This is a genomic window from Brevundimonas sp. (assembly GCF_041648615.1).
In the GTDB taxonomy this organism is placed as follows: domain Bacteria; phylum Pseudomonadota; class Alphaproteobacteria; order Caulobacterales; family Caulobacteraceae; genus Brevundimonas.
Genome location: NZ_JBAZOS010000016.1, coordinates 1 through 55,385, shown reverse-complemented (window position 1 = coordinate 55,385; position 55,385 = coordinate 1). Strand labels below are relative to the sequence as shown.

At 69.1% G+C, this 55,385-nt stretch carries 54 protein-coding genes and 1 pseudogene (1 of these 55 running past the window's edge); 22 read left to right on the top strand and 33 right to left on the bottom strand.

The features are described 5' to 3' along the window. Both WC555_RS08240 and rarD read left to right on the top strand, forming a co-directional pair. Window positions 1-498 carry the 3' portion of an aspartate-semialdehyde dehydrogenase gene (locus tag WC555_RS08240; RefSeq protein WP_373252806.1) on the top strand. 549 nt of this gene lie to the left of the window's left edge, so the window shows 498 of its 1,047 coding nt (coding positions 550-1,047); its start codon lies off the left edge, out of view; it ends in the stop codon at window positions 496-498. Between the two features lie 173 nt (window positions 499-671). After that, entirely contained in the window at window positions 672-1,592 is a 921-nt protein-coding gene (gene rarD / locus WC555_RS08235) for an EamA family transporter RarD (protein ID WP_373252805.1), read from the top strand. On the opposite strand, the gene WC555_RS08230 is transcribed toward rarD, so the two are convergent. The 4 genes from WC555_RS08230 to WC555_RS08215 form a co-directional block, all read right to left on the bottom strand. After that, window positions 1,589-2,734 (bottom strand): serine hydrolase domain-containing protein, encoded by a 1,146-nt coding sequence (locus WC555_RS08230; protein ID WP_373252804.1) that lies wholly within the window; start codon window positions 2,732-2,734, stop codon window positions 1,589-1,591. The genes rarD and WC555_RS08230 overlap by 4 nt on opposite strands. 35 nt (window positions 2,735-2,769) lie before the next feature. Next, on the bottom strand, window positions 2,770-4,401 hold the full coding sequence (locus WC555_RS08225) for a M28 family metallopeptidase (protein WP_373252803.1): 1,632 nt from the start codon (window positions 4,399-4,401) through the stop codon (window positions 2,770-2,772). Window positions 4,402-4,534: 133 nt separating this feature from the next. Then, window positions 4,535-5,104, bottom strand: coding sequence for a hypothetical protein (locus WC555_RS08220; RefSeq protein WP_373252802.1), 570 nt, complete (start codon window positions 5,102-5,104; stop codon window positions 4,535-4,537). 40 nt (window positions 5,105-5,144) lie between these two features. Next, on the bottom strand, window positions 5,145-6,350 hold the full coding sequence (locus WC555_RS08215) for an NAD(P)/FAD-dependent oxidoreductase (RefSeq protein ID WP_373252801.1): 1,206 nt from the start codon (window positions 6,348-6,350) through the stop codon (window positions 5,145-5,147). 49 nt (window positions 6,351-6,399) lie between these two features. Between WC555_RS08215 and greA the strand changes: the two genes are divergently transcribed. After that, window positions 6,400-6,876, top strand: coding sequence for a transcription elongation factor GreA (gene greA / locus WC555_RS08210; RefSeq protein ID WP_373252800.1), 477 nt, complete (start codon window positions 6,400-6,402; stop codon window positions 6,874-6,876). Between the two features lie 126 nt (window positions 6,877-7,002). Beyond that, window positions 7,003-7,155: a hypothetical protein gene (locus tag WC555_RS08205; protein ID WP_200943719.1), complete on the top strand. Its 153-nt coding sequence runs from the start codon at window positions 7,003-7,005 to the stop codon at window positions 7,153-7,155. On the opposite strand, the gene WC555_RS08200 is transcribed toward WC555_RS08205, so the two are convergent. The 9 genes from WC555_RS08200 to WC555_RS08160 all read right to left on the bottom strand — a co-directional run bounded on the left by WC555_RS08200 (window position 7,152) and on the right by WC555_RS08160 (window position 18,547). Continuing rightward, window positions 7,152-8,327 (bottom strand): DUF1501 domain-containing protein, encoded by a 1,176-nt coding sequence (locus tag WC555_RS08200; protein WP_373252799.1) that lies wholly within the window; start codon window positions 8,325-8,327, stop codon window positions 7,152-7,154. The two genes, WC555_RS08205 and WC555_RS08200, sit on opposite strands and share 4 nt — an antisense overlap. Then, window positions 8,324-9,838: a DUF1800 family protein gene (locus tag WC555_RS08195; RefSeq protein WP_373252798.1), complete on the bottom strand. Its 1,515-nt coding sequence runs from the start codon at window positions 9,836-9,838 to the stop codon at window positions 8,324-8,326. Before WC555_RS08195 ends, WC555_RS08200 begins: the two co-directional genes overlap by 4 nt. Window positions 9,839-9,899: 61 nt before the next feature. Then, window positions 9,900-11,666: an ATP-binding protein gene (locus WC555_RS08190; RefSeq protein ID WP_373252797.1), complete on the bottom strand. Its 1,767-nt coding sequence runs from the start codon at window positions 11,664-11,666 to the stop codon at window positions 9,900-9,902. Continuing rightward, window positions 11,663-12,205 carry a YfiR family protein gene (locus WC555_RS08185; RefSeq protein ID WP_373252796.1) on the bottom strand — a complete coding sequence of 181 codons (543 nt, stop codon included), beginning with the start codon at window positions 12,203-12,205 and terminating at the stop codon, window positions 11,663-11,665. Before WC555_RS08185 ends, WC555_RS08190 begins: the two co-directional genes overlap by 4 nt. Before the next feature lies 1 nt (window position 12,206). After that, complete coding sequence (locus WC555_RS08180) at window positions 12,207-14,138, bottom strand: TonB-dependent receptor plug domain-containing protein (RefSeq protein WP_373252795.1); 1,932 nt, start codon at window positions 14,136-14,138, stop codon at window positions 12,207-12,209. 85 nt (window positions 14,139-14,223) lie between these two features. Beyond that, window positions 14,224-15,579, bottom strand: coding sequence for a terminase large subunit domain-containing protein (locus WC555_RS08175; protein WP_373252794.1), 1,356 nt, complete (start codon window positions 15,577-15,579; stop codon window positions 14,224-14,226). Window positions 15,580-15,748: 169 nt separating this feature from the next. Continuing rightward, entirely contained in the window at window positions 15,749-16,372 is a 624-nt protein-coding gene (locus WC555_RS08170) for a hypothetical protein (RefSeq protein WP_373252793.1), read from the bottom strand. A 158-nt stretch (window positions 16,373-16,530) separates the two neighbouring features. Continuing rightward, window positions 16,531-16,857 carry a hypothetical protein gene (locus tag WC555_RS08165; protein WP_373252792.1) on the bottom strand — a complete coding sequence of 109 codons (327 nt, stop codon included), beginning with the start codon at window positions 16,855-16,857 and terminating at the stop codon, window positions 16,531-16,533. A gap of 313 nt (window positions 16,858-17,170) precedes the next feature. Next, window positions 17,171-18,547 (bottom strand): FRG domain-containing protein, encoded by a 1,377-nt coding sequence (locus WC555_RS08160; protein ID WP_373252791.1) that lies wholly within the window; start codon window positions 18,545-18,547, stop codon window positions 17,171-17,173. Window positions 18,548-18,732: 185 nt separating this feature from the next. Here WC555_RS08160 and WC555_RS08155 point away from each other — a divergent pair, with 185 nt between their 5' ends. Beyond that, window positions 18,733-20,127, top strand: coding sequence for a toll/interleukin-1 receptor domain-containing protein (locus tag WC555_RS08155; protein ID WP_373252790.1), 1,395 nt, complete (start codon window positions 18,733-18,735; stop codon window positions 20,125-20,127). Further along, window positions 20,124-21,677, top strand: coding sequence for a hypothetical protein (locus WC555_RS08150; RefSeq protein WP_373252789.1), 1,554 nt, complete (start codon window positions 20,124-20,126; stop codon window positions 21,675-21,677). The genes WC555_RS08155 and WC555_RS08150 overlap by 4 nt, the downstream gene beginning before the upstream one ends. Window positions 21,678-21,822: 145 nt before the next feature. On the opposite strand, the gene groL is transcribed toward WC555_RS08150, so the two are convergent. The 3 genes from groL to pgi all read right to left on the bottom strand — a co-directional run bounded on the left by groL (window position 21,823) and on the right by pgi (window position 25,670). After that, entirely contained in the window at window positions 21,823-23,475 is a 1,653-nt protein-coding gene (groL, locus tag WC555_RS08145) for a chaperonin GroEL (RefSeq protein ID WP_373252788.1), read from the bottom strand. A 54-nt stretch (window positions 23,476-23,529) separates the two neighbouring features. Then, on the bottom strand, window positions 23,530-23,817 hold the full coding sequence (gene groES / locus WC555_RS08140; RefSeq protein ID WP_373252787.1) for a co-chaperone GroES: 288 nt from the start codon (window positions 23,815-23,817) through the stop codon (window positions 23,530-23,532). 227 nt (window positions 23,818-24,044) lie between these two features. Further along, complete coding sequence (pgi, locus tag WC555_RS08135; protein ID WP_373252786.1) at window positions 24,045-25,670, bottom strand: glucose-6-phosphate isomerase; 1,626 nt, start codon at window positions 25,668-25,670, stop codon at window positions 24,045-24,047. Window positions 25,671-25,772: 102 nt separating this feature from the next. Here pgi and WC555_RS08130 point away from each other — a divergent pair, with 102 nt between their 5' ends. Then, a complete protein-coding gene (locus WC555_RS08130) occupies window positions 25,773-26,249 on the top strand; it encodes a hypothetical protein (protein ID WP_373252785.1) in 477 nt (158 codons plus the stop codon). Window positions 26,250-26,280: 31 nt separating this feature from the next. Here WC555_RS08130 and typA read toward each other — a convergent pair whose 3' ends face one another. Beyond that, window positions 26,281-28,110 carry a translational GTPase TypA gene (gene typA, locus WC555_RS08125; RefSeq protein ID WP_373252784.1) on the bottom strand — a complete coding sequence of 610 codons (1,830 nt, stop codon included), beginning with the start codon at window positions 28,108-28,110 and terminating at the stop codon, window positions 26,281-26,283. A 329-nt stretch (window positions 28,111-28,439) separates the two neighbouring features. Between typA and WC555_RS08120 the strand changes: the two genes are divergently transcribed. Both WC555_RS08120 and WC555_RS08115 read left to right on the top strand, forming a co-directional pair. Then, window positions 28,440-29,267, top strand: coding sequence for a phosphatase PAP2 family protein (locus WC555_RS08120; protein WP_373252783.1), 828 nt, complete (start codon window positions 28,440-28,442; stop codon window positions 29,265-29,267). Then, entirely contained in the window at window positions 29,264-30,760 is a 1,497-nt protein-coding gene (locus WC555_RS08115; protein WP_373252782.1) for an ArnT family glycosyltransferase, read from the top strand. The genes WC555_RS08120 and WC555_RS08115 overlap by 4 nt, the downstream gene beginning before the upstream one ends. A gap of 17 nt (window positions 30,761-30,777) precedes the next feature. Here WC555_RS08115 and WC555_RS08110 read toward each other — a convergent pair whose 3' ends face one another. The 3 genes from WC555_RS08110 to WC555_RS08100 all read right to left on the bottom strand — a co-directional run bounded on the left by WC555_RS08110 (window position 30,778) and on the right by WC555_RS08100 (window position 34,003). Continuing rightward, entirely contained in the window at window positions 30,778-32,835 is a 2,058-nt protein-coding gene (locus WC555_RS08110) for an OPT family oligopeptide transporter (RefSeq protein ID WP_373252781.1), read from the bottom strand. 62 nt (window positions 32,836-32,897) lie between these two features. Continuing rightward, a complete protein-coding gene (locus WC555_RS08105; RefSeq protein ID WP_373252780.1) occupies window positions 32,898-33,704 on the bottom strand; it encodes an SDR family oxidoreductase in 807 nt (268 codons plus the stop codon). Beyond that, the gene (locus WC555_RS08100; protein ID WP_373252779.1) at window positions 33,704-34,003 is read right to left on the bottom strand and encodes a 4a-hydroxytetrahydrobiopterin dehydratase; all 300 of its coding nucleotides are present in this window, start codon (window positions 34,001-34,003) and stop codon (window positions 33,704-33,706) included. The genes WC555_RS08105 and WC555_RS08100 overlap by 1 nt, the downstream gene beginning before the upstream one ends. Window positions 34,004-34,117: 114 nt before the next feature. On the opposite strand from WC555_RS08100, the gene WC555_RS08095 reads away from it, so the two are divergent. The 5 genes from WC555_RS08095 (at window position 34,118) to WC555_RS08075 (ending at window position 38,537) form a co-directional block, all read left to right on the top strand. After that, window positions 34,118-34,828 (top strand): Crp/Fnr family transcriptional regulator, encoded by a 711-nt coding sequence (locus tag WC555_RS08095; protein ID WP_373252778.1) that lies wholly within the window; start codon window positions 34,118-34,120, stop codon window positions 34,826-34,828. Between the two features lie 79 nt (window positions 34,829-34,907). Further along, the gene (locus WC555_RS08090) at window positions 34,908-35,684 is read left to right on the top strand and encodes a class I SAM-dependent methyltransferase (protein ID WP_373252777.1); all 777 of its coding nucleotides are present in this window, start codon (window positions 34,908-34,910) and stop codon (window positions 35,682-35,684) included. Beyond that, the gene (ubiB, locus tag WC555_RS08085) at window positions 35,672-37,270 is read left to right on the top strand and encodes a 2-polyprenylphenol 6-hydroxylase (protein WP_373252776.1); all 1,599 of its coding nucleotides are present in this window, start codon (window positions 35,672-35,674) and stop codon (window positions 37,268-37,270) included. The genes WC555_RS08090 and ubiB overlap by 13 nt, the downstream gene beginning before the upstream one ends. Before the next feature lie 22 nt (window positions 37,271-37,292). Continuing rightward, complete coding sequence (locus WC555_RS08080) at window positions 37,293-37,748, top strand: hypothetical protein (protein WP_373252775.1); 456 nt, start codon at window positions 37,293-37,295, stop codon at window positions 37,746-37,748. Window positions 37,749-37,781: 33 nt separating this feature from the next. Beyond that, window positions 37,782-38,537 carry a hypothetical protein gene (locus WC555_RS08075; protein WP_373252774.1) on the top strand — a complete coding sequence of 252 codons (756 nt, stop codon included), beginning with the start codon at window positions 37,782-37,784 and terminating at the stop codon, window positions 38,535-38,537. Here the strand turns inward: WC555_RS08075 and arfB are convergent. The 7 genes from arfB to WC555_RS08040 form a co-directional block, all read right to left on the bottom strand. Beyond that, complete coding sequence (arfB, locus tag WC555_RS08070; RefSeq protein WP_373252773.1) at window positions 38,534-38,938, bottom strand: alternative ribosome rescue aminoacyl-tRNA hydrolase ArfB; 405 nt, start codon at window positions 38,936-38,938, stop codon at window positions 38,534-38,536. The genes WC555_RS08075 and arfB overlap by 4 nt on opposite strands. After that, window positions 38,935-39,405, bottom strand: a complete 471-nt coding sequence (locus tag WC555_RS08065; protein ID WP_373252772.1) for a YaiI/YqxD family protein — start codon at window positions 39,403-39,405, stop codon at window positions 38,935-38,937. Before WC555_RS08065 ends, arfB begins: the two co-directional genes overlap by 4 nt. Before the next feature lie 130 nt (window positions 39,406-39,535). Next, entirely contained in the window at window positions 39,536-40,891 is a 1,356-nt protein-coding gene (locus WC555_RS08060; RefSeq protein ID WP_373252771.1) for an amidohydrolase family protein, read from the bottom strand. Then, complete coding sequence (locus WC555_RS08055; protein WP_373252770.1) at window positions 40,891-42,387, bottom strand: amidohydrolase; 1,497 nt, start codon at window positions 42,385-42,387, stop codon at window positions 40,891-40,893. Before WC555_RS08055 ends, WC555_RS08060 begins: the two co-directional genes overlap by 1 nt. Window positions 42,388-42,483: 96 nt before the next feature. After that, entirely contained in the window at window positions 42,484-42,762 is a 279-nt protein-coding gene (locus WC555_RS08050; RefSeq protein ID WP_373252769.1) for a DUF167 family protein, read from the bottom strand. Between the two features lie 560 nt (window positions 42,763-43,322). After that, the gene (locus WC555_RS08045; protein ID WP_373252768.1) at window positions 43,323-44,252 is read right to left on the bottom strand and encodes an electron transfer flavoprotein subunit alpha/FixB family protein; all 930 of its coding nucleotides are present in this window, start codon (window positions 44,250-44,252) and stop codon (window positions 43,323-43,325) included. Then, window positions 44,252-45,016, bottom strand: a complete 765-nt coding sequence (locus WC555_RS08040) for an electron transfer flavoprotein subunit beta/FixA family protein (RefSeq protein ID WP_373252767.1) — start codon at window positions 45,014-45,016, stop codon at window positions 44,252-44,254. The genes WC555_RS08045 and WC555_RS08040 overlap by 1 nt, the downstream gene beginning before the upstream one ends. Window positions 45,017-45,138: 122 nt before the next feature. Here WC555_RS08040 and WC555_RS08035 point away from each other — a divergent pair, with 122 nt between their 5' ends. Then, complete coding sequence (locus tag WC555_RS08035; protein ID WP_373252766.1) at window positions 45,139-45,471, top strand: hypothetical protein; 333 nt, start codon at window positions 45,139-45,141, stop codon at window positions 45,469-45,471. Between the two features lie 170 nt (window positions 45,472-45,641). On the opposite strand, the gene WC555_RS08030 is transcribed toward WC555_RS08035, so the two are convergent. After that, entirely contained in the window at window positions 45,642-46,214 is a 573-nt protein-coding gene (locus WC555_RS08030; protein WP_373252765.1) for a cob(I)yrinic acid a,c-diamide adenosyltransferase, read from the bottom strand. A 20-nt stretch (window positions 46,215-46,234) separates the two neighbouring features. After that, window positions 46,235-46,441: a twin transmembrane helix small protein gene (locus WC555_RS08025; RefSeq protein WP_373252764.1), complete on the bottom strand. Its 207-nt coding sequence runs from the start codon at window positions 46,439-46,441 to the stop codon at window positions 46,235-46,237. A gap of 121 nt (window positions 46,442-46,562) precedes the next feature. Between WC555_RS08025 and WC555_RS08020 the strand changes: the two genes are divergently transcribed. Further along, window positions 46,563-47,684 carry a hypothetical protein gene (locus WC555_RS08020; RefSeq protein WP_373252763.1) on the top strand — a complete coding sequence of 374 codons (1,122 nt, stop codon included), beginning with the start codon at window positions 46,563-46,565 and terminating at the stop codon, window positions 47,682-47,684. Between the two features lie 68 nt (window positions 47,685-47,752). On the opposite strand, the gene ahcY is transcribed toward WC555_RS08020, so the two are convergent. Then, window positions 47,753-49,144 (bottom strand): adenosylhomocysteinase, encoded by a 1,392-nt coding sequence (gene ahcY, locus WC555_RS08015; protein ID WP_373252762.1) that lies wholly within the window; start codon window positions 49,142-49,144, stop codon window positions 47,753-47,755. A gap of 174 nt (window positions 49,145-49,318) precedes the next feature. Here ahcY and WC555_RS08010 point away from each other — a divergent pair, with 174 nt between their 5' ends. The 3 genes from WC555_RS08010 to WC555_RS08000 are packed head-to-tail and all read left to right on the top strand — an operon-like array spanning window position 49,319 to window position 52,093. Beyond that, the gene (locus WC555_RS08010; protein ID WP_373252761.1) at window positions 49,319-50,635 is read left to right on the top strand and encodes an amidohydrolase family protein; all 1,317 of its coding nucleotides are present in this window, start codon (window positions 49,319-49,321) and stop codon (window positions 50,633-50,635) included. 44 nt (window positions 50,636-50,679) lie between these two features. After that, window positions 50,680-51,684, top strand: coding sequence for a biotin synthase BioB (gene bioB / locus WC555_RS08005; protein ID WP_373252760.1), 1,005 nt, complete (start codon window positions 50,680-50,682; stop codon window positions 51,682-51,684). A 34-nt stretch (window positions 51,685-51,718) separates the two neighbouring features. Further along, the gene (locus tag WC555_RS08000) at window positions 51,719-52,093 is read left to right on the top strand and encodes a Tat pathway signal protein (protein ID WP_373252759.1); all 375 of its coding nucleotides are present in this window, start codon (window positions 51,719-51,721) and stop codon (window positions 52,091-52,093) included. Between the two features lie 9 nt (window positions 52,094-52,102). On the opposite strand, the gene WC555_RS07995 is transcribed toward WC555_RS08000, so the two are convergent. Beyond that, window positions 52,103-53,077 carry an ABC transporter ATP-binding protein gene (locus tag WC555_RS07995; protein WP_373252758.1) on the bottom strand — a complete coding sequence of 325 codons (975 nt, stop codon included), beginning with the start codon at window positions 53,075-53,077 and terminating at the stop codon, window positions 52,103-52,105. A 163-nt stretch (window positions 53,078-53,240) separates the two neighbouring features. Between WC555_RS07995 and WC555_RS07990 the strand changes: the two genes are divergently transcribed. Next, window positions 53,241-53,495, top strand: a complete 255-nt coding sequence (locus tag WC555_RS07990) for a hypothetical protein (protein ID WP_373252757.1) — start codon at window positions 53,241-53,243, stop codon at window positions 53,493-53,495. 61 nt (window positions 53,496-53,556) lie between these two features. Continuing rightward, complete coding sequence (locus tag WC555_RS07985; RefSeq protein ID WP_373252756.1) at window positions 53,557-53,796, top strand: zinc-finger domain-containing protein; 240 nt, start codon at window positions 53,557-53,559, stop codon at window positions 53,794-53,796. Here WC555_RS07985 and WC555_RS07980 read toward each other — a convergent pair whose 3' ends face one another. Continuing rightward, complete coding sequence (locus WC555_RS07980) at window positions 53,797-54,450, bottom strand: glutathione S-transferase family protein (protein WP_373252755.1); 654 nt, start codon at window positions 54,448-54,450, stop codon at window positions 53,797-53,799. Between the two features lie 82 nt (window positions 54,451-54,532). Between WC555_RS07980 and WC555_RS07975 the strand changes: the two genes are divergently transcribed. After that, window positions 54,533-54,910 (top strand): hypothetical protein, encoded by a 378-nt coding sequence (locus WC555_RS07975; protein WP_373252754.1) that lies wholly within the window; start codon window positions 54,533-54,535, stop codon window positions 54,908-54,910. Between the two features lie 148 nt (window positions 54,911-55,058). On the opposite strand, the pseudogene WC555_RS07970 reads toward WC555_RS07975, so the two are convergent. Next, a pseudogene (locus tag WC555_RS07970) lies at window positions 55,059-55,385 on the bottom strand (hypothetical protein); the annotation flags it as partial.

The following is a 55,385-nucleotide window of genomic DNA, read 5'->3' as shown; positions in this document are numbered from 1 at the left end:
CGGCCCAAGCTGTTCCCCAAACAGATCGCCTTCAACGTCATCCCCTACATCGGCGCCTTCCTCGACGACGGTTCCACCGACGAGGAAGCCAAGATGTGGAAGGAGACGCACAAGATCCTCGATCCCGACATCAAGCTGACCGTCACCTGCGTGCGCGTGCCCGTCTTCGTCGGCCACTCCGAGTCGGTGAACCTCGAGTTCGACCGTCCCATCTCGCCTGACGAGGCCCGCGCCATCCTGCGCGACGCCCCCGGCGTCATGGTCATCGATAAGCAGGAGCACGACGGCTACATCACCCCCGTCGACGCCGCCGGCGAACACGCCGTCTATGTCAGCCGCATCCGCAAGGACCCGACCGTCGAGAACGGCCTGTCCCTCTGGATCGTCTCCGACAACCTGCGCAAGGGCGCCGCCCTCAACGCCGTCCAGATCGCCCAGTTGCTGGACGAGACCGGCATGATCAAGCCGGCCTCGGGGTATCGCACGATCACGGTTTAACCTTCCCTCTCCCGGCGGGAGAGGGCTTGAGCGCACGGCGGCGAAGCCGTCGTTCTTGCGCGAAAGGGTGAGGGGCTCCCGTCCCGGGGCGGCTTCGCCGCTCCACCACCCGACCCTCATCCGGCGCTACGCGCCACCTTCTCCCAACGGGAGAAGGAAACGAAATCGTCGCCATGACAGCTCCCGCCACGCCCCGCGCCGCCCTGATCTCCGCCTTCGGCTGCTATGTCATGTGGGGCTTCATGCCCCTGCTGTTCATGGCCCAGGCGGCGGTCGGCTTCGACTCGTTCGAGATCCTCGCCCACCGCGCCCTGTGGGCCGTGGCGGTCGCGGGCCTGCTGGTGTTCGTCGCCGGCCAGGGCGACCAGGTCCGCGCCGTCCTGACCTCGCCGAAGACCCTCGGCTGGCTGACCCTGTCCACCGCCCTGATCGGGGTCAACTGGGGCCTCTACGTCTGGGCCACCACCCATGAGGCGACGCTCGAAGCCAGCCTCGGCTACTATATCAATCCCCTGCTCAACATGGTCGTGGGGCTGTGGCTGTTCCGCGAGAAGATCGACAGATGGGGCTGGGTCGCCATCGGCCTGGCCGCCGTCGGCGTGCTGTTCCAGACCCTCGCCCTCGGCCGCCCGCCGTGGATCTCCCTGGTCCTCGCCTTCAGCTTCGCCAGCTATGGCGTGATCCGCAAACGCGTCCCCGTCGACGCCCAGGCCGGCCTGCTGGTCGAGTGTCTGCTGCTGGTCCCGTTCGGCCTCGCCTGGGTGCTGTGGCTGCAGCACACGGGCGCCGGCGTGGCCTTCGACAACCCGGTCAACACGGCCTGGGCGTTGGCGAACGGCCCCGCCACCGTCCTGCCCCTGGCCCTGTTCGCCTGGTCGGCGCGGCGCCTGCCCCTGTCGACCATCGGCTTCATCCAGTTCCTCGCCCCGACCATCCAGTTCGGCGTCGGCGTCTGGGCGGGCGAGGCCCTGACGCCCCTGCGCGTGATCAGCTTCGCCTTCATCTGGGGCGGGGCGGCGGTGTTCGCCGCCGCCGCCTTCTTCCGCGTTCGCGCGGCGCGGGAAGCCCTGAAGCGGTCGGCCGAGCCGGTCTAGAGCCCCGCGTACAACGCGTCGATCAACCGTTGCGCCCGCGGGTCGCCCACCAGATACGGCGACTGGCGCGTCATCACATAGGCCCCCGACACGCCCGCGTCCGGATCGGCGAAGGCGCAGCTCCCGCCCCAGCCGCAATGGCCCACCGCCGTCGGATTGGGACCGAAGATGTGCAGGCCCTCGTTGCGCATCAGCCCCGCCGCCCAGCTGACGTCGAACGGCACGACCTTGTCGCGCCCATGGATCCGCTCGCGCAGCATCTCGGCCAGCACGCCGGGCGAGAGAATGGTCCGGCCGTCCAGCTTTCCGCCGTTGGCCAGCACGCCCATGATCCGCGCCAGGGCCAGCGCCGTGCCGTGCAGATTGGCCGAGGGCATCTCCATCGTCCGCCATTCGGTCGAGCCGCGCCCGCCCGGCGCCGAGCCCCGGTCGAGGAAGGCGGACGTCTTGACCGCGTCTATGGTCCCCAGATCGGGCGCCGAGGCGGGCTTTCTCAGGGCCGCCACCCGGCCATGCTCGGCCTCGGGCAGGCCGATCCACAGGTCGAGGTCGAACGGGCCGGCGAAGTCCTCGCGCAGGGCGGTTCCCATGCTGCGCCCGTCCGCCAGCCGGAACAGCTCGCCCGCCAGAAAGCCGATGGTGATGGGGTGGTAGCCCGACGCCGTCCCCGGCGGCCACATCGGCGCCTGCGCCGCCAGCCGCTCCAGCACCGCCTGACGGTCGAACCAGATCGCCGGATCGACGCTCTCGGCGAAGCCCGGCAGGCCGGCCTGATGGCTCATCAACTGGGCCACGGTGATCCCCGCCTTGCCGGCCTGGCCGAAGGCGGGCCAGACGGCCGCGACCGCCTCGTCATAGGCCAGCTTGCCCCGCTCGACCGCCGTGGCGATCAGCAGGGCCATCACCGCCTTGCCGGTCGAGAACACCGGCGTCAGCGTCGTCTCGCCATAGGGGACCGTCTTCGCCGCATCGGCCCAGCCGCCCCAAAGATCGACCACCGTCTCGCCGCCGACGCAGACGCTGAACCGCGCCGCCTGCTCGTTCAGCCCCTCGGGCGCATCGGTGAAATTGGCCGCGAAGGCGTCCTTCACGGCGGCGAAGCGCGGCGGGCAGACGCCGTGGATATCGGGGAGGGGGATCATGAGTATGTCCTACCGGCCCGCCCGGCGCGCGTCACCTACTGCCGCCGCGCGACCGAGGCCGCCCGCGCCGCCTCGAACTCGGCGCCCGCGTTCCATTCCGGCCAGTCGCCGCTGTCGGCCAGATCGCGGCCCACGGCGTACAGCAGGTCCACGTCCACCGCCGCCGCGTCCATCACCCAGTCGCTGGTCCATTCGTCCGACGGCTTGTGATAGCGGTTCGCCACATAGTCCCGGCTGGCCTCGTTGTGCCCGGTGAAACCCGCCGCGCCGAACAGGGCCGGCACGCCCTTCTTCGCCAGCGGGAAATGGTCCGAGCGATAGAAGCCGCCGGCCTGGGGCGCCGGGTCGGGGATCAGGACGCGGCCCTGTTCGGTCGCCCGCCGCTCCAGCCAGGCGTCCGTCTGGCTCTTGCCCGCGCCCATGACCACGATCTGCGGCGAGACCTCGGTCCCGGGCAGGAAGGAATCCATGTTGATATTGGCCACGGTCGTCTCCAGCGGCCAGACCGGATTGGCGGCGTAGTATTCGGCCCCCAGCAGCCCCGCCTCCTCGGCGGTCCAGGCCGCGAACACCACCGACCGCTTCGGCGCCGTGCCCGCCTGGAACAGCCGCGCCAGCTCGATCAGCCCGGCCACGCCCGTCGCATTGTCGACGGCGCCGTTATAGATGTCGTCGTCCCCCACCGGCGTGGCCCGGCCGAAGGCGTCCCAGTGGGCGCCGTACAGCACCGTCTCTTCCGGATGCTCCGAGCCGGGGATGCGGGCCAGGATGTTGCGGCTCTCGATCCGGTCGGCGGTCTGGCCGAAGTCGATCGACATCGTCACCCCGTCCAGCGTCACCGGCGTGAACTCCGGCGTCCGCGCCGCCTCGCGCAGGGCCGCGTAGTCGAGGCCGGCGTCGGCGAACAGCTGTTCCGCGACCGGCCCCTGGATCCAGCCCTGGGCCGGGACCCGCTCGGCGTCCGGATCGGCGCGGACGATGTCGAATTTCGGCGCCGTCGACGACCCCTCCAGCACGCTCCAGCCATAGCCGGCGCCGGCCGTGTCGTGGATCACCAGCACCGCCGCCGCCCCCTGCCGCGCCGCCTCCTGGAATTTATAGGTCCAGCGGCCGTAGAAGGTCATCGCGTTGCCGTCGAACCGGCCCGCCACCGGATGCCCCTCGGGCGCGGCGAAGTCCGGGTCGTTGACGATGACCAGCAGGATCTTGCCCTTCAGGTCCATGCCCTTGAAGTCGTTCCAGCTCCGCTCGGGGGCGTCGACGCCATAGCCGGCGAACACCACCGGCGCGTCGGTCACCGTGATCCGGCTCACCGGCCGGTCGCTGGACACCAGCACCTGCGGCCCCCGCTCCAGCGCCCGCGTCTGCCCGCCGCTCGACACCGTGATCGTCGCCGGCCCGTCCTGCCGCGTCCGTCCCAGCTGCGCCGCCTGCACCCACGACCCGTCCGGCCCGCCGGGCTCCAGCCCCAGCGCCTCGAACTGGGCCACCACATAGTCGACGGTCTTCTGCTCGCCCGGCGTCGCCACCCCGCGCCCCTCGAATTCGTCCGAGGCCAGCACCCGCACATGCGCGTTCAGCCGCGCCCCTTCGGCCTGCTGGGCGAGGGCGGGAGTGGCCGACAACAGGGCGGCGACGGCGGCGAGAACAATGCGGTGCTGGGTCATGCGACCGTTCTAGCCCCTTCGATCCGGGACCGTCACCCCTCGCGCTTGACCCGAAGGCCAGACGTGCCGTCGCTTCCGGTAGAAGACGGGGGACGTCGTGGCGGTCCGTCATGGGTGGGTCGCGGCGGATGCCCTACTCCGCCGACGATCCTGTGCAGTCTTCGGGCCGCGGAACAAGGTATTCGGGGTCCTCGGCGCCGGCGATCGTCACCCGCGTTCGCACGTCCAGAGGCTCCGGCGCATTCGCGTATTCGACATCCTGTTCAAACACGAGCGTCGCCTGTGATCCGGGCGGAGCGCTGAACACCAGGGTCGCTTCGAAAGCCACTTCGCCTCCCGTCATCCAGTCCGTCAACGGACGGGCGGGAGCCATCGCCAGAACGCAGCCTTCCTCGCCTATCAGGTAGATCGGAAAGACGCCCTCCTGGAACATCCCGCCTTCGACGATGCCGGTGATGTGCAGCGGACTGCTTACGACCGCCCGGGGCGCGAGACTGGTGAAGACCTTGATCATCGCGGCGTCATGCAGGACCAGATCGCCGCCCGCCGCGAGGGCCAGCGCCTCCCGTGGCGTCTGCGCGGGCTCGTCCTGAGGCCCGGCGCGGCCGGGGGCGCCGACGCTCCACGCTGCGAGGGCGATCATGGCGGCGGTTGAGATTTTCTGGCGGAAGAACATTGGTTTCCTATGGCACAGGCGGCGCAAAATCTGCGCTGAATTCCAACGCTCCGCTGCCTGCCCCGCGTCACCGCGCCGCCAGCCACCTCACCACCCCGTCCGCCGCGACTGCGCCCGACGCCATCGACGCCTGCAGCAGATAGCCCCCCGTCGGCGCCTCCCAGTCCAGCATCTCGCCCGCGACGAACACCCCGGGCATGGCCTTGAGCATCAATCCCTCATCGACCTGATCCAGCTTCACCCCGCCCGCCGAAGAGATCGCCCGCGCCAGCCCCTGCACCCCCGTCAGCGTCAGCCGCACCGCCTTGATCCGCTTCGCCAGCTTGTCCGACCCCGCCGGCAGCTCGCCCGGGATCTCCCGCAGCAGTCCGACCGCCGGCGCCGACAGGCCGCCCGCCTTCCGCAGCCAGTTGGTCACGCTGTCCTTGCCGCGCGGTTTCGCCAGCCGCCCCGCCAGCGCCTCGACCGACAGATCGGGCCGCAGATCCACGGTCAGCACCGCCGACCCGTCCCGTTCGATCGCGTCCCTCAGCCCCGCCGACAGCGCATAGACCGCCCCGCCCTCGATCCCGTAGCGCGTCAGCATGGCCTCGCCGCGCACCGTCTGGCCCTCATGCGTCATGGCGACCGGTTTCAGCGGCTGCCCGGCGAACCGTTCGGCGAACACCTCCGACCACGCCACGTCGAAGCCGACGTTCGACGGCCGGAACGGCGCGACCTCGACCCCCTCCAGCATCGCCGCCCACGCCCCGTCCGAGCCCAGCCGCGGCCAGCTGGCCCCGCCCATGGCCAGCACCACCGCGTCCGGCCGTTCGACCCGCTCGCCCTCCGGCGTCGCGAACACCCAGGCCCCGTCCCGGCGCCCGACCCAGCGCGACCGCGTCCGCACCTCCACCCCCAGCCCGTTCAACCGCCCCAGCCACGCCCGCAACAGGGGCGAGGCTTTCATCGCCCGCGGAAACACCCGCCCCGACGAACCCGTGAACGTCGCCTGCCCCAGCCCCTCGGCCCAGCCGATCAGATGCGTGGGCGAAAGCCGCTCCAGCCAGGCCGCGACCGCCCCGCCCGCCGCGCCATAGCGGCCGACGAACCCCTCCAGCCCCTCGGAATGGGTCAGGTTCAGCCCGCCCCGCCCGGCCATCAGGAATTTTCGCGCCACGGACGGCATGGCCTCATGCACCACCACGCCCAGCCCCGCCTGGGCCAGCCGCTCGGCCGCCATCAGCCCGGCCGGTCCGGCCCCGATCACATGCACAGTCTTCACGTCGTTCATCGCTCCCTGATGGACCGGAACGCCCCGGGCCGCCATACGCTCATCCCCCATGAGCGTCGCCTTCACCCGCGAGGAGGATCTGGAGGCCACGGCCGCCGATCTTCCCGACCGTCCCATCTCCCCGCACCCGAACCTCGTCACGCCCCCGGGCCTGGCCGCGATCGAGGCCGCCCTCGCCTCGGCCCGCGCCGCCTACGCCGCCGCCCAGGCCAGGGGCGACATCGAGGCCGACCGCACCGCCATGGCCCGCGCCACCCGCGACCTGCGCTACTGGTCCGCACGCCGCGCCACGGCCCAGCTGGTCGAGACCGAAGCCGACGGCCGCGTCCGCTTCGGCGGCTCGGTCACGATCGAACGCGAGGACGGCCGGGCCCAGACCTGGCGCATCACCGGCGAGGACGAGGCCGATCCCGCCGCCGGTTCGGTCAGCCACGTCTCGCCCCTCGCCGTCGCCCTGATCGGCAAGACCGTCGGCGACGAGGCGGTCGTCGCCGGCCAGACGGTCGAGATCGTCGCCGTCGATTGAACGCTGACGGTTGCCCCGCCGCCCCGCTTGCCCCACCTTGGGGAACACAAGGCGCTGCAGCAGCGCCCAACCTGCGTTCAAGCAGCGCGAAGCGCGGTAGCGCCACAAAAAGAGAAAGAGCCGCCCATGGCCCGTAAACCCAACTACAGTTTCGAGCGTCAGGAACGCGATCGCGCCGACGCCAAGAAGGCCGCCGAAAAGGCCGCCGCCAAGGCCGAGAAGAAAGCCGCCGCCGCCGCCCGCAAGGAAGCCGGCCTGCCGCCGCTCGAGGAAGACTAGACCAGGCCGTCCAGCGCCGGCGCCTCGGCCGCGCTGCCGGGGAAGACGCGCGCGTCCAGCGCCGCCCGGTCGACGCCGAGGTGGTCGCGCAGCACGCCCTTGAACACCGAGCGCACATCCAGCGTCGGCGCTAGGTCGCGGCCTTCGAACAGCCGGTTGTCGGCCAGCGTCGGCCAGTCGCCGATCAGCCCGCCCGGTTTCAGGGCCCCGCCCGCCAGCAGCAGGGCCGAGGCCGTGCCGTGGTCCGTGCCCTGCGTCCCATTGGCGCGGGCCGTCCGGCCGAACTCGGTTGCGATCACAACGACGGTGTCGGCCCATTGTTCGCCCAGCCCCTCGCGCAGGCCGCCGACGACCTGATCCAGCCCGGTCAGCCGGATCTGCAACTGGGCGTTCTGGCGTGCGTGGGTGTCCCAGCCGTCGACCGACAGGGCGACGACATCGGCCCCCTGTTCGCCGGTCATCAGCCGCGCCACCGCCTGCCCCAGGCCGTTGACGTCGTTGCGCCGCAGCGGCGTTCCGCCCCCGACCGTCATGGCCATGGCGTCCGTCTCCAGCCCCCGCGCCAGACTGTTCCCCAGCAGGGGGTCCTCTACATACAGGTCCTGCAGCAGGGCCGCGATCCGGTCCTGGCCCGTGACCTGACCGCCCGGCGACCAGCTTGAGGTCGCGGCCGCCCCGCGCAGGATCAGCGGCGTCTGCGCCCCGATCGACAGCCCGCTGGGGCCGCCCGCCGCGACCAGGGCGCGGTTCAGCCAGCCGTCGTCCTGCTGGCGCAGGCCCTCGCCGCCGTTCTCCAGCACGTCCTGGGCGTCGAAATGCGAGCGGACCCGGACGGGTATGGCCACGGCCGGCGCATACCGCATCTGCCCGGCCTCATGCAGCGCATGCAGCCCGGCCAGGGCCGGATGCAGGCCGAAGCCGCCGCCCAGGTCCAGCGCCCCGCCCGCCTGACCCGGCGCCGCCACCGCCAGCGATCCGCGCAGCGGGACATAGTCAGCGTCTCCGTGCGGGACGACCACCGACAGCCCGTCCATGGCCCCGCGAGCGATGATGACCACCAGCTTCCTGCGTCCCGCCTCACGCGCCGAGGCGCGTCCGGCGAAGGCGAGGCTGACGCCGCCCAGGGCCGCGCCCATCAGCAGTCGACGATGGATTGAGAAGGATCGGGTCATCGGCGCTGGAACTCCGGCGACATGAGAAACAGGGTCAGGGCCTCGGGCCGGCTTTCGGCCCGGGCGACGAACTGGCGGGTGCGCTCGCCCAGCCGCGCGCCCAGCGCCCCGGCCGCGACCGCATTGGGGTCGGCGGCGGGCGCGGCGAGGTCGGCCACGGCCCTGGCCCAGTCCAGCCGCTTGACCAGGGCGTCGGGTCCGGCCCAGTCGGCCGCCGTGTCCGGCCAGCCCTCGGGCGAGGGGGCCGAAAAGGCCGGCTGGCCCATGGAGATCAGCGCCTGCTGCAGCGGCTGCACCCGCGCCGGGCTGGAGCCCAGCGCCCGGTGGGTCGAGATGATGAAGTCATACGGCGTCTTCATCTTGACCGGCCGCGGGCTCCACGCCTCGGGCGCCGCGATCAGGGTCCGGGCCACGGCCGCCAGATCGCCGTCCGATCGCGTCCACGCCGCCTCCAGCGTGTCGATCAGGGCGGGCGGCGGATCGTCGACGGTGAAATGGACCGCCAGCTTGCGCGCCAGCCGCCGCGCCGTCTCGGGGCGTCGGGCCAGATCGCGCAGCACCGCCTCGCCCTGCTCGCGTCCGCCCGGCGCATAGGTCCGGCCCAGCACGGTGCGGGCGCCCGGCTCATGCACCACCGGACGGAAGACGAAGGCGTTCTCGCCCGGCTCCCCGGCCATGGCGGCCCGGATGGCCCGCGCCCGCCGCCCCTGGCCGGCGGGGTTTCCGCCCGCCATGCCCGGATCGCCCGGCGCCTGATCTCGGGGCGTCGGCGTCGACCAGCCGGTCAGGGCGCGCGCGAACTCGGTCACATCGGCCTGGGAATAGCCCCCGTCGGCGCCGACGGTGTGCAGCTCCAGGATCTCGCGGGCCAGATTCTCGTTCAGCCCCGCGTTGCGGCGCTGGCCCGCCTGGCTGTTCGGCCCGACCGACTGGGCCTGATCGAGATACAGCAGCATGGCCGGATGCTGTTCCGCCGCGACCGCCAAATCCTCGAACTTGCCGAAGACATGCGGCCGGATGGCCTCGCGCTCGTACGGCCCCATGAAGACCGCCGACTGGAATTTGGTCGCCGAGGTGGTGAAGGCGTTGGCCCAGAACAGGGCCCAGCGTTCGGCGAAGCCTGCCTCGGTCGTCGCGCCCATCTGCGCCCGGGCGAGGAATTCCCGCGCCGTGTCCAGCGTCATATCCCGCCGGCTGTCGCGCCGCGCGGCCAGCGCCGCCTCGGCCGCCGGATCACCCATGGCGGACTCCTGCGCCATGGCGGAACCGGGGGTCATGGCGGCGTCCGTCGCCGGCGTCGCGGCGGCTTCCGCGCGATAGGCCAGCAGCTGCTGCATGCGCTCGGCCGAGGCGACGAACCGGCCCGCCGGATTGGGTGCGCCCCCGGGCGTCACCTGCGCCTCCAGCCAGCCTCGCGGATCGGCGGCGACCCGCTCGATCTCGCCCGGCCGGGCGCCCAGGCCGAAACGGGTCACGGCGACGGCGGCGGCTTCGGCGGCGGACGGCGGCATGGGCGTCTCCGGTTGCTGGAGACCTTAACGCGGACAGCCGTCGGAGTCCGTCGCGACGGCGTCAGACCCCGGCCCGGCCTTCGCCGATCGCTTCGGCCAGCACCGTCTCCATCTGGCCGATCCCGTACGGTTTCAGCAGCAGGCGGAAGTTTTCGGCCGACGCCGCCGACGCCGCCTCGCTGTATCCCGTCGTCAGCACCACCGGCAGACCGGCGTGCCGGCGACGGATCTCATTGCCCAGGGCCAGGCCGTCCAGTTCGCCCGGCATGACCATGTCCGACAACACCAGGTCGAACCGCTCGCCGCCCTCGAGAATGCTGAGGGCGTCCGCGGCCTGGGCGGCGCGCACATAGGTGTAGCCCAGGTCGCGCAGCATGTGGCCGACGCCCGCGGCGACCGCGTCATCGTCCTCGACCAGCAGAAGCCTGCCGCCGCGCCTGCGCGCCTTGCCGGTTTCCGCCGCCGGGGTCTGCGCCGGGCCCGGGATCGTCGCCGGCTTCTCGCTGCGCGGCAGGCACAGGGTGAAGGTCGTCCCCACGCCCTCGGCCGACTCGACGCTGATCTCGCCGCCCGACGAGCGCGCGAAGCCATACACCTGCGACAGGCCCAGGCCGGTGCCGCGCCCGACCTCCTTGGTGGTGAAGAAGGGCTCGAACACGCGCGACGTCACCGCCTGGGACATGCCCGTGCCGGTGTCCGCCACGGTCAGGCAGACGGTGTCGTGCGCCCCCTCCCCGCCCGGGACGTTTTGCGCCGACAGGGTCAGCGTCCCGCCGTTCGGCATGGCGTCACGGGCGTTGACCGCCAGGTTCAGCAGGGCCAGTTCCAGCTCCCCCGCGTCCGCCTCGATCCGCCACAGGCCGTCGGGCAGGTCGACGATCACCTCGATATCCTCGCGCAGCGACCGTTCCAGCAGGAATCTGAGACCCTCGACCTGGGTCGGCAGATCCAGCACGTCGGCCTTCAGGGGCGAGCGGCGCGAGAAGGCCAGCATCTGCCGCGTCAGGGCCGCGCCGCGCTCGACCGCCTGACGGACCCCTTCGCTCAGCCGCTTGCGCTTCTTCGGATCGTCGGTGCGGTCCAGCAGTTCGATGCCGCTGGACGCCACCATCAGCAGATTGTTGAAATCGTGGGCGATGCCGCCGGTCAGCCGGCCGATGGCCTCCATCTTCTGGCTCTGGCGCAGGGCCTCCTCGGCCTTCTCCCGCTCCGTCATCTGCTGCTGCAGCAGCAGATTGGTCTCGGCCAGCGCCTCGGCCCGGCGCTCCAGCTCCCGGTTGGCGCGCCTCAGGGCCCCCTGGGCCACGGCCAGGACCACCACCACCAGCACCGCCAGACCCAGCACCAGCAGCAGGCCGACGTAGCGGCTGAAACGCTGCGACGGCGGCGTGTCCAGCAGACGCAGCCGCGCCGTGCCCAGCCGCTGTCCGGCCTCCTCCACGGGGCGCACGACATACAGACGACCGTCCTCGAAGCGGGTGGTTCGGTCGCGGGGAGTGGCGATGGTGGAGATGGTCTCGCCCGGTCGGGCGAAACTGGCCACGACCCGGTTGTTCTCATCATAGACCGCCGCGGCCATGACGTTCGGATTGACCTGCACGGCGTCGACATAGTCCTGAGCCGCGGCCCGGTCGTCGAACGCCAGGGCGCCGCTGACCGCCGAGGCCAGCAGGTCGGCCTGGGCCTCGGCCTCGCGCGCCAGCTGCTGCTTCAGGCCCCGTTCGCTGACCACGGTCGTCGCCACCCCGGCGATCAGCAACAGCAGCAGCGAGGCCAGCACCATCAGCGGGAAGCGGCCGCGCCGCAGTCGATCGACGAACGCCATCATCGAGCCCTCACGGTCAGAGCCAGGTTCAGCAGCCGCGAACTGATCGTCAAACCACGCCGCATCGCCGCGGTCTGGTCGATATGGAACCGCACGCGTTCCCGGCTGATGACGAAATGAATGGCGCCCCGCTCGTCCGACGAGGCCTCGTCGGTCACCGTCAGCAGGCCCGGCTGGCTCTCGGCCGCCGTCATGGCCGCCGCGCCGCCCTCGCCCACATAGACGATCTGGCAGCCCGCGAGCTCGGTCGCCGCCGCGGGCCGTCGCACGGCCAGCGGCCGTCCGTAGGCGGTCTGGGACCGGACCGCCGTGTCCAGCGTCCGGCCGAACGGATCGCGCCCGACCACGCAGATGACGACCGGGGCCTGGGCGCTGGAAAAGACCCGCGGCGGCCATTCGACGAAGGCGGCGAACCGGACCAGATAGTTGGCCTTGACCGCGTATTCGAGGCCGTGGGATGCGGCCACGGGCGTCGCCGCGATCAGGAGCGCAAGGCCCCAGACCGCCGCCAGACCCGCCGCTGTCCGCCGGGTCCGCGTCATCTCAGAAGCCTGCCCGCAGGGAGACGAAGACGCTTCGGCCGAAGGCCCGCTGTCGGGCGGGATCGCCCGTCTCGACGCGCCGGTCCCCGATCAGGTTCTGGCCGCTGAGCGCCAGCTCCAGCGCATCGGTGAACCGCCAGCCCAGCCGGACGTCGGCCTCGACATAGCCGTCCGTTCCCGACGGCGTCAGCGCGTCCACGGCGCGCAGGCGCACATCGAGGTCAAGCCGGTCGGTGATCTGCGTCTGCGACGTCAGCAGGACCTGGTATTCCGGATCGTCGCCGGCGGCCGCCAGCGCGCTGATGTCCATGCCCGGCTCCGCGCCCAGGTCCTTGTTCAGCGTGCTCAGCCCCGCGCTGACCCGCCACCGGTCGGTCACATCATAGCTGCCCCAGGCCTCGACGCCCCAGGTCTCGCCCGCGCCGAAATTGGTCAGGGTCAGCGGAAAGACGGTGACGGGGTCGATCGAGACCGTCCTCAGTGCGTCATAGACATTGTAGAAGGCCGAGACCGAGACGGACATCCGCGCCCGCGGCCTGGCGCGCCAGCCGATCTCCCAGGCCGTCAGCGACTCGGACTGGAAATCGCCGCCGACGAGGAAGCCCGGCAGGGTCAGGTCGCGCTCGATCCGGTTCGGCGTGCGGCTGGCCCGGCTGACCGCGCCCCATACCAGGTCCCCGCCCGGCCGCTCCCAGCCCAGCCTCACATTGGGCAGGAACTCCTGGCCCGTGAAGCTGTTGTCCTCGAACTTCATCCCCAGCGTCAGCGTCAGGGCCTCCGTCAGGGCGATCTGGTCCTGGGCGAAGACATGGGTCAGCGACAGCGTCCGCTCGGCCGGGTCCAGGAACGCCCCGCCCGGGGCCGCGACGAAGCGCGACTGCACCGTCCGGTACCCCGCCCCCAGCACCAGCCGGTGCCGGTCCCGGCCGAACGCCTGCTGCACCGAGACGTCCCAGGTGTCCGAGTCCTCGACCCCGCCCGACTCCGTCCGCTCGAACCGGTCATAGTAGCCCTGGACCTGCAGCTCCCCGCCCGCCAGCGGCCGCGTCCACCGCCCCACGACATTGCGCCCGCTGACCCGCGTCTCCTCGCCGGTGAAGCCCTCATTGACCGCCACCTCATGGTCGAACACGTCGCCCTGCAGCGTCAGCCGGTTCTCGCCCACGGTCCAGTCCGCCCGCGCCCCGCCGCGCAGCCCCGCCGCCGCGTCCGTCGCGTCCCCGCCGGTCAGCCGATAGCTGTCGTCGCGCGTGAAGCCGCTGACATAGGCCCGCCACGCCCCCGCCTCGCCCAGCCGCCCGCCGTGGCGCACGGCGAAGGTCGCGTCCTCGTTTCCCGCTCCGACGCTGACCAGGGTCCCCGGCGTATCCCTGGCCGAGCGGGTGATGATGTTGATCACCCCGTTCATGGCGTTCGACCCGTACAGCGCCCCGCCCGGCCCGCTGATCACCTCGATCCGCTCGACGTCCTCCAGCATCACGTCGCGGGCGTCCCAGAACACGCCCGAGCTCAGCGTCGAATAGAGGCTGCGCCCGTCCACCAGCACCAGCAGCTTGTTCGACGGCTCATAGCCGTTGAAGCCGCGCGCCGAGATCGCATAGTCGACCGCATTGACCCGCTGCACGTTCAGATTGGGGGCCAGCCGCAGCGCCTCGGGCAGGCTGGTCGCGCCCGAGCGCCGGATGTCCTCGCCGCTGATGACGAAGATCGCCGCCGCCGCGTCGGCCAGGGCCTCGGGCCGCCGCGACACCGAGGTCACCTCGACCATGGCCAGCTCTTCCAGCGACAGCCGCGACAGGTCCGGCTCGCCCGGCCCCGCGCCCTGCGCCGCCGGGGAGGCCCCGTCCGCCGGCCCCGCCGCCGCCGCGCCCGCCGTCATCGCGGCGGCGCACAGCAGGGCCGCCGCCGCGCTGGTTGTATTCCGTAACGCCAAAGCGCCTCGCCCCTCAAGCCCAGCCGTCGTGACCGGGGGGAACGCCGTCCCGCGAAAACGGTTGCGGCCGCCGCCCGTTTCGCCCCTACAGCCAGCGCACGTTCGGCCCCCGCCCGCCCGGCGCCGGCATGAGCGCGGTCACCGCCCACACCAGGGCGTCGGCCCGGTCGGGACTGCCCCCGCCCGCGTCCTCGCTCCCCAGCCCCATCAGCTCCTCCTCCAGCGCCTCCAGCCCCGGCGCATGCGCCACCCGCCCCTGCTCATACAGCGCCGCCACGGGCTCGGCCCGCGCGACCTTGCCCGCCGAGGCGTGCACCCGCCTCACCGGAACCGACAGCCCCGAGGCCTTCAGCACCGCCTCGGCCATGGCCCCGCCGTTGTTGCTCTCGACCACCACCTTCTGCGCCCCGAACGCCTCCACCGCCCGCCTTGCCCGGTCCGCCCAGCCCTCCGGCGACAGCCCCCGCGCCGTCCAGTCGGCCAGCACCGCGACCCGGTCCCCGCGCCGTCCCGCGACCACGATCCCGCACGCATCCCGCGCCCGCCCCGACAGCGTCCCCGCCGGCGGATCCACCGCCACCACCACGCGGTCGAAGGGTTCTCCCTCCCCTTCATGGGGAGGGATGTCGGCGCGGAGCGACGACAGGGTGGGGTGCGTCCGGCGTTCCCCACCCGGTCGCTGCGCGACCACCCTCCCCACTTCGGGGGAGGGAGAGCGCGTAAACGCCGCCCACCCTTTCCGCGCCTTCTCGATCTCCACGAGCGTAAACAACGCCCCGTCCCCCTCCAGCACCCGCCCGTCCAGCTCCTGCGCCGCCCGTCGCGTGCCGCCGTACAGCCCCTGCATCGCCGCCAGAAACCCCGGCGCGAGGTTCTCCGCATTGGCCGCCGTCGGCGCATGCGTCCGCGCGCACCCGTCCTCCGCCAGCACCCCGCGCAACACCCGCCCCGGCTTCGGCGTACTGGTCAAAACCAGCCGCGGCCCGTCCCCCAGCCGCAACCCCAGCCGCAGCATGGCGAGCGTCTCCTCGCACCGCCCCCAGGCGCAGAACTCGTCCCCCCAGGCGGCGTGGAACTGCGGCCCCCGCAGCCGCTCCGGCTCCTCGGCCGAGAACAGCAGCCCCACGGCCCCGCCCGGAAACTCGACCCGCCGCAGCGACGACCGGAACCGCGCCCCGAACCGCCACGGCAGCCCCAGCAGCCCCGACGGCCCCTCGACCATCACCGTGCGCGCGTCGCGGATCGTCGGCGCCACCAGGGCGATGCGTCCGCCCGCCCCCAGCCTGCGCGCCGTCTCCCACACCCACTCCGCCCCCGCCCGCGTCTTCCCGGCCCCCCGTCCGCCGAGGAAGACCCATGTGCGCCAGTCGTCGGTGCGCGGTATCTGCCCGCCATGCGCGTCCTCCCGCCAAAGCTCCCGCGCGAACTCGTCCTCTGTCATCCACGCATGGACATCTCCCTCCCCCTTGTGGGGAGGGTGGTCGCGAAGCGACCGGGCGGGGGCGCTTCGGCGATCCATGCACCGACTCTCGTCCTGCCGAGCCCTCCCCACCCTGTCGTCGCTCCGCGCCGACATCCCTCCCCACAAGGGGGAGGGAGAGTCCGCGTCCTCACTCACCCTCACCCCCCTCCGCCGCCGCCCTCTCCGCCGCCCTCCGCCGCAGAAACTCCAGCGCCGCGACCCGTCCCGGATGGTTCGGATCCATCTCCCCGCCGCCCCCGGTCCCATCCCCCTTCGCCAGCCCCTCCAGCGTCCCGGCCAGCCGCGCCCACACCATCGCCGCCGACGCATCCCCGCGCTTCATCCACGCCACCGCTCGATTCAGCGCCTCGACCGCAGCCCCGTCCCGCGCCTTTTCGTCCACCCCGGCCAGCGCCGCAGCGAAGGCCGCCGCCTCCGCCCCCGCCGTCCCGTCCATCCCCAGCCCCTTGCCGATCGCCGGCTCCGCCACGGGATCCAGCGTCCCCTCCGCCTCGGCCGCCTCCAGCCCGGCGTCCGCCGCCTCCGCCAGGTCCTTGCGCCGCCAGCCCTCCGCCTTCGCCCGCCGCTCGATGGTCCGCCGGCTCGGCCCGTACCGGTCCGACAGCCAGGGGGCCGACGCCCCCGCCGCATACTCGCGCCGGACGCGCGCCCACATCCGCGGCCCCAGCTTCACATGCCCCCGGGCGTGGGTCCGCCGCACCACCCCGCCTTCAAATCCGCTGCCGATCCCGCCCCTGATTTCGTCCACCACCCTGCCGCTCCCGTGTCCTCTCATGGACCGGAGAGTCTGGGGCCATCCGTTCCTGCGGCTGGCAGATCGCCGCGAGAATCCGTCAGAGGCTTGAGAAGGCCCGTCTTTTTCCGCCGAATGCGACTATAGATCGGTCGGATTGTCAGCAGAGCGTCCCGTCACGCCCCCGCCCCCTCCAACACCCCCGGCACTTCGCCGAACAGCCCCTGCGCCGCCCGGTCCTCCAGGGCCTCGAAGTCCACCCCGGCCGTCATCCGCTCCAGCCGCCGCACCACGGCGCCGCAGTCCGCCCGCGCCCCCGGCGCCTCGTCCATCACCCATTCGGCGATGGCGGCGATGCTGGCCAGCGCCTCCTGGTCGGTCATCCGCCCGCCCTCCAGCCCCGCCACGGCCGCGATCTCCCCGATCTCGCGCAGGGCCCGGCGGCAGGTCTGTGGACACGCAGTCCCATCCCCGCCGAACGCCCCGCGCGAGCCCGGGTTCACGCCACAGCGCCCCTTCTCCCCTCGGGGGTGGAGGAGGATCGCATGCGATCCGACGACGGGTGGCCCGAAGGGCCGGATGAGGGGGCTCTCTCCGCCGCACCGGCTCATTCCCCGCCAGCCTTCCCTTTCCACCAAAGCTCGGCGCGCCCCGCGCGCCCGACACGCCCGGCCCCGGTCGCCCGACCCGGCGCGGGTCAAGGACAGGCCGTCCCGGCCTGCCGCGCGAGCGGCGCGCAGCGTCCTTGAGGCGCGCCGGGGCGGGTGGCCCTCTGGCACGGGAGCGCACTCGCCAACTCCGGGCATCGCCCAACGCTCATTGCGCAGGCTTCGGTTCCGGTGCCTTCCGCTGCTCGCGGATATGAACTGCGGTCTGTTCGATGCTCGGGTATACGGTGGTCGCATTGATGTTCAGGCGATCCAATTGGCCGAGAATGTTCGCCTTATTCCGAACCGTGATGCGGGCGATCTCGATACCGGCTTGGCCCTCTTCATCGAGGGTGGCCTCATGACCGAACAGAAGAAATGCTCCGGACTGGGACTTGATCCGAGTGTTGGTGCGTTTCGCTTTCACGCAGATGATTGACCGCAGGTCATCAGGTACAATGCGGTCCTCGAAGAATGCCTTTTCAGATTTGATGTGGTGCAGAAGCTTCAGCACTGGTGTTGCCGCATTGAAGGTCGCCAAATCAAGGTTGAGATCGATCCCGTTCTTTTGACTGTTCGTCAAGTTAGAGAGATTTGCTAGGCAGCTAACCGTGTCTGAGTCGTAGTATTTTATATCATCAGCGGGAACGCGGAAGGTGACCACCTCGCCATCGAGGTCGCTGTTCTTTGGGTCGCCCTGACAGGCGAAATATAAGGCGACGAGTGGATTGCTAGAGATGTCCAAAAGGCGAGTTGGAAGGCCGTAGTGTTGCATCCGCACCAGTCGGTCGAAACAGTACTGGTCGGCCTGAAACTCGCCGTGGTGGGCAATCAGAAGTTCTTTGCACAGCCGGTCTTCGCTCGGCAGGTACTGCCAATCACCGTTCGGCCACTTGCGGAGAAGAGACGGTGTCAGTTGGTATGCCGCGTCGTCGTGACCCCGAAAGAAGGTCTCGGTGTCCGCCTTGGCGGGCCATCCGTACAGCAACTTCAAGAAATCCTCGACCGACTCAGCGGCACCTATCGGCTTCTTCCGCGCGGGTGGAGGTGCAGCATTCGGATCGATCTCCCCCAAGAGATCAGCAACTGGAGCGGCTGTCTGGACGGCTGGTTTGAGCGTTTGAAGACGTTCGAGGACTGACTGGGCGTCCCCCTGTCTGACAGCCCAGTGTGTGCGATAGAGTTGGAAATTGTCTGCCCCGAACACGGCCCTGGCCTCGTCCAAGGTGCGAAAAGTTAGGGCCCCGAAGTCGATCAGCGTCTTGAACCGTGCCGACACCTCCCGCGACGAGGGGATGAGCCCTTCAATCCGGCCGTATTTCACGACCATCACCATCGCGCCGAATTCGCCGCCGATCTCGCTGCACAGGAAGGTCGGCAGCTTTTCTAGGAACGTGACGGCATCGCTGTCGAGCGACTCGAGGGCCGTCGCGATCGTCGGCGGGGTGTATTCAAACATCCGCCCCCGATTCATTTCGATGACGTCCACATCGCTTTGGACGAAATTGCGGTCGCCGAAGGCGATGTAGTTAAAGGTCTCGGACATCCGCTCGTCCCGTTGGCTGCTTCTGGAGCTCGGCCTTGGCGTGGCAAACCCGCTGAACCTACGGTAGCGCTTAGCGCCCAGCTTGTCTCGCGCTGGTATTTCGTCCCGGCTATTTCGTTCGCAATTTGTTCACCGAACGAACCATGCTAGCCAATGTTGCAACGAACCTCTGAGTGCGCGGGAACATGGCTTCGGCAGAACAGAACTTGTCGCGGGACGTGATCTTTATCAGCAAAGGCACGCCGAACGATGACGAGTTTGTTCTTTGGATAGCGCCTCGTCTGGAAGCGGCGGGGTACAAGGTCTTTGCAGATATTCTCTGCCTTGACGCTGGAGACCGGTGGCGGAAAATCCTCACCAGCACGCTTCAAAATCGAGCAGCAAAGATGCTCCTGTGCTGCAACGATGTGACCCTTAATAAGGATGGCGTTCAGGAAGAGATCGGCATCGCGTCAGACCTCGTTCGCGAGTTGTCCGACCCCAATTTCATCATTCCTCTGCGCCTTGAGCGGTACAAGAAGGTCTTCGGAATTGGCGAACTGCAATGGGTCGATTTCTCAGACCGCTGGGCGGATGGGCTAGCCCGACTTCTGGAGACTCTTGAGAAGCAGCGAGCCCCCTGTAATCCCGACAGGCCAGCGATCAGTCAGCATTGGGAGCAGTACCGCAAGCGTGCTTCCATCGAGGTCAAGAACGAACCGGAGACGCTGACGAGCAACTGGCTGCGCATCGTCGAGGGGCCGACCTTCGTCCGGTATTTTAAGGCGTCCGGGGTCGTAAGCCGCGAAGCTCTACGCAACGCCGTCAAAAAATTCGGCTTCCCAGCGGAGGTCTTCAACCAAGGCTTCTTCACCTTCGCGAACTCGCTTGATGTCCACGAACATTTCGGAGGCACAGGCAAGTTCACCCTGGCTTTCGAAACCGGCGTCATGGAGTTCGTCCAGGAAGGATTGATCGAGGACTACGGTCTCTATCGCCGCGAGGCGTCTAACCTCGTCATGTCGATGCTTCGGATGGCGTGGAACAACAAGTGCAAGGCGTTGGGCCTTCTGGAATACAAGTGGTCGAAGGCGAGCGGTTTCCACGCCACCAAGGACATCGCGCCCGTGGGCAAGAAGTTCAACTGGGGCCGCCAAGGCGACAAACGCTCCTCCATGCTGCGGAACATCGCCAAAGGGCATGTCTGGCAGTATGGCGTCAGCGCCCAGCCGGCCTTTTGGCCTTACCCACACCTGAAACTGAAGGCCCGTGTCTTGTTTGCGGAAGAGGCAAACGGCGAGGCGGGCCCGGCGATCGACGACAAGAAAAAGCAGCACCGTCTGCGGCGCCGGGTCTGCAAGGGTTGGCGGAACAAGCAATGGCACGGCAGGCAGATGGCCATGCTTGAGCTCATGTCTGGAGAGTCCGCCTTTATCAGCTTGGATGTCGGCTCCGACGCGGCGTTTACCCTCGATGCAACGCCCATTGCCTTCACCATGCCAGTAACGACTGCCCTGCCTAACGTCCTCGGTGACGAGGATGAGGAGACCGATGAGTCCACCATCTACGCATCGCGTCCCGAGACGGAGGAGGCGCAATGAAGTTCCCCGAGAAGTTCCTCCCAACCCTCTTCATCGAGGAGCCCCCGCTCGAGTTTGCTTACGGCCAGACCTGCCCGAATCCGAAAGATGGACTTTACCTCTACGGCCCACATCGGCGACCGAAGCGGGCGAAGGAGATACGTGTTGGCGTCGTCGGCACTGATGCCGGTATTGGCTACTTCAAGGCTTGGGCTGAAAAGCTGAAGCGACGGGTTCACGTGCCCCCGCCCGGTAAAACCGACAAACCTAACCGGCTCCACCTCGCCAATTTTCCGGGCATCGAAGAGGCTTTCGCGATCTCCTACGCAGTCAACGACTTCGTCTGCTACCCGCTTGAAAAATCCCACATCACCGACGCCACTAGCCTGCTGAACCAGCATGAAGCCGTCGCAAAAACCGTAGGGCTCTATGCGGACAGGGTGAAACGCCACGACAAGGACGAAGAACAGACAATCGATGTCTGGGTATTCGTTTTGCCGGAGGAGATCTTCGAGCGCTGCAAGCCGGAAGCCAAGCGGACCGGCGTTCCGAAGCTGAAGGGCGAGTTTGCTGGCCGGCAAAAGGAACGGTTCGAGGCTCCGCTCTTCGCTGGCATCCTCGACCAAACCGAAGAATCCGTCTTCGACGACGTCCCCGATTTTCACCGGCAAGTGAAGGCGCAGTTTTTGAAGCTTGGCCACACCACCCAGCTTCTTCGAGAGACGACGCTAGCCCCGGAAGCATTCACGAATTCAGCAGGCTACCCGATCCGAAAGACGCAAGACCCCGCGACCATCGCGTGGAACCTAGCCACAGGGTTGTACTACAAGACCCAACCGTCACCGCCGTGGAAGCTATCCGGCATACGGCCCGGGGTCTGCTATGTCGGCCTCGTCTACAAAGTCATCCCAAACGACAAACGCGACTTCGTTTGCTGCGCCGCGCAGATGTTTTTGAGTGAAGGCGACGGTGTCGTCTTCCGTGGCGCAAACGGCCCGTGGAAGACTAGCGACTACGAGTTCCACCTCGGTGCGGAAGCCGCCGCATCCCTTATGGAGATGGTCGTCGCGGCTTATCGCGAAAAGCACAATGAGAACCCCCGTGAGATTTTCATTCACGGGCGCACCTTCTTCAACAACAAGGAGTGGGAGGCATTCGCCTCCGCTGTGCCAGAAGGTACGAACGTCGTTGGTGTGCGCATCCAATCGACCGACGGCGATGTGAAACTCTACCGGGACGGTGACTATCCGGTGTTGCGGGGGTCCGCTGTCGTTCTCGACGACCAGAACGCCTACCTCTGGACCAACGGTTATGCGCCCCAGCTCGATACTTACATCGGTCCCGAGACGCCTAACCCGCTGTTCGTCTCGGTCCTGCGTAGCAAAGAGGCGTTCCCCAAGATCGAAGGCGTGCTTCGCGACATCATGGGGTTGACCAAAATCAACTATAACGCCTGCAACTTCAACGATAGCCTCCCGGTTACGGTCCGTTTCGCGGACAAGGTTGGCGACGTGCTGGTCATGGGATCGGCGAAGGACGCGGAACGGCAACCTTTCAAATTCTACGTCTAAGCTGCGATAGGCTCGCCGCTGCAGACGTCTCAACATCCCACTTGAGTCAGCAGTTGCTGGTCACCAGACAACAAAAAAGGGCGGGCCCGTCACCGGACCCGCCCTCTTCTGTCCCGGCTCAAGGCCGGGATGACAACCGGACTTCCTAGAAGTCCATATCGCCCATGCCGCCCATGCCGCCGCCCATGCCGCCGCCGGCGCCGCCGGCGCTGGCCTTCTTCGGCGCATCGGCCACGGCCGCTTCCGTCGTGATCAGGATCCCCGCCACCGAGGCGGCGTCCTGCAGAGCCGTGCGCACGACCTTGGCGGGGTCGATGACGCCGGCCTGGATCATGTCGACATACTCTTCCGTCTGGGCGTTGAAGCCGTAGGTGGCCGAGGCGTTTTCCAGCACCTTGCCGACGACGATGGAGCCTTCGACGCCCGCGTTCTCGACGATCTGACGGATCGGGGCCTGGATGGCGCGGCGGATGATGGCGATGCCGGCCGTCTGGTCGGCGTTGTCGCCTTTCAGACCTTCCAGCGCCTTGGTCGCCTTCAGCAGGGCGATGCCGCCGCCGGGGACGATGCCTTCCTCAACGGCTGCACGCGTGGCGTTCAGCGCGTCGTCGACGCGGTCCTTCTTCTCCTTGACCTCGACCTCGGTCGAGCCGCCGACGCGGATGACCGCGACGCCGCCGGCCAGCTTGGCCAGACGTTCCTGCAGCTTCTCCTTGTCGTAGTCCGAGGTGGTGTCCTCGATCTGCTTCTTGATCTGGCCGATGCGGGCCTCGATCGCGTCCTTCTCACCGACGCCGTCGACGATGGTGGTGTCGTCCTTGGTGATGGTGACCTTCTTGGCCTTGCCGAGCATGTCGAGGGTGACGTTCTCCAGCTTGATGCCGAGGTCTTCCGAGATGACCTGGCCGCCGGTCAGGACGGCGATGTCCTCCAGCATGGACTTGCGGCGATCGCCGAAGCCCGGGGCCTTGACGGCGGCGACGCGCAGGCCGCCGCGGAGCTTGTTGACCACCAGGGTGGCCAGGGCCTCGCCCTCGATGTCCTCGGCGATGATCAGCAGCGGGCGGCCCGACTGGACCACGGCTTCCAGGATCGGCAGCATCGACTGCAGCGACGAGAGTTTCTTCTCGTGCAGCATGATCAGGGGTTCCTCGAGCTGAACCTCCATCTTGTCGGCGTTGGTGATGAAGTAGGGCGACAGGTAGCCGCGGTCGAACTGCATCCCCTCAACAACGTCAAGTTCAGTTTCCGCCGTTTTGGCTTCCTCAACTGTAATGACGCCTTCGTTGCCGACCTTTTCCATGGCCTTGGCGATCATGTCGCCGACTTCCTGGTCGCCGTTGGCCGAGATGGTGCCGACCTGGGCGATCTCGGAGTTGGCGCTGACCTTGCGGCTCGAGGCCTTGATGTCGGCCAGGACGACGGTCACGGCCTTGTCGATGCCGCGCTTCAGATCCATCGGGTTCATGCCGGCGGCCACGGCCTTGAGGCCTTCCTGGACGATCGACTGGGCCAGGACGGTGGCGGTGGTGGTGCCGTCGCCGGCCTTGTCATTGGTCTTGGAGGCGACCTCGCGGATCATCTGGGCGCCCATGTTCTCGAAGGGATCCTCGAGCTCGATCTCTTTGGCGACCGAGACGCCGTCTTTCGTCGAGCGCGGGGCGCCGAACGACTTCTGGATCACGACATTGCGGCCCTTGGGCCCCAGGGTGACCTTGACCGCATTGGCCAGGACGTTGACGCCGCGCAGCATTTTTTCGCGCGCGTCGGTGGAGAACATCACTTGTTTGGCAGCCATCTGGCAGCTCCTGATTCTGTTTAGTTGAGTAGAAAGACAGAAATGTACGAGTGCTTAGGACAGCACGCCCAGTACATCCGCCTCCTTCATTATAATGAGGTCAGCACCGTCGATCTTCACTTCTGTTCCTGACCACTTACCGAACAGGATGCGGTCGCCGGCCTTCAGATCCATGGGGACGTGCTTGCCGTCTTCATCGCGCGAACCGGGGCCGACGGAGACGACTTCGCCTTCCTGGGGCTTTTCCTTGGCCGAGTCGGGGATGATGATCCCGCCCTTGGTCTTCGATTCTTCTTCCACGCGCTTGACCAGCACGCGATCGCCGAGGGGACGAAACGCCATCTGTGTATTCTCCGATGAGGACTTCTGAAATCTGCGCCAGCGGCTCCGGATCGACCATTTTGGCAGCCGACGCCTGAGAGTGCTAACGCGGCAGGGAAGTAGGAGCGCGGGAGCCCGGCGTCAAGCGCCAGGGACCAGTCCAACTGCCCCACTGCCGTGCATTTCGGCCCGCGTCAGCAGGTCCTCACTGGACGGCGGGATAATCGGGAAAGCCGTTCCCGCCGCCGTCAAACCATCAACCGCTTCATCAACTCGGCCGTCGAGGGGTCCAGGTCCCGCGAAGGCTCGCCATCGGCGACATCCTTCAGGATCGCTTTCGCCAGCACCTTGCCCAGCTCGACGCCCCACTGGTCGAAGCTGTTGATGTCCCAGATCACACCCTCGACGAAGGTCTTGTGCTCATAGAGCGCCAGCAAGGCTCCGACCGCCTCGGGCGTCAGCGCGTCCATCAGGATTGTCGTCGAGGGCCGGTCGCCCGGAAAGGTCTTGTGCGGCGCCAGACGGGCCGCGTCTTCGGCGCCCAGGCCCGAGGCGACCAGCTCCTCGCGGGCCTGGGCCTCGGTCTTGCCGAGCATCAGCGCCTGGGCCTGGGCCAGGGCGTTGGACCACAGCGGAGCGTCGCCCTCGCGCGAGTCGACGGCCGCCGCCGACGTGTGGCCCACGACGATGAATTCCGCCGGCACGACCTGCGGCCCCTGATGGATCTGCTGGAAGAAGGCGTGCTGCCCGTTGGTGCCGGGTTCGCCGAACACGACCGGCCCGGTCGCCGTATCGACCGGCGAGCCGTCGCGCTTCACCCGCTTGCCGTTCGACTCCATCTCCAGCTGCTGCAGGAAGGCGGGCAGCCTGCGCAGGCCGTGGGCGTAGGGCGCGACCGTCCGCGCCGACCGCCCCAGACCCTCGACGTTGAAGACCTGGGCCATGGCCAGCAGGATCGGCGCATTGACCTCCAGCGCCGCCTCGGTGAAGTGAACATCCATCGCCCGCGCGCCTTCCAGCACCCGCTCGAACACGTCCCAGCCCAGCGCCACGGCGACCGACAGGCTGACGGCGGACCATAGCGAATACCGACCCCCGACCCAGTCGCGGAATCCGAACGTCCGACCGCAGCCCCAGGCCTCGGCCTTGTCCGGCGCGGCCGTCACCCCGATCAGGTGCCTGACCATCCGCCGCGGCGACAGACTCTCGGCCAGCCAGGCCTTGGCCAGGTCGGCGTTGGCCAGCGTCTCCTGCGTGGTGAAGGTCTTGGAGACAACCACCACCAGCGTCGTCTCCGGATCAAGCCCGGCCAGGGCCTCGCCCATGTCGCGGGGGTCGATATTAGCCACGAACCTCAGGTCGATCGTCGGCTCCAGCGGCCGCAGCGAGTCCCACAACAGGCGCGGCCCCAGATCAGAGCCGCCGATGCCGATGTGGACGATGGCGTTGAAGGGCTGTTTGGTGCCGCCGGTCTCGGCTCCCGAGCCGATATCCGCCGAGAACCGGGCCATGGCCGCGCGGACTGCATCAACCCCGGCCGAGACGGGCTCGCCCAGCGCCTTGAAATCAGCCCCGTCAGCGGCCCTCAAGGCCGGATGCAACACCGCCCGGCCCTCGGTATTGTTGACCGCTTCTCCCGCGAACAGCGCGTTACGGCGACCTTCGACGTCGCAGGTCCGCGCCAGATCCAGGGCGGCCTCGAACCCCTCGGCGCTCCAGGACTGTTTTGACAGGTCCAGATACAGACCGGCCGCCTCGACCCCCATCCGCTCCATGCGGCCGGGATCGGTCGCGAACTGGTGCGCGATGCGTCCACCCGCGTCCTTGCGCGCGACGGCTCGGAGCATGTTGAGGGCCTGGGAGCGGGCGGTCATCGGCGGAGCTCGCGGAACAGCGGGGTAAACCCTCGTTTACGGGTGTGGCGTAAGCCGGTTCAACGCCGGATTTTCGATTCGGCCAACTTAATGAGGTTCGCCATGTCCTGCGGCGTCGTCCTGGCGGTTTCCCTGCTTCTTTCCGACCCGAACGTGGCCCTGGCCGCGGCCCAGCCGCCCGCGCCTGTTTCCGCGCCGGTTTCGGTGGCCGCCGAACCCTTGTTCGCCGACATCGTGACGCGGTCCGGCGCGCTGAAGGGCGTGGTCCAGGGGTGGATCGAAGCCGGAATGATGAACCAGGCCGATTTCGCCGCCGGCCCGACCTTTACCGGCTTCAAGGCCGAGGCGGAGGCCCTGGCCGCGAGCGACATGCAGGGTCACCTGATCCTCAAGCAGCGGGGGACGGACAGTGACCTCAAATGCATCCTGCGCGGCATCTCGGAAGACATTCCGAAGAAGGTCGCAGCCTTCGAGGCCGCGGCCACTCCTGCCGAGCGCCGCCTGGCGCTCGACGAACTGGCCTATCTGCTGAACGACAACGTCGAGGTCATAACGGCGCCGCCCCAGCCCGAGGTCTGACTGAGGCGGGACGGGGCGAAAGCCCCGCCTCCTACTCCTCGCGGACGCGCTTCTTGCGGAACGAGGGGTTCAGCACGGCCTTGCGCAGACGGATCGACTTGGGCGTGACCTCGACCAGCTCGTCTTCCTCGATATAGGCGATGGCCTGTTCCAGGCTGGGCCGACGCGGCGGCGTCAGGCGCACGGCCTCGTCCTTGCCCGAGGCGCGGATGTTGTTCAGCGCCTTGGCCTTCATCGGATTGACGTCGAGGTCGTCCCAGCGGGCGTTCTCGCCGATGATCATGCCCTGGTAGGTCTTCTCGCCGCCGCCCACGAACATGATGCCGCGGTCTTCCAGGTTCCACAGGGCGAAGGCGGCCGTCTCGCCGTCGCCGTTCGAGACCAGCACGCCCTTCAGGCGGCCCTCGATGGCGCCCTTGTGCGGCTCATAGTGGCTGAACACCCGGTTCAGCACGCCCGAACCGCGCGTGTCCGTCAGGAACTCGCCCTGGTAGCCGATCAGCGAGCGTGACGGCGACTTCAGCGTCAGGCGCGTCTTGCCGGCGCCCGACGGGCCCATGTCCTTCAGTTCGGCCTTGCGGGCCGACAGCTTCTCGATGACCACGCCGGTGTATTCGTCGTCGACGTCAATGACGACGTCCTCGATCGGCTCCAGACGCTCGCCGTTCTCGCCGGTCTGATAGACCACACGCGGACGCGAGATCGACAGTTCGAAGCCTTCGCGGCGCATGTTCTCGATCAGCACGCCCAGCTGCAGTTCGCCGCGGCCGGCGACCTCGAAGGCGTCCTTGCCGCCCGTCTCGGTGACGCGGATGGCGACGTTGGCTTCCGCTTCCTTGAGCAGGCGGTCGCGGATGACGCGCGACTGGACCTTGTCGCCCTCGCGGCCGGCCAGCGGGCTGTCGTTGACCGAGACGGTCATGGAGATGGTCGGCGGATCGATCGGCTGGGCCGGCAGGGCCTCGGTGACCTCCAGGGCGCACAGGGTGTCCGCCACGGTGGCCTTGGACATGCCGGCGATGGCGACGATGTCGCCCGCCTCGGCCTCGTCCACCGGCTGGCGCTTCAGGCCGCGGAAGGCCAGCACCTTGGTGATCCGGCCCTGCTCGATGGTCTTGCCGTCGCGGTCCAGCGCCTTGATGGCCATGCCGGGAACGGCCTTGCCGCTCTCGATCCGGCCGGTCAGCAGGCGGCCGAGGAAGGGATCGCTCTCGATCAGCACGTTCAGGATCTGGAACGGCTTGTCCTTGTTGGCGACGACCTTGGGCTCCGGCACGTGTTTGACGATCAACTCGAACAGGGCGTTCAGATTGTCGCTGGGCTGGTTCAGGTCCATCGTCGCCCAGCCGGCCCGGCCCGAGGCGTAGATGTGCGGGAAGTCCAGCTGCTCGTCGGTCGCGCCGATGGCGGCGAACAGGTCGAAGGCGGCGTTGTGGACCTTGTCGGGATCGGCGTGGGGCCGGTCGACCTTGTTGATGCAAAGGATCGGCTTGAGGCCCATCTTCAGCGCCTTGGTCAGCACGAATTTGGTCTGGGGCATGACGCCCTCTTCGGCGTCGACCAGCAGGACGCAGCCGTCCACCATGCCCAGGATGCGCTCGACCTCGCCGCCGAAGTCGGCGTGGCCGGGGGTGTCGATGATGTTGATCCGGGTGTCACCCGTCTCGCCGTGCCACAGCACCGAGGTGCATTTGGCCAGGATGGTGATTCCGCGTTCCTTCTCCTGGTCGTTGGAGTCCATCGCCCGCTCGGACTGGGCCTCGTTGGCTCGGAAGACGCCGGACTGGGCCAGAAGCTGGTCCACCAGCGTGGTCTTGCCGTGGTCGACGTGGGCGATGATGGCGACGTTGCGCAGATTCATTTGACTATCAGACGTGCAAGGCGGCCGGGCGAAAGCGGACCGCTGGATTTTGGCGACGGTGCGGGGAGCGCGCGCCTCTTACAGGGGTGCACGCGGAAACGCCAGTGCGTGTCGGACACGCACGGGCGGAACGGCGGCTCTATCGCCCAGGAAAAGGGCGGCGCGAAGGCGGTCAGACCCCGTGGACCGCCGGGCCGACGGTCCGGTTCTCGTCCTTGTCCGGACCAACCGTCGCCGGGACGGCGAAAAACGGACACCTGGACGAAGCAAAAGCATCGGTCGCGTGACGCACAACCCGGTCATCCCGGATCCGGGAACGCGAGGGCGTCATGACCGAGATTGAATTGGGCGGTTGGCGGGCGGCCACGGGACCGCGCGCCGGCCTGCGGAGACGGGTCGCGCGCGCCATCTCCCGGCTGGGCTTGCTGATATCCACCCTGCCTCGTGCTCATGAGCCGATCGCCTTGTGCCTGACGGCGGTGGTCATGTTCAGCGTCCTGTTTCTGGCCTTTCCCGGTCTCGATCTGGCCGCCAGCGAGCTGTTCTACCGCACCGGCGCCGGTTTCGCCCTGAGCCAGGACCCGCTGTTGAGAGCCTTCCGGAAGAGCGCCGACCTGAGTCTGGCGATCCTGCTGACCGGCTTGCTGGGCCACCTGATCTGGCTGGTCGCGCGGCGGGGCATGAAAGCCTTGGCCCTCGCCCGCCGTTCGGTCTTTCTGCTCGCGGCCCTCGCAGTGGGACCGGGACTGATCGTCAACGGCCTGTTCAAGACCTGGTGGGGTCGGCCGCGGCCGGTCATGGTCGACATCTTCGGCGGCGAGGCGCCGTATCAGCCGGTCTGGCGCATCACCGACTGGTGCCAGTCCAACTGTTCCTTCGTCAGCGGAGAGGCCTCGTCCGCGGCCTGGATGGTGGCCGCCCTGGTGCTGGTTCCGCCCAGACTGCGTCTGCTTCTGGCGCCGCCGGTGGTCTGTTACGCCTTCCTGCTCTCCCTCAACCGCCTCGCTTTCGGCGGCCATTTTCTCTCCGACATCGTGTTGTCATGGGCGATCAGTGGATTGATTTTCGCGGTTCTGTTCCGCGTGATGGTCAGCGCGCCCGGCGTGGCGCGCCGGGCGCGGGTCAGGGCCTGGAAAGGCGCCCCGGCCACGGCTTGACGGCCCCTTGGGGCGCCCTGATCGATCGGCGTCCCTGGCTGGCGCTGGCTGTCGCGATCCTGACCGTCACGGCGCTGCGCCTCGTCAGCCTCTCCCTCGCGGCGACCGATCTTTATGTCGACGAGGCCCAGTACTGGAGCTGGGCCCAGCAACCGGCGTGGGGCTACTATTCCAAACCACCGCTGATCGCCTGGTTGATCGGCCTGTCGCAGTCGGTGTGCGGGACCGGCGAGGCCTGTGTCCGCACGCCGTCCACCCTCGCCTGGGCGGTGACGGCGGGGGCCGTCGCCGGCGTTGGCTCCGCCCTGTACGGCCGCCCGATCGGCTTCTGGGCGGGACTGTCAGCCCTGCTGGCTCCGGGCGCCGCCTATTCGGCGCGGATCATCTCGACCGACGCCCCCCTTCTGGCCTTCTGGTCCTTGGCCCTGCTGGCCTTCGTGCGGTTGAGGGCCGGCGGCGGCTGGCGCTGGGGCGTCCTGCTGGCGGCCGGCCTTGGTCTCGGCCTGCTTTCCAAATACGCCATGGCCTGGTTCCCGGGCTGCCTCCTGCTGGCCGCCCTCGCCGATCCGGCTTCGCGCCGCGCCCTGGCTCGCCCGCCCGTCTGGGGAGGCGTGCTGGCGGGCGCCCTCATGCTGGCGCCAAACCTGACCTGGCAGGCCGCCCACGGACTGGCCACGCTGAAGCACACGGCCCGAAACGCCTCCGGCAACGGAGGGCCGGGGCTCGACGACGGTTTCGCCTTCGTCGCCGCCCAGTTCGCGCTCGCCGGACCGGTGATCTTCGCCGCGGCCTGTGCGGCGATCTGGCTGTGGGCGCGCGGACGGCTGACAGAGCCGGAGGATCGCCTCCTGCTGGTCTTCTCGGCCCCGATCCTCCTGCTGCTGATCGCCATGGCCTTCGTCACCCGCGCCAACGCCAACTGGGCGGCGACGGGCCTGGTCGCGGTCTTCGTTCTGGGTCCGGCGTTGCTGCTGCGCTGGCGGCGGCGCGGGTGGCTGATCGGCGGCCTCGCGTTCGGCCTGATCGTCCAGATCGCCCTGCCCCTGGCCGACGCCCACGCCTGGAACCTGACCGTCGGGGGGCGGCCCGTGTTCGAACGCACCCTGGGCTGGCGCCAGTTCGGGGCCGCCGTCGTCGATCGCGCGCATGCGGTCCGGGCCGATGTCATCGTCGCCGAGCGCCGGCGGGACGCCTCGGCCCTGCTCTACTACGCCCGGGATCAGTCGCTCAGGATCGCGGCCTGGCCGGCCCCCGATCAGGGGCCGCAGGACCATTTCCAGATGGACCGGCCGCTCACCGCCATCGCCGCCCGGAATCGGGTGGTCTTGGCCGTGGCCGCCTGCCCGGGGGCGGGCCGGTTCGCCGGCTGGGCCCGGGTCAGCGACCTGGGCGAACTGACGGCGCCGGCCGGCGTGGGGGCCGTCCGTCAGTGGCGCCTGTACCGGCTGGAGGGCCCGCCCCCGGTCGTCCGCAGTCCGCCGCCCTGTCCCTGAGCTGGACCAACCCGGACCTAGACCTTCGCGGCTCGCCCGCGCACCCAGCCGTACAGCACGAGGGTCAGCCCCACGAAGGCCGCGATCCCGGCCAGCATCGCCGGCCAGGTCGAGCCCTCGGGCAGCATGGCGAAGGGCGCGTCATCGCCGGTCGAGACGATCACGCCCGCCGTCATGACCAGGAACAGGCTCTCGCCCACGATCAGGCCGGACGCCAGCAGCACCCCCATCCGGCGGCCCACGTCGGCGAAGCGGGTCGTCTTGATCGCCTTGTCGTAGATCCAGCCGCAGATCGCCCCGATCACCAGCATGGTGGTCACGGCGGCGGGCAGATAGAAGCCGATGCCGACGGCCAGCGGCGGCAGCTTCATCTTCCCCTTCGTGGCGCCGCTCAGCACCGCGTCCAGCAGGATGATGACGACGCCGATGACGGCCCCCAGACCGATCAGGTCCCAGCGCAGGTCGCCGCCGATGACGCCGCGCGCCAGGGCCGAGATCAGGGTCGCCTGCGGGGCGGCCAGGGGCTCGTCGGCGATGCCGACAGGCCCGCCCTCGAAGCCGAAGGCCTTGTTCAGCAGGTTGAGGATCAGCGGAATGACCACCGCGCCCGCGCCGACGCCGACGATCAGGGCCGTTTGCTGCCGCCACGGCGTGGCCTGGACCAGCTGGCCGGTCTTCAGGTCCTGCAGGTTGTCATTGGCGATCACCGCCACGGCGAAGACGATCGCGGTCACGATCAGGGCGAAGGCCACCACCGACGGATCGGCGGGCAGGCCGGCCAGGGCCAGCACGCCCAGCATCAGCACCGAGGCGATCACCACGGCCAGGATGCCCACGCCCGACACAGGGCTGTTCGACGACCCGATCAGCCCGGCCATGTAGCCGCAGATGGCCGCCACGGCGAAGCCGATGAAGACCACATAGATCAGGCCCCCGCCGACCAGCAGGGCCGTCGATCCCGCCAGCGTCGGATTGCTCTGGGCGAACCACGCCAGGATGAAGCCGATGCCGATCAGGCAGGCGACCGACAGGCCGGCGACGATGTTGATCGGAATGTCCTGCTCGGTCCGTTCCAGCACCTCGCCGCCCTGGCGGCGGCGGTTGGCCGCCAGCGCCGAGGTCAGGCCGCCGACCAGCGGGCCGGCCAGCTTGATCAGCGTCCAGATCGCGGCCACGCCGATGACGCCGGCGCCCATGAAGCGGACTTCGCGGCTCCAGACGGTTCCCGCCAGTTCCTCGGCGCCCACGCCCGCGGGCAGGGTCGTCGCGATCGACGGAATGCCATGGGCGGTCAGCCAAGCGATGGTGTCCGGCGAGGTCAGGATCGGCACCGCGACCCCCCAGGCGAGGATGAGCCCGAACAGCTGGGCCAGGCCCACGGCCAGTCCGATCAGGTGACCGGCGCCCAGAAGCGCGAACTGCATGCCGAAACCGATGCCCGTGGCCCCGCCGCCGAGGGCGGCCGGCAGCTTGATGAACCGCGCCGCCTCGCCCGCGAACACCCGTCCGGCGACCAGCAGGGCGTAGCCCGCCGAAACCACCGCCCCGGTGATCACGACCCACAGCCCGGACGCGTTCTCGCGCACGGCGCTCTCGGTCTGTTCGGCCCCGCGCGAGCCGACCGTCAGGACTTCCGCCGCGGCGACGCCTTCGGGATAGGGCAGGCCGGCCTCGACCACGAGGGCGCGGCGCAGGGGGATGGAGAAGGTCACGCCCAGCACGCCGCCGAAGACGCAGATCAGCACCGACTCCCAGAACGGAAACTCCAGCCACCAGCCGACCATGACCAGGCCCGGCAGGACGAAGATGATCGAGCTCATGGCCCCGCCGACCGAGGCCACGGTCTGGACGGTCATATTCTCCCAGATGGTCGAATCCTTGAACAATCGCAGGATGGCCATGGAGATGACCGCCGCCGGAATGGCCGAGGCGAAGGTCAGCCCGACCTTCAGACCCAGATAGGTGTTCGCCGCGGTGAAGATCACCGCCAGCAGGCAACCCAGAACCAGGGCGCGCAACGTCAGCTCGATGCGCTTGACGCCGCTGACGGGCGCGCTCGCGGGTGTGTCGGTCATGAAGGCCCTCTCCCTTGTTGGGCGGACCTAAGCCGGAAATGCGACAGCCGTCGAGAGGCGCCTCACTGGGCCAGCATGCCGCCGTCGATCTTGAACTCGGCGCCGGTGACGAATTTGCTCTCGTCCGCGGCCAGATAGAGGACGCAATACGCCACGTCGTCGGGTTCGCCGATCCGCTTCAGCGGGATGCCGCGACTGAGCCGTTCGTGCGCCTTGGCCTCGTCGCCGCCGGCCATGGCGATGAAGGGGTCGAGGATCGGCGTTTTGATGAAGACCGGATGGACCGAGTTGCAGCGCACGTTCCAGTCGCCCTTGGCGGCCTCGAGCGCGATGGTCTTGGTGTACATCCACACCGCCGCCTTGGTGGCGTTGTAGGCTCCCATGCCCGGGGCGGCGGCGAGGCCCGCCACCGACGAGATGTTGATGATCGACGCCCCACCCGGTCCTTTGGCGGCCGAGGCCCGCAGATGCGACATGGCGTGCTTGCAGCCCAGCATGACGGACTCGATGTTGACCGCCTGGACGCGCCGCCAGTTCTCGAGCGTGTCGGTCTCGACGAATTTCAGGTCGCCGCCGATGCCGGCGTTGTTGACCAGGATCGACAGCCCGCCCATGGCCGCCACGGCCTGGTCGATGACCGAGACCCATTCGGCCTCGTCAGTGACGTCATGGGCGAAGGCGAAGGTCGAGCCGGGGACCTCGGCGTTGATGGCGGCGGCCAGCGCCTCGACCCCCTTGAAGTTGACGTCGGTGACCGCGACCTTCGCGCCTTCGCGCGCCAGCATCCAGGCCATGGCCTCGCCCAGCCCGCCCGCCGCGCCGGTGATCAGCGCCTGTTTGCCCGCGACCCGTCCGGCCTTGCCCGTCATCATTTCGCTCCTGCTTCGGCGGCCGCTTCGTCGATGAACCGGGCCATGTCCACGTCCTTCGCCGTCACTCCGCCCGCGTCGTGGGTGGTCAGCAGGATTTCGACGCGATTGTAGACGTTCGACCATTCCGGATGGTGGTCGACCTTGTCGGCCTTCAGGGCCACGCGGGTCATGAAACCGAAGGCGGCGTTGAAGTCGGCAAACGTCAGCTTGCGCGTGATGGCGGGCCGGTCTCCGGCGTCTTCGCCCCACAGGGGCAGCCCCTTGAGGGCTTCCGTAACGTCAATCCGGTCGGTCATGCCATCCTCCGCATCCCTCCGCCCTATCCCGCCAGAGGGGCTGTCACAAGCGGCGGAACGCGCGGCGAAGCTTTGACGTTACCGAGCGTCGCTATTCAGGAACGGGAGCCTGCCATGGACAATATGTGGATCGCCGCCCTGGGGCCCGCTGACCGCAAGCGGATCGAGCCGCATCTGCATGAGCGGCCCTTCGCCCAGGGCCAGATGCTGTACGACGCCGGAGAGGCGGTCGAGGAGGTGTGGTTCCCGATGAGCGGCGTGGTGTCGCTGATGACCATCCTTGATGACGACCGCATGATCGAAACCGCCGCCATCGGCCGCGAGGGACTGGTCGGCGTGACCTGCGGCCCGCTGAACGCCCGCGCCGCCAGCCGCGCCATCGCCCAGGTCGACGGCGTGTCCGCCTGCTGTCCCTCCGACGTCTTCGCCGACGCCCTGGGCGACAGCGAGCCCATGCGCACCGCCCTGGCCAAATTCACCGAAAGCCTGTTCGCCCAGGTGCAGCAGACCGCCGCCTGCAACGCCCAGCATCGGCTGGACGAGCGGCTGGCCCGCTGGCTGCTGACCATTCACGACCGCGCCGACAGCGACCGCTTCCGCCTGACCCAGGCCGATGTCGCCGGCATGCTCGGCGTTCGCCGCGCCACCGTGTCCGAAGTGGGGGCGGAGCTTGAGGACAAGGGGCTGATCCGCCGGGGTCGGGGTTGGATCGAGGTCACCGACCGACCCGCCCTGGAAGACGCGGCCTGCGGTTGCTACGGCGCCATTCGGGGACTGATGAAGGATCTCGGCGTGCCCCGCCCCAAGGCCGGAGCGGGCGCCTGAGGCGACCTCTTTCCAGGGTCTGTCCGCCGCGACCACGCGGCCCGGTGACGGCGGCGCGGCGACGCGCTAGACCGCCCGCATGACCGACACGGCCCAGCCTTCAGGCAAGACCTCCTCCTTCGGCTTTCGCGACGTCGACGCGAAGGAGAAGGTGCGGATGGTGCGCGGCGTGTTCGACAGCGTGGCGTCGAACTATGACCTGATGAACGACCTGATGAGCGCGGGCGTCCACCGGCTATGGAAGGACGCGGCGGCGGCGAAGCTGAACCCGCGTCCGGGCGAGACCATCCTCGACGTCGCGGGCGGGACCGGCGACATGGCGCGGCGCTATGCGAAGATGGCCCGGGCCGCGCAGCAGCGTCGCGGGGGCGAGGACGCCTCGGTCATGGTGCTGGACTACAACGCCGAAATGATCATGGCCGGGGTCCACAAGGGCGGCGAGCCCGAGATGTCGTGGACCGTCGGGGACGCCATGGCCCTGCCCCTGCCGGACGCCTCGGTCGACGCCTATTCGATCAGTTTCGGCATCCGCAATGTGGCCGACATTCCGCAGGCGTTGAGCGAGGCGCGTCGGGTGCTCAAGCCCGGCGGTCGTTTCCTCTGCCTGGAGTTCTCACGCCCGACCGCCTCGGCGATCCGCAAGGCCTATGACGCCTGGTCCTTCCACGCCATCCCGCGCATCGGCGGCTGGGTCGCGGGCGACCGCGACAGCTATCAATATCTGGTCGAAAGCATCCGCCGCTTCCCGGACCAGGCGACGTTCAAGTCAATGATCGAAACCGCCGGCTTCAGCCGGGTGACGGTGACCAATCTGTCGGGCGGCGTGGCCGCCATCCATCACGGGTGGGCGATCTGACCAGCCGGATCGATCCTGCGACGCCGCCGCCTCCGCCGGCGACCGTGCCGGTGCGCCATCCGGTCGAGGCCTGGCTGCGTCTGCTGGGCTGGGGCTGGGTGCTGATCCGCCACGACGCCCTGGCGCCGCGCGAGATCACCCGCCTGCTGCCGGTCTGGGTGCGCTGGCTCGCCCATCTGCTGCACGCCTTCGCCGGCAAGGAGGGTCGCGACGGCCGTCCGGGCCAGCGGCTGGGCAAGGCCTTCGAACATCTGGGGCCCGTAGCCATCAAGCTCGGCCAGGTGCTGGCGACCCGCGCCGACATCTTCGGCGTCGAATTCGCCCGCGATCTGGGCCGGTTGAAGGACGCGCTCGCGCCCTTCCCGGTCGAACAGGCCCGGCGCGAGATCGAGCGCTCCCTGGGCCGCACGGTCGAAAGCCTGTTCATCGACTTCGGTCCGCCGGTCGCCGCGGCCTCGCTGGCCCAGGCCCATCCCGCCTGGCTGGCCGACGGCCGCAAGGTGGCGGTCAAGGTGCTGCGGCCGGGCGTCGAACGCCGGGTGGCGCAGGGACTGGACTCCATGCGGCTGGCCGCCCGACTGGCCGTCCGGTTCGTGCCGCTGGCGCGCCGGCTGGAGCCCTCCGCCTTCGTCGAGACCATCGCCCGGGCCTTGCAGCTGGAGCTCGACATGCGGCTGGAGGCGGCCGCCGCTTCCGAGCTGAAGGACATCATGGAGAAGGTCCGCGCGTCCGGCGGCGGGCATATGACCGCCCCCGCCGTGGTCTGGGACGGGGTCGGCAAGCGGGTGCTGACGCTGGAGTGGGCGCCCGGCATGGCCATGACCGATCCGCTGGCCGCCGAACAGCCGGGGCTGGACAAGAACGGCCTGGCCGACAATCTGGTGCGCGCCTTCCTGACCCAGGCGCTCGATTACGGGACGTTCCACGCCGACCTGCATGAGGGCAATCTGTTCTGCCACGCCCCGGCCGAGCTGACCGCCATCGACTTCGGCATCGTCGGCCGGCTGGGCCATGGCGAGCGCCGCTATCTGGCGGAAATCCTGTGGGGCTTCCTCAGCCGCGACTACGATCGCATCAGCCGCGTGCATTTCGAGGCCGGCTATGTGCCGCCCGAACACTCCGTCGAGGCCTTCGCCCAGGCCCTGCGCGCGGTCGGCGAGCCGGTCATCGGCAAGGCGGCCTCCCAGGTGTCGATGGGCCGGCTGCTGGGCCAGCTGTTCGAGATCACCGACCTGTTCGACATGCATCTGCGGCCCGAGCTGATCCTGCTTCAGAAGACCATGGTCTCGGTCGAGGGCGTGGCCCGTCGGCTGAACCCCGACCACGACCTGTGGGAGGCGGCGCGGCCCGTGGTCGAGCAATGGATCCGCCGCGAACTCGGCCCGCAGGCCCAGGTGCGCGACGCCCTCGATGAGGTGCGGGCCACCTTGAAGGCCCTGGCCCGTCTGGCGCAGGACCCGCCCCGCACACAGACGGTGGTCATTCGCGAGACCCGGGCCCCGACCTGGATGATCGTATGTGTCACGCTTGCAATATGCGCCTCCGCGGCCGCCCTTGTTCTGTCGCTTTGGCCCGCCATCGTCTGACGCCTGTTCTGGAGACGACCCCATGAAGCCGCTTCTGATCGCCGCCGCCCTGTTGCTTGTCCCCGCCGCCGCCCAGGCCCAGGTCGCCGCCGGGACCATGCCCAACAGCTTCGACCGTCCGGCCGCCCAGGCGGCTCCGGCCCCCGCGTCCCCGGCGGCTGCGGCGCCCGCCATCCCGGCGACCCCCGCCAATCCCCGCTCTGAAGAGGTGCTGCGCGAGATCATCGCCGGCGGACAGGCCGGGACCCTTCCCTATGCCCTGATGACCGACGACCTCGCCGCCAAGGTGCGCGAACAGGAGGCTGCGGTGTTGCCGATCCTGGCCGGGTTCGGGACGATCCAGGCCCTCGACTTCGTCGGCAGCCAGGAGGGCGCCGACCTGTTCGCCGTGACCTTCGCCACCGCGGCGACCCAGTGGGTCATCGGCTTCAACGACAGCGGCAAGGTCGACGCCCTGCTGTTCCGTCCCGCCGACTAACCCCCAGCCCTTCCACCCCTGCCGGAGCCTGCCATGCGTGACCCCCACGCGGGATCGAACCCGCGCGCCTCGACCCTTGCCGCGACGGTCGTCGCGGCCCTCGCCCTGTCCGCCTGCGCCGGAGGCCCTCCGGGCGGACCCGGCGGCCGGCGCGGACCGGATGGCCCGGCCGCCCCCGCCCTGTTCATCAGCCCCTTCGGCGAGCCCTTCGTCGCGGCTGCGGGTCAGCCCTGGCCGGTGGCGGACTGGTTCCGGGGCGCCGACGCCGACCTCGACGGCGGCGTGACCTTCGAGGAATTCACCACCGACGGCGCGCGATGGTTCGCCCGGCTCGACACCGATCGCGACGGGCGCCTGAACCAGACCGAACTGGCGGCCTATGAGACCAGCCTGCGCGGGTTCGGGTCCGGACCGCGCGGCCCCGCCGCGTTCGGCCGGCCGGGCGGCGAGGGCCCTCGGGGCGGCGGCATGGCGGAAAACCTGGCCGCCGACGAGACGCAGCAGGGCCCCGGCGGCGGCGGACCCCCGCGCGGCGGCCCGCCGCGGGGCGGCGGCGGCCCCCGCGGGCCGCAGGGCTACGGCGTCATCGCCGACGCCGGCTTCTTCAACCTGCCCCAGCCGGTGAAGGCCGCCGACGTCAATGTCGACCAGCGGGTCACGGCCGCGGAATGGGCGACGGCGACGCAGCGCTGGTTCCTGGCCCTCGACGCCGACCGCGACGGCCGGCTGACGCTCGCCACCCTGCCGAAGACGCCGCTGCAACGGCGGGCCGAGGCCCGGCGGCGCTAGTCGTCGGACCCGGGCCGTCCGCGTCCGCTCTTGATCGTGGAGCGTTTGGCCTTGCCCTCCAGCCGGCGCTCCTTCGAGGCCCGGGTCGGCTTGGTCGGCACGCGATAGACCGGCGCGATCGAGGCCTTGTCGACCAGACCCTGCAGCCGCTCGATGGCGTCGGTGCGGTTGCGCTCTTGGGTGCGATAGCGGACGGCGGTGATCAGGATCACCCCGTCCAGGGTCAGCCGGCTGCCCGCCAGCTTCATCAGCCGCGCCCGCACCGGCTCGGTCAGCGAGGGCGAATTGCGGGCGTCGAACCGCATCTGCACGGCCGTCGAGACCTTGTTGACGTTCTGCCCGCCCGGCCCGCCGGCGCGGAAGAAGCGGAACTCCAGCTCATTCTCGGGGATGACGGTCACCGGACCACCCGTTTGGCGCGGACCACGGCCTGGTCCAGCGCCTGCAGAAAGGCTGAACGGTCCTTCGGCCCGAACGGCGGCGGGCCCGACGTGGCCACCCCCATCGACCGCAGGTGCTCGCCGACCATCCGCCCCGCCAGGGCCGAGCCGATGGAGTCCGGCGTGAACGGCTGGCCGTTCGATTTCAGCGCCTGCGCCCCGGCCTTCAGGCAGCGGTCGGCCAGCGGAATGTCGGCGGTGATGACGATGTCGCCCGGCCCCGCCCGCTCGGCGATCCAGTCGTCGGCGATGTCCGGCCCGGCGTCGACCACCACCTGCTCGATCCACGCCTCCCGCGGCGTGTTGATCCAGCTGTTGGAGACCACGAACACATGCAGGCCGTACCGCCCCGCCACGCGATAGACCTCGTCCTTCACCGGACAGGCGTCGGCGTCGATGAAGATGCGGGGGAGGGCGGACGCGGTCATGGGCGGGGAGGGGTGTGGGGTGTGGGGTGTGGGGGTTAGGAAGACAGCCCGCTCATACCCCGAGCATGTTGTCCGTGAAACCTGACCGCCTTTCCCTACACCCCACACCCCACACCCCATACCCGACACCCTACCGGCTGTAAGCCGGCGGCATCGCCCCTTCGCCGCCGTCGCGATAGCGGTCGCGCAGCAGGAACTGGCGGCTGGTCGGGGCCTGTTCGGCGCCGCCGATGAAGATGGTCTCGGCGATGCTGAGCGGCTCCAGCGGATCGCCGGACCAGACCACGACATCGGCCGCCGCTCCTGCGCGCAGCTCGCCGAACTGGCCGGCCATGCCGAAGATCTTCGCCGGATTGACCGTGATCGCCTCGATCGCCGCACCGTACGGCAGGCCGTGCGAGACGGCGTTGCCGGCGTTGTAGCGGGTCTCGCGGGCGCGGTGGATCGAGCCCTCATTGCCCTTGATGGCGATGACCACGCCCGCCGCGTCCAGCACGGCCGCGTTCTGCATCCGCACGGCCCGGGTCTCGAGGTCGCCGGGCAGGTTCGAGATCGGATTCAGCAGCACGGGCACGCCCGCCGCCACGATCTGGTCGGCGACCAGCCAGCCCTCTTCGGCGCCGTCGAGGATGACCTTCACCCCCTCCTCGCGCGCCAGCCGCAACACCTGCTGGATGTCGGCCGCGCGATGCACGGTGACGATCAGCGGCAGGCTGCCGTTGGCGACGGGGATCAGCGCCTCCAGATCGGCCCGCGACAGGCTGAGATCGCGCAGGCCGGCGCGGTCGTAGGCCGCCTTGTTGCGCGCATAGAGACGCACCTCGGCGAGGGTTTCCTTGAACTGGGTGAACTCGGCCCCGCGCGCGCCGCCGGCGACGCCGGCGCCGGCCTCGCCGAAGGGCGCGACCATGGCCACGCGCGGTTTGACGAGGATGTCGGTCCCCTGCGCCAGGTGGATGATCGCGGCCTGTCCGGCGAACAGGCTGGGCGCCTGCAGCCCGGCGGAGCCCACGCCGGCGAAGTCCGCGTCGCCGTCGTCCCGGTGGTTGCCGCCGCCGCCGCCCGGATGGCTCGGCACGACGATGGCGCGGGTGATGCCGCCCAGGCGGGCGACCGGCAGGGTGAAGGACCACGGGTCCAGCCCGTAGCTGACGTCGAACGAGGCGCTGATGGAGTTGGCGCCGTTCGACTGGTCGTCCGACCCGCCGACCGACGAGATTTCCGAGGCGCCGAGGCCGCTGTCCACGGCGACGAAGCCCGGGGCGACGACCTTGCCGCGGGCGTCGATGACGCGGGCGCCCGAGGGCGCGGCGCCGGTCCCGACCGAGACGACCCGGCCGTTCTGGATCACCACCGTCCCGTTCTCGATGACGGAGGTTCCGGTCAGCACCCGCCCGCCCGTGATCGCGGTCAGGGACTGGGCGAAGGCGGGCGATGTGAGGGCTGCGGCGCAGACGGCGCCGAGGATGAGGTTCCTGAGGCGCATCAGCGGGCTCCCTGCGGGACGTTGGCGGCGGAGAGACCGAAGCCGGGCTGGCCCAGCTCATAGTCGGACAGCGGCTGATAGGCCGGGTTCATGCGGTCGAAGCTCAGCCCCCCGTCGATGAAGACCTGGTCGGCGCGGGCGTAGACGCTGAACGGATTGGCGCTCCAGATCACCACGTCGGCGCGCTTGCCGGCTTCCAGCGATCCGGTCTGGTCGGCGATGCCCAGCGAACGGGCCGGGTTCAGGGTGATCCAGCTGATCGCCCGCTCCTCGGAGATGTTCATCCCCATGCGGCGGCCGGCGGCGAGGGCGGCGGCGGTTTCCTGGTTCAGCCGCTGGGTCAGTTCGGCGTCGTCCGAGTGGATGACCGCGCACGACCCCTGGGGCGCGTCGACCAGGGCGGCGTTGGCCTCGACCGCGTCGAGCGCCTCCATCTTGAAGCCCCACCAGCCGGCCCACATGTCGGCGCAGATACCCTCGCGGGCCAGCAGGGGCGCGACCTTGTAGGCCTCGATGGCGTGGTGGAAGGCGGTGATGCGGTAGCCGAACTCCTTGGCGATATCGATCATCACCGCCATCTCGTCGGCGCGGTAGCAGTGGTTCTGGATCAGGACCGAGCCGTCCAGCACGCCCGCCAGGGTCTCGAGCTGCAGGTTGCGGGTCGGCGGCGAACCCTCGCCGTCGTCGCGCCACTTGTCCCATTTGGCCTTGTACTCGCGCGCCGCGATGAAGGCGGCGCGATAGCCGGCGACATTGCCCATGCCGGTGGCCGGCGAGGTGTTGCGGCCGCCGTAGACGCGCGACGGATTCTCGCCGCAGGCCATCTTCAGGCCATAGGGCGCGCCGGGCATCTTCATGCCCTGCATGGTCACCGAGGGCACATTGCGCACCGTCACGCCGCGCCCGCCGAACAGATTGGCCGAGCCGGGCAGGATCTGGAGGGTGGTCACCCCGCCGGCGCGGGCCGCGTTGAAGCCGGGGTCCTGGGGCCACAGCGAATGCTCGGCCCAGACCTGGGCGGTGTTGGGGTTGGTCGCCTCATTGCCGTCGCTCATCCCCGACACGCCGGGCGAGGGATAGACGCCGAGGTGCGAGTGCACGTCGATGATGCCCGGGGTCACGAACCGGCCGCGCGCATCGACGACGCGATGGCCGCCGGGCACGGGGGTCGAGGCGTCGCCGACCGCGGCCACCTTGCCGTCGGTGACGATGACCACCCCGTTCTCGATCTTGCGGCCCGCGCCGTCGAAGACGGTGCCGCCGACGATGGCCATGTTCTCGCGCGGCAGGCCGCGATAGGTCGAGGGGAAGGGATCGGGGTTGGCCGCATAGTCCAGGCCCCGGGCCAGGGGCTGGCGCGCCTCGACGTCGGACGAACCGTCCGCGGCGGGCTTGTCCTCACCCCCGGTGGTGGCGCAGGCCGAGAGGGCCAGAGAGCCCGCGAGCACGCAGGCGAGGACGGCGAGGCTGGAACCCCGCAAGGCGTGAAGTCTCATCGAACGCTCCCCCTGATACGCCCGACCTCAAGAACGGCGGCGCATGTCGGAGCGGATTACAAAAGGGTCCGGCGCGTCCCGTCAAAGCCGGAAACATTACAAACCGGTAAGGCGGGCTTTCAGTTCGGGATCGGACAGACCTTCGACCCCGACCATCTTGGTCCGGGACTGGCCGCCGCGCTGGAGGACCACGGCGGATTTCGGCACGCCGAGCGCCCTGGCCAGCAGCTTGATCAGGGCCTCATTGGCCTCGCCCTCGACCGGCCGGGCGCGCACCCGGACCTTGAGAACGGGACGGCCTTCGGCGTCCACGTCCCAGCCGTCGATGCGGTCGACGGCGGCGCCGGGGGTCAGTTTGACGGCGAGATGGGCCATGGCGATGCAAGCGTCAGAGCATCCTCGATCAACTGGTCGAGCAGGCGGCGGTCGTCGGTTCCGTGGCGTTCGATCACGAGTCCATCAGGGGCGACGCCTCTGGCCCGCCAAGCCCCATTGGACACTTCCGTTACCGTAAACGACCAGCCTTCGGGTGGCGCTGTGGTTATGGCTCGTTGGTGCGATGACATCCGCGCAGTCTGGCAGATCAGGCATCGGTTTTCTCCCCTCCGCCCAAGAGAAAGGCGCTGAACCGAAAGCACCGTGTTGGTCCGGTCTGCGGATAATGTGTTGCTTGTCATCCCGGCCGAAGCGAAGCGGAGAGCCGGGACGGCTCGCGCCACCCCAAACATCCCTCCCGGACAGCCCACTTGGGCTGAGCCGGGAGACAGGTTGAGGTCACCCCGGTGGCGACTCTTTCAAACAAACCGTTCTGAGGCAGCCCTTCTTCCGGCTCAGCCCAAGCGGGCTGTCCGGAAGCAATGGAGTCCCCGCGCCGTGCGTCCCGGATCGCCGCTTTGCGGCGTCCGGGATGACAAGGCTCCAGATCTCGACGGATCCTACCCCAGCGCCTTCATCAGCTCCGGCACCACGACCTTGTAGTCGCCGACGATGCCGTAATCCGCGACCTGGAAGATCGGCGCATCCGCGTCCTTGTTGATGGCGACGATGACCTTGGAGTCCTTCATCCCGGCGAGGTGCTGGATGGCGCCCGAGATGCCGATGGCGATGTAGAGGGCCGGGGCCACCACCTTGCCGGTCTGGCCGACCTGGTAGTCGTTCGGCGCATAACCCGCGTCCACGGCGGCGCGCGAGGCGCCCACGGCGGCGCCCAGCTTGTCGGCCAGCGGGTCCATGACGGCATGGAATTCCTCGGCCGAGCCGAGGGCCCGACCGCCCGAGACGACGATCTTCGCCGCGCCCAGTTCCGGACGGTCCGACTTGACCATTTCCTCGCTGACGAAGGCCGCCTTGCCGGCGTCCGCGCCCGCGACGGTCTCGACCTTGGCCGAGCCGCCCTCGGCAGCGGCGTCGAAGCTGGTCGGACGCACGGTGATGACCTTCTTGCCGTCCGAGGACTGCACGGTCTCCAGCGCATTGCCCGCGTAGATCGGCCGCACGAAGGTGTCGTTCGACACCACCTCGATGATGTCCGAGATCGGGGCGACATCGAGCTTCGCGGCGATCCGGGGCATGAAATTCTTGCCGTCGGTGGTGGCCGGCGAAAGGATGGCGTCATAGCCGCCGGCCAGACCCACGACGGTCGCCTCGACGGCCTCGGCCAGCTGGTGGCCCAGGCCGGCGCTTTCGGCCAGCAGCACCTTGCGCACGCCGGCGATCTTCGCGGCGGCGTCGGCCGCGGCCTTCGAGCCCTGGCCGATGACCAGGACATCGACGTCGCCCGACAGCTTCAGGGCGGCCGTGACGGTCTTGTGGGTGGTGTCGCGGACGGAGTCCCCGTCGCGGTCGGCGATGACGAGAACGGCCATTACAGGACCCCCGCGGTCTTGAGTTTCGCAACCAGTTCGGCGGCGTCGGCCACCTTGATCCCGGCGGAGCGCGTCGGCGGGGCCGTGACCTTCTTAACCGTCAGGCGCGGCGCCGTGTCGACGCCGTAGTCGGCGACCGCCTTGACCGCGATCTCCTTCTTCTTGGCCTTCATGATGTTGGGCAGGGAGGCGTAGCGCGGCGTGTTCAGGCGCAGGTCGACCGAAACCACCGCCGGCAGGGCCGCCGACAGGGTCTGCAGGCCGCCGTCGACTTCACGCGTCACGGTCGCCTTGCCGTCGGCCAGCACGATCTTGCCGGCGAAGGTGGCCTGGGGCCAGTCCAGCAGGGCGGCCAGCATCTGGCCGACCGCATTGTTGTCGCCGTCGATCGACTGCTTGCCCAGCAGGACCAGATCGGGCTTCTCCTCGTCGACCACGGCCTTGAGCAGCTTGGCGACGGCCAGCGGCTCCAGGTCGGCGTCCGACTGGATCAGCAGGCCGCGGTCCGCGCCCATGGCCAGGGCGGTGCGGATGGTCTCCTGGGCCTGGGTCACGCCGATGGAGACGACCACGATCTCGGTCGCGGTCCCGGCGGCGTGATGCTCCTTGCCCTCCTTCATGCGCACGGCTTCCTCGACGGCGATCTCGTCGAACGGATTCATGCTCATCTTGACGTTGGCGAGATCAACGCCGGTCTGGTCCGCCTTGACGCGAGCCTTGACGTTGTAGTCGATCACCCGTTTGACGGGGACGAGAACCTTCATTGCAATATCCACGAAAGCGCCGGAATGTTGGGTGAGGGAATGGTACGCCTCATCCGGCCTGTCAACGTAACGCCGCGTCAACGGAGCCGATCCTCCGCGCCGCCCAGCCTCGGAAACCGATCATGCACCGCCTCCTGACCATGAAACGGCTCAGCATCCTGTTCCTGAGCGCCTTCGCCGTGCTGATGGGCGGGATGTTCGCCTATGAGAGCCTCGTCGTCGCGCCGGGCGACCGTTGCGAGGCCGGCGGCAAATGGTGGGACCCGCAGGACCGGGTCTGCGCCCAGCCCATCTCCATCGCCGAAATCACTGGCCGCCCCAATCCCGGCGAGCGCGCCGCGGCTTCGGCGGCGAAGAACCGCGAACTGGTGGCGATCGAGGACTCCCTGGCCGCCCAGCAGAAAGCCCGCGACGCCGACGCCGACCGCCAGCGCGCCGCCCTCGCCGCGCAATAGGCGCGGTCCGGGTATAGACAGCGGCCCTGCGTCCAAATCTGACGCACGGCCGTGCTTACCTGGCCGAGCCCGTGAGGGCCGGTCTTTGACAATCGAAAACGCGAGGAAGCAGAACCGTCTCAGGCGCACTATGCGCACTATGCGCACGGTGTTTTGACCGACCGCCGGGACTAGCGGGTCGCCCCCGGCTTCCACTTCACATCGTCCGCGCCGTTGGCGTTGGCCCGGCGGGCGGCGACGAACAGGTGGTCGGACAGGCGATTGAGATAGCGGACCGACGCCGGCGTCACCGCCTCGCCCGCTTCCATCAGACGCACGGCCTCGCGCTCGGCCCGGCGCGCCACGGTGCGGGCCAGATGCAAATGGACCGCCAGCGGCGACCCGCCCGGCAGGATGAAGCTGTCCAGTTCCTTCAGGCTCTCGTTCATCCAGTCGATCTCGGCCTCCAGCCGCTCGACCTGGCTGTCGACGATGCGCAGCGCCTCCCATTTCGGCGCCGGCTCCAGCGGGGTGGCCAGATCGGCGCCGAGGTCGAACAGCTCGTTCTGGATCCGGCCCAGCATGGCGTCGATGCGATCGTTCTGGCCCGAATGCAGCCGGGCCACGCCGATGACGGCGTTCAGCTCGTCGACCGCGCCATAGGCCTCGACCCGGGGATTGCTCTTGGACACCGGCGCGCCCGAGGCCAGCCGGGTCTGTCCGCCGTCGCCCGTCTTCGTATAGATGCGGTTCAGGATGACCACGGCTTCAGGCCCCCTGGGCTCTAGCCGGCATGGGTGGATTTCCACCACATCCCGACGCACAGCAGCACGATCGCCAGCGCCTGGAGGGCCACCCGCAGCCGCATCAGCTTGTTGGAATGCGACCGCGCATAGTCTCCGCCGCGGTACAGCGAATAGATGCCGAAGCCCAGGGTCAGGGCCACCGCCGCGATGGCCAGCAGGATCAGGATGTTCAGAATGTCGCCCATGGCGGCAATCTAGGCGCACCGGGGCGGCGAGGCCAGCGCGCGCGACGCCGCAACCTCCGTCGGAGCGCAGGCTAAGCCGTTGGTCATCAATTCGTGGTTCGATGAACGCGTCGAGGGAGCCATGAACGACCGTACGATCCGCAATCTGGCCCACCTGCGGCGATCCGCCTCGACCGCCCGCGTGCTCAATTTGCTGAACGTCTACAACGAGCATGGACACGACCCGGACTGGATCGCCCGGCCCCTGTTCCGGACGCCCGCCCTGAACCGGGCCCTGATCATCAAACACCGCCTGCGCCGCGACGAGCTGGACCTGTTCCGGCTGCGACGCCAGGTCGCGACCAAGGTGGTCCTGCCCATCGACGCCAGCGACCTGAAGGCCGGCGGCCACTTCGTCTTCGTCGGCGAGCGCGATTACGAACGGATGATGCACGAGGCCTTCGGAATCGACCGCGAGCATCCGGACATCGCCGCCCTCGCCCTGCTGGATCGTCTGCCCTCGCTCGACCCCTTCCTGCTTCGGGAACAGCTCAGGCGGGCCGGGATCGAGCTGGCGCCCTGCTATTTCTCGATCAGCGAACGCGACATGGAGCGGATGATCCGCTTCGTCGAGGACGAAATCCGGCCCCTGGTCACCCTCAGCGTGGGATACGGCCTCGCGGCCGTGGGGTCGACCCGCCGGCTGGCCGGAAAGATCCTGTCCAACGATCCCCGGGACCGGATGGAGGCCCTGCGCCAGACCCTGATTCTGGGCGAGGACGAGTATGAGGAGGGCATCTTCTGCTGGAAGGGCTTCCTCTACTACAAATGGGTGCTCGGCAGCCTGGCCGCCGACATCGCCTCGGTCGCCCAGGCCATCAGCACGGTCCGGCCCCTCGGCCGGGCCGATCAGGCCGCGCAGGAATATCTGGATCGTGGACGGACCGTCCTTCGCGCCCGGATCCAGAAGACCTGTCAGGAGGTGTCCCTGACGCTCCGGGTCTATGACGACGCCTACGCAAGCCTGACGGTCGTCGGTGAGCCGACCGCCTTCCGTGATTTCCTGCGGGAAGCGCCACGGATGTTCAACCGTCTGGGCGAGCAGCTGGGCGCGATCCAGCACATCGTCAGCTTCTGGCGGTTCCGCTTCAGCCCCGGCGCGGCGAACGTCAGCCCCGAGGAACTGATCGACATCTTCATGGACTTCGAAACCGGTCTGGCCGAGCGCGCCGAGGACCCCGGCGAGGTCATTCTGGCCGCCTGACCGGCCGCCCGTGAAAAAGGCCGGGAACCAGGTTCCCGGCCTCGTTCAGCGTCGATCGTCGATCGTGATCAATAGCGGTAGTGGTCCGGCTTAAACGGGCCCTCGGTCGGGACCGAGATGTAGTCGGCCTGTTCCTTCGAAAGGGTCGTCAGCTTCGCGCCCAGCTTGCCCAGGTGCAGCATGGCGACCTTCTCGTCGAGATGCTTGGGCAGGGTGTAGACCTGGTTCTCGTAGGATTTGGCGTTGGTCCACAGTTCGATCTGGGCCAGCGTCTGGTTGGTGAAGCTGGCGCTCATCACGAACGACGGGTGGCCCGTGGCGTTGCCCAGGTTCACCAGACGGCCTTCCGACAGCAGGATGATCTTCTTGCCGTCCGGGAACTCGACGTGGTGGACCTGCGGCTTGATCTCGTCCCACTTGAAGTTCTTCAGGCCGGCGACCTGAATCTCGGAATCGAAGTGGCCGATGTTGCAGACGATGGCGTTGTTCTTCATCGCCCGCATGTGATCGACGGTCAGGACGTCCTTGTTGCCCGTGGCGGTGACGAAGATGTCGGCCTCGCCGGCCACGTCCTCGACGGTGACGACCTCATAGCCTTCCATGGCCGCCTGCAGGGCGCAGATCGGATCGACCTCGGTGACCTTCACCCGGGCGCCGCCCTGGCGCAGCGAGGCGGCCGAGCCCTTGCCCACGTCGCCGTAGCCGCAAACGACCGCGACCTTGCCCGACAGCATGACGTCGGTGCCGCGGCGGATCGCGTCGACCAGCGATTCACGGCAGCCGTACAGATTGTCGAACTTGGACTTGGTGACGCTGTCGTTGACGTTGATGGCGGGGAACGGCAGGTCGCCCTTCTTGGCCATTTCGTACAGGCGGTGAACGCCCGTGGTCGTCTCTTCCGACACGCCGCCGATGGCGTCGCGGATCGCCGAATAGAAGCCGGGCTTCTCGGCGATGTAGCGCTTCATGACCTTGAAGAGGGCTTCCTCCTCCTCGTTCTGCGGATTGGCCAGCAGGGACAGGTCCTTCTCCGCCTTGGGGCCGAGCACGCACAGCAGGGTTGCGTCGCCGCCGTCGTCGAGGATCAGGTTCGGATAGCCGCCGTCGGCCCATTCGAAGATCTTGTGAGCGTAGTCCCAGTACTCTTCCAGGGTCTCGCCCTTGGTGGCGAACACCGGCGTGCCGTTGGCGGCGATGGCGGCCGCGGCGTGGTCCTGGGTCGAGAAGATGTTGCACGAAGCCCAGCGGACGTCGGCGCCGAGGGCTTCCAGCGTCTGGATCAGCACGGCGGTCTGGATGGTCATGTGCAGGCTGCCGGCGATGCGGGCGCCCTTGAGGATCTGTTGCGCGCCGAACTCTTCACGCAGCGCCATCAGGCCCGGCATTTCGGTTTCAGCGATGGCGATCTCCTTGTTGCCGAAGGGGGCAAGCGAGATGTCGCGGACGATGTAGTCGGTCATGGAGCGGGGCCTTCCGGGAGATTGTTCGGGCGGCCTATAGACCGGTCCCGGCCCGGGGGCAAGAAACACATAAGGATGTCTTTATGTGTTTGCCGTGAGGCCCGCTCTGGCGAAACGCGCCCGAGTACGCTCAACATGGCGGATAATCCGGGGAGGGTGACGATGAGCCGACTGATGGCGAGCCTTGGCGGCGCGGCGTTGCTGGGTCTGACGGCGGGGACGGCGGGCGCGCAGGCGGCGCCCGAACCGGGACCGACGACCCTGATCCTGGCCGGCCGTTTGCTGGACCGCCCGGGCCAGGCGCCGCGCGGGCCCTCCACCGTGGTGGTGCGCGACGGGCTGGTCGCCGAAATCCGCGACGGCTTCGTCGACGCCTCGGACTTTCCCGGCGCGACCGTCATCGACCAGCGCGATCGCTTCGTCCTGCCGGGCCTGATTGACAGCCATGTGCATCTGGTCTCGGACCTCGGCGGTCAGGCGGGCTTCCTCTCCGGGATCACCGAGAACCTGCCGACCCACGCCTACCGCGCGGCCGACAACGCCCGGAAGACGCTGATGGCCGGCTTCACCACGGTGCGAAACCTCGGCGACGACGGCGGCGTGACCATGGCCCTGCGCGACGCCACTGCGGCCCATCGCCTGCCCGGCCCGCGCATTGTCGACGCCGGCAGCAGCATCTCGACCACCTCGGGGCACATGGATGGCCGTCTGGGTTTCAATGACGAGCTGCGCGAGACGATCCCGCACGAGAATGTCTGCAACGGACCGGAAAGCTGCCGCGAGGCGGTGCGTATCCAGGTGGGACGCGGCGTCAACGTCATCAAGATCGCCACCACCGGCGGGGTGAACAGCCGCATCGGCGCCGGCCTGGGCGCCCAGATGTTCGACGACGAGGCCCGGGCCCTGATCGACACGGCGCATCTGTACGGCCTCAAGGTCGCGGTCCACGCCCATGGCGCCGACGGCATCAACATGGCGCTGCGGATGGGGGCGGATTCGATCGAGCACGGCACGATCTTCGACGACGAGACGATCCGCCTGTTCCGCCAGTCGGGCGCCTACTATGTACCCACCCTGTCGACCGTGAACGGCTACATCGAGCGGCTGGCCGCCGATCCCAACGCCTATTCGCCCGAGGTTCTGCCCAAGATCCGCTGGCGCATCTCCATCACCGGCCAGTCACTGGAGCGCGCGGTTCCGGCCGGAGTCAAAATCGCCTTCGGCACCGATGCGGGCGTGTCGAAGCACGGCCGCAACGCTGACGAGTTCGCCCTGATGGTCCAGCACGGCATGACGCCGATGGGCGCAATCCAGGCGGCCACGGTCAACGCCGCGGACCTGCTGGGCCTGTCGTCCGAGGTCGGATCCCTGGAGCCGGGCAAGCACGCCGACCTGATCGCCGTGGATGGCGACCCCCTGACCGACGTCACGGTGCTGACCTCGGTGGACTTCGTGATGCGGGACGGGCGGGTGTACCGCGACGAGGACTAAGACGGGCTTGGCGAGGCGGAACGGCGGAGCTAAGCACAGACCCCATGACCTCCGCCCTCTCGACGCCCCGCCACGACTGGACCCTGACCGAGGTCGAAGCCCTGTTCGCCCGGCCTTTCATGGACCTGATCTATGACGCCGCGACCGTGCACCGGACATGGTTCGATCCGTCCGAAGTGCAGAAGAGCCAACTGCTGTCGATCAAGACCGGCGGCTGCGCCGAGAACTGCGGCTACTGCTCGCAGTCGGCCAGTTTCGACACGGGCCTGAAGGCCGAAAAGCTGATGGACGCGAGCGCCGTTCTGGCCGAGGCCATGGCGGCCAAGGCCGGCGGGGCCAGCCGCTTCTGCATGGGCGCGGCCTGGCGCGAGCTGAAGGACCGCGACACGCCCAAGCTGGCGACCATGATCGCGGGGGTGAAGGCGCTGGGGCTCGAGACGTGTGCGACGCTCGGCATGCTGAACGCCGATCAGGCGCGTCAGCTGAAGGCCGCCGGGCTCGATTTCTACAATCACAATCTTGATACGGGTCCCGAGTATTACGCCCAGGTCGTGACGACGCGGACGTATCAGGACCGGCTGGACACGCTGCAGCACGTGCGCGACGCCGGCATGAGCACCTGCTGCGGCGGCATCGTCGGCATGGGCGAGGCGCGGCGGGACCGGGCCAGTCTTCTGCACGCCCTGGCGACCCTCCCCGAACATCCCGACAGCCTGCCGGTCAACGCCCTCGTCCCGGTCACCGGCACGCCGCTGGGCGAGCGCATGCTGGGCGAGGGTCAGATCGATCCGATCGAGTTCGTCCGCACCGTCGCCGTCGCCCGCATCGTCTGCCCGCGCGCCATGGTGCGCCTGTCCGCGGGGCGCGAGACGATGAGCGCCGAAATGCAGGCCCTTTGCTTCCTGGCGGGGGCCAACTCCATATTCGTCGGCGGCAAGCTGTTGACCACGCCCAATCCCGAACAGGACGAGGACGCGGCCCTGTTCGCCCTGCTGGACCTGAGGCCGATGGAGCCAAAGGCCGTAGGAGCTGTCGGGGCGGCGGCGTAACCACGCCTTAAGCGCCGTGTGCGAGGGTCGGCGCATGGATCGCCGCAACCTCCTCGGACTGAAGACCCAACCGCTCAGGACCAGCGGTGAATCGGCCGCGCCGCAGCCCAGCTATCTGCGCCTGCCGACGATCACCGCCAACGTCATCCGCCCCGGCGGCCGGCGCGGCGTGATGACGGTCGAGACGGGGGTCGACACCGCGGACGCCGCGCTGCGCGCCCGCGTGGCCCAGTCCACGCCCCGGCTGCGCGCCGCCTACGCCGCCGTGGTGCAGCAGGCCGCCGTCGCCATGTTGCCCGGCGCTCCGCCCGACGTCGAACGGCTGGTCGCACAGCTCCAGGCGGCGACCAATACAGTGATGGGCCGCGCCGGCGCGCGGCTGCTCATCGGGACGGTGATGGTGGTCTAGGCGGCAGGCCTAGTCCTTCGTCGGGCTGATCTGGTCCGCGTCTCCATAGGTCAGCGCCAGGAAGACGTCTTCCAGATCGGGATCTTCGGTGGTGATGTCCGCGATCGTGACGCCCGCGGCCCGCACCGCCGCCAGCACCTGCTCCACCGATGACTGGCCCTTGCGGTAGGTGACCACGAAGGCCCCGTTGGGCCGCGCAACAGCCTCGAACCCCTTGAGGACGGGAAGGCTGTCGAGCACGCCTTCCGGCGTCACCACGACGTTGCGGGTGTCCAGCCGGCGCAGCAGTTGGGGCGTCGGCTCACAGGCGACCACCTCGCCACGGTTCATGATGGCGATGGTGTCGCAGAGCTCCTGCGCCTCTTCCAGATAGTGGGTGGTCAGCAGCACCGTCACGCCCTCGGCGTTGATGCGACGAACGTACTCCCACAGCTGGCGGCGCAGCTCGACGTCCACCCCCGCCGTCGGTTCGTCGAGGATGAGGATGGGCGGATTGTGCACCAGGGCCTTGGCTACCATCAGCCGGCGCTTCATGCCCCCGGACAGGGCGCGGACATAGGCGTGCGCCTTGTCCGACAGGCCGAGCGCGGCCAGCAATTCGTCTGAGCGCCGCTCGTTGGCCGGCACCCCGTAGAAGCCCGCCTGGACCTCGAGCGCCTCGCGCGGGGTGAAGAAGACGTCGGCCACGATCTCCTGCGGCACCACGCCCAGGGCGGCGCGGGCGGCGCGGGGTTGTTTATCGATGTCGCGGTCCCAGATCGAGACCGTGCCGCCGGTCTTGTTGACCACGCCCGCGAGGATGTTGATCAGGGTCGACTTGCCGGCGCCGTTGGGCCCCAGCAGGCCGAACATCGAGCCCCGCGGAATGACCAGATCGACGCCGCGCAGCGCCGTCTTGGGGGGCGCCTTCTTCGTTCCGGCATAGGTCTTTTCCAGCCCTCGCACCTCGATGGCGTTGACGGGCAGGGCGTTCACTTCGGGCATACGGGCTTTCCGTTGGACTGGCCGGCCTAGGTAGGCGCGCCGGCCGCCGTCGCCAAGGCCGCGCCCCCCGGGCGAGACCGAAGTGTCAATGACGCTTGACATAATGTCGCGATATGTCTAGCGTCCTTGTCATTATGAACAGCTTGCTTGACGGAACGACCTTATGAACCGCACCAAAATGATCGGCTGGACCGCCTTCGCCGTCTGCCTCCTTGGCTATGGAACGTTTACGGCCATCGTCGTCCTGAACCGGATGGGTCAGCTGGAGATGCGCGAGACCCTGTTGTTCGGCGGTCCCGCCGCCGTCGTGGGGGAGATCGGCCTGTGGGTCGCCGCCGGCTGTCTGGGCTGGTCCCTGTTCAAGGGGCGCAAGGCGGTGTTGGACCGGGTCTTCCGCAAACGCCGGCAGACGGTTTGACGCCGGGCGCACGCCCGCCTAGGGAATCGGTTCCGCCGCTTTTCAGTTCCGAGATCGCGCCATGCCGCCGCGCCACCCCGACGCCATCATCCCTCCGCCGGAGGACATCGTCGTCCCGACCAGGCGCGTGGCGTGCGACGGAGGCGGCGGCGCCCTCGGCCACCCGTTGGTCTATATGGACATGGGCGGCGACGATTTCGTCGAATGCGCCTATTGCGACCGTCGCTTCGTGCTGGACGCGCATCCGCAGCCCGAGAACGAATACCTCAGCCCCGCCGCCCGGCCGCCCGAGGCGCACTGATCAGTCCCCCGCGGGCGGCGCCGGCATCAGGTCGCCGAACGGGGCCGCGTCCTCCAGGGCCCGGACGAACGAAGGCCGCGCCATAAGCCGGCTGTGCCACGCCCTCAGCAACGGCCGCTCGCCGAACGGAACCAGCCGCCGCGCATAGGTCAGGATCGGCGCCGCGCCACAGTCGGCCAGGGTGAAGGCCTCGCCCGCGCCCCAGGTCCGGCCGTCCGACAGCCGCTGCTCCAGCCAGTCCCAGGCGTCGGCCAGAATCGCCGCGTCCAGGGCGTCTCCGAAGGGATCCTCGTTTCCCGCCGGGCGAAACTTGCGGGGGATGATGCGGTTCATCGGCCCGCCGACGTAGGTGTCCACGACCCGGTCGATCAGCCGGGCCTCCAGCGCCGCCTCCGGATCGGCGGGGACCAGCCGCCCGCCGCCGGCGAGCCGGTCCAGATGCTCGATGACGATGCTGGATTCGACCACGCGGCGGTCGCCGTCGATCAGCACGGGCATCTTGCCGAACGGCGATACGGTGCGGAAGGCCGCCATGCCGGCCGCGTCGGCCGCATCGACCAGCCGCAGCTCGAACGGCAGGTCGAGCTCGTACAACGCCACGGAGGCTTTCTGACCGTATGCGGCGTAGGGGTGGGACCAGAGGGTCAGGGACATGGTCAGGCGACCTCGGAAAACAGGGCTAACGGGGCGTTAATCGACACGGCGCAGGCTGAATACAGACCTTCGGGAGGGGCGCATGTCCACCATCCAGACCGGCAACTATCGCCGCCAGCGCGATCATTTCGAGCCCCAGGACGCCGATCCGGCGGAACAGCGGCGGGTGCGCGGCCTGCTGGAGCAGATCGACTATTCCGCCTTCGTCGCCAATCGCGAGATCATCGGCCAGATGCTGCCGCGGGTCGACGCGCCGACCTTTCAGAAGCTGGCCATCATGACGGCCACGGCGCGGGGCAAATGGGTGGCCGAGAGCCTGCGCCAGTCCGAATCGGGCGCGCCCTCGACCCCGGACCAGATCGCCCGGCTGACCTCGGCGCGGACGGCCTATGAGGAGCTGGCCGAGGCCTATGAGGGCCTGCGCCGGATGGTCGAGCGCGGCTATATCGCCATCCGCTGATCGGGCGCGCGCCCGAAAAAACAGTCCGAAGCGTCCGGATGGCGGCTGGCGGCGCTTCGTAAGCCTTCAGTTGTCAAAGACCGGTCCCGACGGGGTTCGGTCACTGAAACATGGGCCTGCGTCAAATTCAGACGCAGGCTCCATCGACCTAGCCGATCGGCTGGGGACGGGTCGCGATCGGGGCGTCGGGATCCGCGGACGGCCGCTCCGCCTCGGTCGGAACCGGCCCGGCCGGCCGGGCCGGCGCGATCTCGATCAGGGGAACCGGAGGGACGACCGGCGGCGGCGTGGCGGCGGGCGTGGCGGCTGGCGGCGTTATTACACGCGCGGGGGTCGTGGCTGCCGGACGCTGCGGGGCCGGTGCGGGACGGGCGAGCGGCGCCTCGGCGGGCGGCGTTCGGGTCGCCGCCGCCGGAGGGACCGGCGGCGCGGCGACCGGGTTCGGCTCAACCACCGGAGACGCTTCCACGGGGCT

What these genes read in the sequence shown, in the direction of transcription:
- rarD (WP_373252805.1), top strand. Translation starts at nt 672, where the DNA reads ATGACAGCTCCCGCCACGCCCCGCGCCGCCCTGATCTCCGCCTTCGGC.
- WC555_RS08230 (WP_373252804.1), bottom strand. Translation starts at nt 2,734, where the DNA reads ATGATCCCCCTCCCCGATATCCACGGCGTCTGCCCGCCGCGCTTCGCC.
- WC555_RS08225 (WP_373252803.1), bottom strand. Translation starts at nt 4,401, where the DNA reads ATGACCCAGCACCGCATTGTTCTCGCCGCCGTCGCCGCCCTGTTGTCG.
- WC555_RS08215 (WP_373252801.1), bottom strand. Translation starts at nt 6,350, where the DNA reads ATGAACGACGTGAAGACTGTGCATGTGATCGGGGCCGGACCGGCCGGG.
- greA (WP_373252800.1), top strand. Translation starts at nt 6,400, where the DNA reads ATGAGCGTCGCCTTCACCCGCGAGGAGGATCTGGAGGCCACGGCCGCC.
- WC555_RS08205 (WP_200943719.1), top strand. Translation starts at nt 7,003, where the DNA reads ATGGCCCGTAAACCCAACTACAGTTTCGAGCGTCAGGAACGCGATCGC.
- WC555_RS08200 (WP_373252799.1), bottom strand. Translation starts at nt 8,327, where the DNA reads ATGACCCGATCCTTCTCAATCCATCGTCGACTGCTGATGGGCGCGGCC.
- WC555_RS08195 (WP_373252798.1), bottom strand. Translation starts at nt 9,838, where the DNA reads ATGCCGCCGTCCGCCGCCGAAGCCGCCGCCGTCGCCGTGACCCGTTTC.
- WC555_RS08190 (WP_373252797.1), bottom strand. Translation starts at nt 11,666, where the DNA reads ATGATGGCGTTCGTCGATCGACTGCGGCGCGGCCGCTTCCCGCTGATG.
- WC555_RS08185 (WP_373252796.1), bottom strand. Translation starts at nt 12,205, where the DNA reads ATGACGCGGACCCGGCGGACAGCGGCGGGTCTGGCGGCGGTCTGGGGC.
- WC555_RS08175 (WP_373252794.1), bottom strand. Translation starts at nt 15,579, where the DNA reads ATGACAGAGGACGAGTTCGCGCGGGAGCTTTGGCGGGAGGACGCGCAT.
- WC555_RS08160 (WP_373252791.1), bottom strand. Translation starts at nt 18,547, where the DNA reads ATGTCCGAGACCTTTAACTACATCGCCTTCGGCGACCGCAATTTCGTC.
- WC555_RS08155 (WP_373252790.1), top strand. Translation starts at nt 18,733, where the DNA reads ATGGCTTCGGCAGAACAGAACTTGTCGCGGGACGTGATCTTTATCAGC.
- WC555_RS08150 (WP_373252789.1), top strand. Translation starts at nt 20,124, where the DNA reads ATGAAGTTCCCCGAGAAGTTCCTCCCAACCCTCTTCATCGAGGAGCCC.
- groL (WP_373252788.1), bottom strand. Translation starts at nt 23,475, where the DNA reads ATGGCTGCCAAACAAGTGATGTTCTCCACCGACGCGCGCGAAAAAATG.
- groES (WP_373252787.1), bottom strand. Translation starts at nt 23,817, where the DNA reads ATGGCGTTTCGTCCCCTCGGCGATCGCGTGCTGGTCAAGCGCGTGGAA.
- pgi (WP_373252786.1), bottom strand. Translation starts at nt 25,670, where the DNA reads ATGACCGCCCGCTCCCAGGCCCTCAACATGCTCCGAGCCGTCGCGCGC.
- WC555_RS08130 (WP_373252785.1), top strand. Translation starts at nt 25,773, where the DNA reads ATGTCCTGCGGCGTCGTCCTGGCGGTTTCCCTGCTTCTTTCCGACCCG.
- typA (WP_373252784.1), bottom strand. Translation starts at nt 28,110, where the DNA reads ATGAATCTGCGCAACGTCGCCATCATCGCCCACGTCGACCACGGCAAG.
- WC555_RS08120 (WP_373252783.1), top strand. Translation starts at nt 28,440, where the DNA reads ATGACCGAGATTGAATTGGGCGGTTGGCGGGCGGCCACGGGACCGCGC.
- WC555_RS08110 (WP_373252781.1), bottom strand. Translation starts at nt 32,835, where the DNA reads ATGACCGACACACCCGCGAGCGCGCCCGTCAGCGGCGTCAAGCGCATC.
- WC555_RS08105 (WP_373252780.1), bottom strand. Translation starts at nt 33,704, where the DNA reads ATGACGGGCAAGGCCGGACGGGTCGCGGGCAAACAGGCGCTGATCACC.
- WC555_RS08100 (WP_373252779.1), bottom strand. Translation starts at nt 34,003, where the DNA reads ATGACCGACCGGATTGACGTTACGGAAGCCCTCAAGGGGCTGCCCCTG.
- WC555_RS08095 (WP_373252778.1), top strand. Translation starts at nt 34,118, where the DNA reads ATGGACAATATGTGGATCGCCGCCCTGGGGCCCGCTGACCGCAAGCGG.
- WC555_RS08090 (WP_373252777.1), top strand. Translation starts at nt 34,908, where the DNA reads ATGACCGACACGGCCCAGCCTTCAGGCAAGACCTCCTCCTTCGGCTTT.
- WC555_RS08080 (WP_373252775.1), top strand. Translation starts at nt 37,293, where the DNA reads ATGAAGCCGCTTCTGATCGCCGCCGCCCTGTTGCTTGTCCCCGCCGCC.
- WC555_RS08075 (WP_373252774.1), top strand. Translation starts at nt 37,782, where the DNA reads ATGCGTGACCCCCACGCGGGATCGAACCCGCGCGCCTCGACCCTTGCC.
- WC555_RS08065 (WP_373252772.1), bottom strand. Translation starts at nt 39,405, where the DNA reads ATGACCGCGTCCGCCCTCCCCCGCATCTTCATCGACGCCGACGCCTGT.
- WC555_RS08060 (WP_373252771.1), bottom strand. Translation starts at nt 40,891, where the DNA reads ATGCGCCTCAGGAACCTCATCCTCGGCGCCGTCTGCGCCGCAGCCCTC.
- WC555_RS08055 (WP_373252770.1), bottom strand. Translation starts at nt 42,387, where the DNA reads ATGAGACTTCACGCCTTGCGGGGTTCCAGCCTCGCCGTCCTCGCCTGC.
- WC555_RS08050 (WP_373252769.1), bottom strand. Translation starts at nt 42,762, where the DNA reads ATGGCCCATCTCGCCGTCAAACTGACCCCCGGCGCCGCCGTCGACCGC.
- WC555_RS08045 (WP_373252768.1), bottom strand. Translation starts at nt 44,252, where the DNA reads ATGGCCGTTCTCGTCATCGCCGACCGCGACGGGGACTCCGTCCGCGAC.
- WC555_RS08040 (WP_373252767.1), bottom strand. Translation starts at nt 45,016, where the DNA reads ATGAAGGTTCTCGTCCCCGTCAAACGGGTGATCGACTACAACGTCAAG.
- WC555_RS08035 (WP_373252766.1), top strand. Translation starts at nt 45,139, where the DNA reads ATGCACCGCCTCCTGACCATGAAACGGCTCAGCATCCTGTTCCTGAGC.
- WC555_RS08025 (WP_373252764.1), bottom strand. Translation starts at nt 46,441, where the DNA reads ATGGGCGACATTCTGAACATCCTGATCCTGCTGGCCATCGCGGCGGTG.
- WC555_RS08020 (WP_373252763.1), top strand. Translation starts at nt 46,563, where the DNA reads ATGAACGACCGTACGATCCGCAATCTGGCCCACCTGCGGCGATCCGCC.
- ahcY (WP_373252762.1), bottom strand. Translation starts at nt 49,144, where the DNA reads ATGACCGACTACATCGTCCGCGACATCTCGCTTGCCCCCTTCGGCAAC.
- WC555_RS08010 (WP_373252761.1), top strand. Translation starts at nt 49,319, where the DNA reads ATGGCGAGCCTTGGCGGCGCGGCGTTGCTGGGTCTGACGGCGGGGACG.
- bioB (WP_373252760.1), top strand. Translation starts at nt 50,680, where the DNA reads ATGACCTCCGCCCTCTCGACGCCCCGCCACGACTGGACCCTGACCGAG.
- WC555_RS08000 (WP_373252759.1), top strand. Translation starts at nt 51,719, where the DNA reads ATGGATCGCCGCAACCTCCTCGGACTGAAGACCCAACCGCTCAGGACC.
- WC555_RS07995 (WP_373252758.1), bottom strand. Translation starts at nt 53,077, where the DNA reads ATGCCCGAAGTGAACGCCCTGCCCGTCAACGCCATCGAGGTGCGAGGG.
- WC555_RS07990 (WP_373252757.1), top strand. Translation starts at nt 53,241, where the DNA reads ATGAACCGCACCAAAATGATCGGCTGGACCGCCTTCGCCGTCTGCCTC.
- WC555_RS07985 (WP_373252756.1), top strand. Translation starts at nt 53,557, where the DNA reads ATGCCGCCGCGCCACCCCGACGCCATCATCCCTCCGCCGGAGGACATC.
- WC555_RS07980 (WP_373252755.1), bottom strand. Translation starts at nt 54,450, where the DNA reads ATGTCCCTGACCCTCTGGTCCCACCCCTACGCCGCATACGGTCAGAAA.
- WC555_RS07975 (WP_373252754.1), top strand. Translation starts at nt 54,533, where the DNA reads ATGTCCACCATCCAGACCGGCAACTATCGCCGCCAGCGCGATCATTTC.